The sequence below is a fragment of the Serratia sp. CY81684 genome, assembly GCF_052166595.1.
Classification (GTDB): Bacteria; Pseudomonadota; Gammaproteobacteria; order Enterobacterales; family Enterobacteriaceae; genus Serratia; species Serratia nematodiphila.
In genome coordinates this window covers 55,643-111,739 of record NZ_JBJNOO010000009.1, presented here as the reverse complement: position 1 = coordinate 111,739, position 56,097 = coordinate 55,643, and the positions used below count along the sequence as shown (strand labels likewise).

Below are 56,097 nucleotides of genomic sequence, written 5' to 3'. Positions count from 1 at the left end.
CCATCTGCCGCGTTACAACGAGCTGTCCAGCGTATTCAAACAACACGGCGTCGACAGCATTCTGTGCGTCTCGGTGAACGACACCTTCGTGATGAACGCCTGGAAAGCCGATCAGCATGCGGAAAACATCACTTTCGTGCCGGACGGCAACGGTGAATTCACCAAAGGCATGAACATGCTGGTCGAGAAAGCGGATCTGGGCTTTGGTCCACGCTCTTGGCGCTACTCGATGCTGGTGCGCGACGGCGTGGTCGAGAAAATGTTTGTCGAACCAAACAAGCCGGGCGACCCGTTTGAAGTGTCCGACGCCGACACCATGCTGAAATACCTGGCGCCGGAATTCAAAGTGCAGGAATCGGTCTCCCTGTTCACCAAACCGGGCTGCCCATTCTGCGCCAAAGCCAAGCAGATGCTGCAAGAGCGCGGCATTCAGTATGAAGAGATCGTGCTGGGCAAAGACGCCACCACCGTCAGCCTGCGCGCCGTCAGCGGCCGCGCCACGGTGCCGCAGGTATTCATCGGCGGCCGTCACATCGGCGGCAGCGACGATCTGGAAACCTTCCTGTCAGCTTAATAAGTAATAACAAAGCCAACGTGAACTTTGGCGGGCTACGGCCCGCCTTTTTTTTACCTTTCAGGAGCGGATATGAAACTGTTGAACGTTGATGTCGCGGTCATCGGCGGCGGCACCGCAGGGCTCGGCGCCTATCGCGCGGCCAAACTGTCTACCCCCAGCGTGGTGATGATCGAAGGTGGGCCTTATGGCACCACCTGTGCGCGCGTTGGCTGCATGCCATCCAAATTATTGATCGCCGCCGCCGAAGCGGTGCATCAAATCGAACGTGCACCGGGCTTTGGCGTGCACCCAACCGGCAAAACGCGCATTGACGGGCGCGAGGTGATGGCTCGCGTCAAACGCGAACGCGATCGTTTCGTCGGCTTCGTGCTGGAAGGCGTGGACGAGATCCCGGCCGGCGACAAAATTCAGGGCTATGCCCGCTTTATCGACGACAACACGCTGCAGGTCGATGAGCATACGCGCATTGTGGCGCAGCGCATCGTGATCGCCACCGGCTCCCGCCCCAGCTGGCCGGCGCCGTGGAACGAACTGGGCGATCGCCTGATCGTCAACGACGATCTGTTCAACTGGGATGATTTGCCGCAGTCCGTAGCGGTGTTCGGCCCCGGCGTCATCGGGCTGGAACTGGGGCAAGCGCTGCACCGCCTCGGGGTCGACACCCGGGTCTTCGGCATCGGCGGCGCCGTCGGGCCGCTCACCGACAGCGCCGTGCGCGATTACGCCGCGAAAACGCTGGGGGAAGAGTTCTATCTCGACGCCGACGTGAAAGTGGAGATGATGCAGCGCGAAGGCAACAAGGTGTTTATCCGCTATCGGGATCTGCAGGGCCAACCGCAGGAGATCCTGGTGGACTACGTGTTGGCCGCCACTGGCCGCCGCCCCAACGTCGATCGGTTGGGCCTCGAAAACACCGGTTTGCAGCTCGACGCCCGAGGCGTGCCGCTGGCCGACCGCCTGACAATGCAAACCAGCGTGCCGCATATCTTCATCGCCGGCGACGCCAGCAACCAGCTGCCGCTGCTGCATGAGGCCAGCGATCAGGCGCGCATCGCCGGCGCCAACGCCGGCAGCTTCCCGGAGATCAATCCGGGTCTGCGCCGCAGCGCGATTTCGGTGGTGTTCTCCGATCCGCAGATCGCCATGGTCGGCTCGACCTTCCGCGAGCTGAGCGAGAAGTTCAGCGCCTGCGGCTGTTTTGAAGTGGGCAAGGTCTCGTTTGAGAATCAGGGCCGCTCTCGGGTGATGCTGCGCAACAAGGGTGTTCTGCACGTTTACGGCGAACAGGGCACCGGCCGTTTCCTCGGTGCGGAAATGATCGGCCCGGACGCCGAACACATTGCGCATCTGTTGGCCTGGGCGCACCAGCAGCAGATGACCGTCGATCAGATGCTGGACATGCCGTTCTATCATCCAGTGATCGAAGAAGGCTTGCGCACCGCGCTGCGCGACCTGCAGGCGAAGCTCAAACTCGGCGCGGCCGAAATCGAGCGCTGCCAGCGCTGCCCGGGCGAATAACGCCTCCTTCTCCGTTCATACCCACCGGGCCTTCAGGCCCGGTTTTTTTGCGCAGCACTTTCCACATTTGCCTCCCTCCTCTTGCCTCACGGCCCTCCTGCACGCATTTTTTATGCTTTGGCATTGAAGTGATATCAATAATGATACCAAAATGGAGGGCAGAACCAGAATGGAGGAAGAGCATGGAAAAGCATGAACACTATACCTATCGCATCACCTGGTCAGCGCAAGATCGTGAATATGTCGGGCTGTGCGCCGAATTCCCCTCGCTGTCCTGGCTGGCCGCCACGCGTACTGGCGCACTGGAGGGCATCGAAAGAGTGGTGAGCGAAACGATCGCCGATATGCTGGCGCAAGGCGAAACGCCGCCGCAGGCGCTGGCGGAAAAGAACTTCAGCGGAAAACTGGTGTTGCGCATGACGCCGGAACAGCATCGCCGGCTGGCGATTGGCGCGATGGAGGAAGGCGTGAGCCTGAACCGTTATCTGTGCGCCCGCCTGGCGGGGTAGAGCTTCAAGGGCGGCGCCAGGCCGCCCTTGTCGTCGTTAAGCCAAACGCTGTTTCGCTGCGGCGATTGCCGCGGCGACCTGCTGCGGCGCGACGCCGCCTTTGGCCGCACGTTTGTCCAGGCAGGATTGCAACGCCAGGATCGGGTAGACATCGTCAGCGATCGTCGCGCTGAACTGCTGCAAATCCGCCAGCGGCAGCGCTTCCAGCGGTTTGCCCTGGCGAATCGCTTCTACCACTGCCTCACCGACGATATGGTGCGCTTCGCGGAACGGCACGCCCTTGGCGACCAGGTAATCCGCCAGCTCGGTGGCGTTGGCATAGCCCTGCTCCGCCGCTTCCTGGCAGCGCGGGCGCTTCACCTGAATGCCGTCCAGCACCAGCGCCGCCATCTGCAGGCAGTCCATCCAGGTGTCGAGCGCGTCGAACAACCCTTCTTTGTCTTCCTGCATGTCTTTGTTGTACGCCAGCGGCAGGCCTTTCAGCGTCATCATCATGCCGGTCAGCGCGCCCTGTACGCGGCCGCACTTGCCGCGGATCAGCTCCAGCGCGTCCGGGTTTTTCTTCTGCGGCATCAACGAAGAGCCGGAGGTCACGCGGTCGGACAGCTCGACAAACGCCGCCTCGCCGCTGTTGAAGAAGATCAGATCTTCGGCGAAGCGCGACAGGTGCACCATGCTGATGGCGGCGTTGGACAGCAGTTCCAACACGTGATCGCGATCGGATACGCTGTCCAGGCTGTTGCGGGTCGCCGAGGCGAAGCCCAGCCAGCCGGCCAGTTGCTCGCGATCGATAGGATAAGCAGTGCCGGCCAGCGCGCCGCTGCCCAGCGGGCTGACGTCCAGCCGTTTCAGGGTATCCTGCAGGCGGCTTTCATCGCGCGCCAGCATCTCGACATAGGCCAGGCACCAGTGCGCGAAAGTCACCGGCTGCGCGCGTTGCAGGTGGGTATACCCCGGCATCACCGCATCCTGGTTGGCTTCGGCGGTCTCCACCAGCGCCTGCTGCAGCTGGACGATCGCCTGATGCAGATCGCCGATCTGCTGTTTGCACCACAGCTTCAGATCGGTCGCGACCTGATCGTTGCGGCTGCGGCCGGTGTGCAGCTTCTTGCCCAAATCGCCGACCTTCTCGATCAACTTCTGCTCCACCCAGCTGTGGATGTCTTCGGCATCGCTTTGGACGATCGCCAAAGGATCGGCCTGGACTTCCGTCAGCAAGGCATTCAGCGCCTGCTCCAGCTGCTGTTGCTCCGTTGCCGTCAACACGTTAACGGTCACCAGCGCCTTCGACCAGGCCACCGAGCCCACGATATCTTGCTCCGCCAGGCGATAATCGAACCGCAGCGAATCGTTGAGTTGCTTGAACCGCTGATCCGCTGCCTGAGTGAACCGTCCGCCCCAAAGTGCCATACCTTTACTCCTGAATTTTTATGCGAAAGGGCGCAGCATGCTGCGCCCTTGCAGAGTCACGCCAATCGGTTATTTATTCTTTTTCTCGTTCAACGCGCGGATGCGTGAAGACAGAGAGAACAGGCGGATAAAGCCGCCCGCGTGGCTGTGATCGTAAACTTCGTCTTCGCCGAAGGTGGCGAACTCTTCGGAGTACAGGCTGTTGGCGGATTTTTTCTGGGTCGCCGTCACCCGGCCTTTGTACAGCTGCAGTACCACTTCACCGTTCACCTCTTCAGCCAATGCTTCGGCAGAGGCCTGCAGCGAGCGGCGCAGCGGCGCGAACCAACGGCCGTCGTACACCACATAGGACATCTCCAGGCCCAGCTGCTCGCGCCATTTGAAGCTGTCGCGATCCAGCACCAGCTGCTCGATGGCGCGCAGCGCCGCCACCATGATGGTGCCCCCTGGGGTCTCATAGCAGCCGCGGGATTTGATGCCCACCAGACGGTTTTCCACGATGTCGATACGGCCGACGCCGTGCTTGGCGCCCAGCGCGTTCAGGGTTTCCAGGCACTGGTACGGCGACAGCGCTTTACCGTTAACCGCCACGACGCGGCCTTTCTCAACGGTGACGGTCACCTGCTCAGGCTGATCCGGCGCTTCCTGCGGATCGACAGTCCATACCCAGCAATCCTTGTTCGGCGCATTCCACGGGCTTTCCAGCACGCCGCCTTCGGTGGAGATGTGCCAGGCGTTCTCATCGCGGCTGTAGATCTTCTCCAGCGACGCGGTAGTCGGGATGTTGCGCTCTTTCAGGTAATCCAGCAGCGCTTCACGGGAACGCAGGTTCCACTCACGCCACGGCGCCACCACTTTCAGCTGCGGCGCCAGCGCGGTGTAGGTGGTTTCGAAACGCACCTGATCGTTGCCTTTGCCGGTTGCGCCGTGGCACAGCGCGTCCGCGCCCACTTTCAACGCCAACTCGACCTGCGCCTTGGCAATGATCGGCCGCGCCATCGAGGTGCCCAGCAGGTAGCTGCCTTCGTACAGGGCGCCGGTCTGCAGCACCGGATAAACGTAATCGCGGATAAATTCTTCACGCAGATCGACCACGTGACATTCAGAGGCACCGGACTGCAGGGCTTTTTGCTCCACGCCTTCCAGATCGCTGCGCTCCTGGCCGATGTCCGCCACGAACGCCACCACTTCACAGCCGCCGTAGTTCTCTTTCAGCCATGGAATGATGGCCGAGGTATCCAGGCCGCCGGAGTACGCCAGAACGATTTTTTTGATGCCTTGGTTTTGCATGATCTATTCCTTTCTAATTCTAAAATTAAGCGAGGATCCGGGTGCCAATCGACACGCCGTTAAACAAAGCAGGAAGCTGATCGGCATGGCGCCAGCTGGCGATATCCACCGGGCGGCCGAGGGTGCGGGCGGCGTCGAGCGCCGCATTCACCTTCACCACCATACCATCGGTGATGATGCCTTGCGCGATCAGTTGTTCCGCTTTTTGCGCCGTCATTTCCGCAATGCGTTGGCCCTTGCCGTCGAGGATGCCGCTGACGTCCGACAGCAGGATCAGATCCGCCCCCAGCGTCGCCGCCAGCGCCGTCGCCGCCTGATCGGCGTTCACGTTCATTAACTGCCCTTCGGCGGTGATGCCGATGGAGCTGATAACCGGCAGGTAGCCGGCGCCCAGCAGGGTATTGAGCAGCGCGGGCGAGCCGGGCTGCGCGTTGCCGACGTGGCCCAATGCCGGATCGAGCTGGGTCACGACTGCGCTGCCGCCGTCCGCCAGGCTCAGGCCAACGGCGTTGATTTGATGCTTAATCGCCCACGCCAGCAGCGTTTTGTTGGCGGTGCCGGCCAGCGCGCCGGTGATGATGTCGATCTGATCGGCCGGCGTGACGCGCAGGCCGTTCTTTTTCACCACCGGCAAAGCGAGCTGCTTCATCAGTTCGTCCACCACGCAGCCGCCGCCGTGCACGATCACCAGCGGGCGCTGGTGCTGCTGCCGATAGCTGTCCAACGCGGTAAACAGACGCTCCAGCGCTTCTTCACTGTCTAATAACACGCCACCTAACTTGATAATTAACGGGTTCATTGCTGTTTACTCACGCTGGTTTAAAGGAGTGATTGGGTTTCCGGGAAGCCGAAACGAATATTCAGGCATTGCACCGCCTGCGCCGCCGCGCCTTTCAGCAGATTGTCTTCCACTGCCACGGCGATCAGATGCTCGCCCTGCACCGCAAAACCGATGTCGCAGAACGGCAGCCCCACCACCGCTTTCAGCGCCGGCACGCCCTGGTCGTACAGCCGCACCAGCGGCTTGTCGTCATAGGCGGCATGATAGGCGGCGGCCACGTCCTGCGCGGTCACGCCGGCTTTCAGGCGGCAGGTGATGGTTTCAAGAATGCCGCGAGGGAAATTACCCAGGTGCGGCGTAAAGATAACCGGCACGCCCAGGTGCGCGGCGATCTCCGGCTGGTGCCGGTGAGTGAAAATACCGTACGGCTGCAGGCTCACTTCGCAGAAACTGGTGGTCATGCTGGCCTTGCGCCCGGCGCCGCTGACGCCGCTGGTGGCGTTGATCACCGGCCACTGGTCGAGGTTCAGCAGTTGCTTTTCGATCAACGGTTTCAGCGCCAGCTGCGCCGCCGTCGGGTAACAGCCCGGCACCGCGATCAGCTGCGCCTGTTTGATCTTGTCGCTCTGCCACTCCGCCAGGCCGTACACCGCCTGCTCCAGCAGGGCGCCATGCTGATGTTCGAAACCGTAGTACTGGCTATAAAAACCGGCGTCCTGCACGCGAAAGGCGCCGGACAGATCGAACACCACGCAGCCCGCCGCCAGGAAAGCCGGTGCGATATCGTGGCTGACTTCATGGGCGGTGGCGAGGAACACCACGTCGATGCCCTGCGCCGCCTTGGCGACGTCGGTCAACGGCTGCAGCGGCAGATCGACGATGCCTTTCAACTGGGGATGGAGATCGGAAAGCAACTTTCCTGCATCTGCACTTTGCGCTGAAACCGCTAAAGCGGTTATGTTCATGTGTGGGTGGCGATTCAGGTAAGCCGTGAGCTCCGCTCCGGCGTAACCGCTGGCACCAACGATCAGCGTATTCAACATGTGGCCTTTCACCTTCTAAACTGACGTGCGGTCGCTTGCGACCCAGGTAACAGGGCTAGCCAGCGTTGTTGCGCCGTTCACCCACGGAGCCAGGCGTTGATGCTTTTATAAACATCCGGGCATCGGGTTCCCTTACGCTTCGGCTAACTGTATTTTTATTCAAAATAAATGCATGAATATTGATACTATCCTAACCAAAGGCTGTCAACAGTGAAGATGAAATTACCTCCATTTATTGAGCTGTACCGGGCGTTGATCGCCACTCCGTCAATCAGCGCCACCGATGCCGGCCTCGATCAGAGCAATGAGGCGTTAATCAACTTGTTGGCCGGATGGTTTGCCGACCTGGGCTTTCGCGTCGACGTACAGCCGGTGCCGGAGTCGCGCCACAAATTCAACCTGCTGGCCAGCATTGGTGAAGGCAGCGGCGGCCTGCTGCTGGCCGGCCATACCGATACGGTGCCTTACGACGAAGGCCGCTGGACGCGCGATCCCTTCACCCTGACCGAGCACGACAACAAGCTCTACGGGCTGGGCACCGCCGACATGAAAGGCTTCTTCGCCTTTATTCTGGATGCGGTGCGCGATATCGACGCGAGCAAGCTGACCAAGCCGCTGTACATTTTAGCCACCGCAGATGAAGAAACGACGATGGCCGGCGCGCGTTATTTCGCCGCCTCCACCGCCATTCGTCCGGATTTCGCCATCATCGGCGAGCCGACCTCGCTGCAGCCGGTGCGCGCGCACAAGGGCCATATGGCCAACGCCATTCGCATCGTCGGCCAGTCCGGCCACTCCAGCGATCCGGCGCGCGGCGTCAACGCCATCGATCTGATGCACGAGTCCATCGGCCGCCTGATGGAACTGCGCAAGACCCTGCAGGAGCGCTACAACAATCCGGCGTTCGCCGTGCCTTATCCCACCATGAACTTCGGCCATATCAGTGGCGGCGACGCGGCCAACCGCATCTGTGCCTGCTGCGAGCTGCACCTGGATATCCGCCCGCTGCCCGGCATGACGCTCGACAACATCAACGAACTGATGCATCAGGCGCTGGAGCCGGTGAGCCAACGCTGGCCGGGCCGCCTGACCATCGAAGAGCTGCACGCGTCGGTGCCGGGCTACGAGTGCCCGACCGACCACCGCATGGTGGCGGTGATCGAGGAGCTGCTGGGCACCCGCACGCAGGTGGTCAACTACTGTACCGAGGCGCCGTTCGTGCAACAGGTATGCCCGACCCTGGTGCTCGGCCCCGGTTCCATCGATCAGGCCCACCAGCCGGACGAATACATCGACACCGCGTTTATCGAACCGACGCGTAAACTGCTGGGCCAGCTGGTCACACATTTTTGCCGGCAATAAACCCGATATTTAACAGGGGAAATGCTTTATGCTTCCCCTAACTCAAAATAAGTAGAAAACGGCGAAATAAGCCGTGCTGATAACCGACGCGCCGTAATTAAATTTCAGAAAATGCGCCGATTTTGATGTTTTTTTGCTAAAAATAGTGTCAATTGACGATTGGACAGGAACGCGATGTGATCAGGCAGGCGGTCTGCGCCTGACGCGTGAAATTTATTTACAAGATAAAAATCATACAGAACTGGGTCAGGGGTTATATGAACGAACAATATTCGGCAATGCGCAGTAATGTCAGTATGCTCGGCAAATTGCTCGGCGATACCATCAAAGAAGCGCTGGGCGAGCATATTCTCGATCGCGTTGAGACCATCCGTAAGCTTTCCAAATCCTCACGCGCCGGCAACGAAGCGCATCGCCAGGAGCTGCTCTCCACCCTGCAGAACCTGTCCAACGACGAGCTGCTGCCGGTGGCGCGCGCCTTCAGCCAGTTCCTCAACCTGACCAACGTCGCCGAGCAGTACCACAGCATTTCGCCCAACGGCGAGGCCGCCAGCAACCCGGAAGCGCTGGCTCAACTGTTCAGCCGTCTCAAAGACAAAAAGCTCAGCGACAAAGAGCTGCAGCACGCGGTATCGCAACTCTCCATCGAGCTGGTGCTGACGGCGCACCCGACGGAGATCACCCGCCGCACCCTGATCCACAAGCTGGTGGAGGTCAACACCTGCCTCAGCCAGCTCGATCACAACGATCTGGCCGACTACGAGCGCAACAAGATCATGCGCCGCCTGCGTCAGCTGGTGGCCCAGTCGTGGCACACCGATGAAATTCGCAAACACCGCCCTTCCCCGATCGACGAAGCCAAATGGGGCTTTGCGGTGGTGGAAAACAGCCTGTGGGAAGGCGTGCCGGCGTTCCTGCGCGAATTCAACGAACAGCTGGAAAACTCCATCGATTACAGCCTGCCGGTGGAAGCGGTGCCGGTGCGCTTCACCTCCTGGATGGGCGGCGATCGCGACGGCAACCCGAACGTCACCGCCGAAATTACCCGCCATGTGCTGCTGCTCAGCCGCTGGAAAGCCTGCGACCTGTTCACCCGCGACATCCAGGTGCTGGTCTCTGAGCTGTCGATGACCGAATGCACCCCGGAGCTGCGCGCCCGCGCCGGCGGCGATGAGGTGCAGGAGCCGTACCGCGAAATCATGAAGCAACTGCGCAGCCAGCTGATGAGTTCCCAGGCTTATCTGGAAGGCCGCCTGAAGGGCGAGCGCGTGCTGAAACCGCACGACCTGCTGGTGAACAACGAGCAGCTGTGGGAGCCGCTGTATGCCTGCTACCAGTCGCTGCAGGCCTGCGGCATGGGCATCATCGCCAACGGTCAACTGCTGGATACCCTGCGCCGCGTGCGCTGCTTCGGCGTGCCGCTGGTGCGCATCGACGTGCGCCAGGAAAGCACCCGCCATACCGAAGCCATCGCCGAGCTGACCCGCTATCTGGGGCTGGGCGACTATGAAAGCTGGTCGGAAGCCGATAAACAGGCGTTCCTGATCCGCGAACTGAACTCCAAACGCCCGCTGGTGCCGCTGAAGTGGCAACCGAGCGCCGACACGCAGGAAGTGCTGGAAACCTGCCGGGTGATCGCCGAAGCGCCGCAGGGCTCGATCGCCGCCTACGTGATTTCGATGGCGCGCACGCCTTCCGACGTGCTGGCGGTGCACCTGCTGCTGAAAGAGGCCGGCTGCCCGTTCGCGCTGCCGGTCGCCCCGCTGTTCGAAACCCTCGACGACCTGAACAACGCCGACGACGTAATGACCCAGTTGCTGAATATCGACTGGTATCGCGGCTTCATCCAGGGCAAACAGATGGTGATGATCGGCTATTCCGACTCGGCGAAAGACGCCGGCGTGATGGCGGCTTCCTGGGCGCAGTACCGCGCACAGGACGCGCTGATCAAAACCTGTGAAAAGGCCGGCGTGGCGCTGACGCTGTTCCACGGCCGCGGCGGCTCCATCGGCCGCGGCGGCGCTCCGGCGCATGCGGCGCTGCTGTCGCAGCCGCCGGGCAGCCTGAAGGGCGGCCTGCGCGTCACCGAACAGGGCGAGATGATCCGCTTCAAGTTCGGCCTGCCGGAAGTCACCATCAGCAGCCTGGCGCTGTATGCCGGCGCGATCCTCGAGGCCAACCTGCTGCCGCCGCCGGAACCGAAGAAAGAATGGCGGGCGCTGATGGACGACCTGTCCGACACCTCCTGCCGGATGTACCGCGGCTATGTGCGTGAAAACCCGGACTTCGTGCCTTACTTCCGCGCGGCCACGCCGGAGCTGGAGCTGGGCAAACTGCCGCTGGGCTCGCGCCCAGCCAAGCGCAAGCCGAACGGCGGCGTAGAGAGCCTGCGCGCCATTCCGTGGATCTTCGCCTGGACGCAGAACCGCCTGATGCTGCCGGCCTGGCTCGGCGCCGGCGCCGGATTGCAGGAAGCGGTGAAAGCCGGCAAGCAGGCGGAGCTGGAGGCGATGTGTCGCGATTGGCCGTTCTTCTCCACCCGCATCGCCATGCTGGAAATGGTGTTCGCCAAAGCCGACCTGTGGCTGGCGGAATACTACGATCAGCGCCTGGTGGATAAATCGCTGTGGCCGCTGGGCCAACAGCTGCGCGATCAGCTGGAAAGCGACATCAAGGTAGTGCTGACCATCGCCAACGATGCGCACCTGATGGAAGACCTGCCGTGGATCGCCGAATCCATCGCGCTGCGTAACGTCTATACCGACCCGCTGAACGTCCTGCAGGCCGAACTGCTGCACCGTTCGCGCCAGCAGGAGCAGCCCGACGCCCGCGTGGAGCAGGCTCTGATGGTGACCATCGCCGGCGTCGCCGCCGGGATGCGCAACACCGGCTAGTGAGCCTCATCGCGGCCCCGTTTACCGGGGCCGTTTTTTTTATGTCTCCCCCACAAAAAAAGGGCGCCGCGGTAAAGCGGCGCCCTTTTTCAATGGAGCAAGCCCGTCAGGCGGCGGCCACCGGTCGCACGCCCAGCGTGTGGCAGATGGCATAGCTCATCTCGGCGCGGTTCAGCGTATAGAAGTGGAAATCTTTCACCCCTTCGCGGCTGAGGATCTTCACCATGTCCATGGCGATGTTGGCGCCGACCATTTTGCGGGTTTCCGCATCGTCGTCCAGCCCTTCGAACATGCTGGTCATCCAGCTTGGCACCCGCACGTTGGTCATGGTGGCGAAGCGCTGCAGCTGCTTGAAGTTGGATACCGGCAGAATGCCCGGCACGATTTCCACGTCGATACCGGCGGCGACGCAGCGGTCGCGAAAGCGCAGGTAGCTCTCAACGTCGAAGAAGAACTGGGTAATCGCGCGACTGGCACCGGCGTCAATCTTGCGTTTCAGGTTAATCAAATCGGCCTGCGCGCTCTTCGCCTCCGGGTGCACTTCCGGGTAGGCGGCGACGGAAATATCGAAGTCGCCCACGTCTTTCAGCAACGCCACCAGATCGGTCGCGTACATGTCCGGCTTGCCGCCGCCCGGCGGCAGATCGCCGCGCAGCGCCACGATATGGCGGATGCCGCTGTTCCAGTAATCGGTCGCGATGTCGCGCAGCTGCGCCGGGCTGGCGTCGATGCAGGTCAGGTGCGGCGCCGCCTCCAGGCCGGTGCGCTCCTTGATCCCTTTGATGATGCTGTGGGTGCGATCGCGCTCGCCGGAGTTGGCGCCGTAGGTGACGGAAACGAATTTAGGCTTGAGGATGCTCAGACGATCGATCGACTGCCACAGGGTCTCTTCCATCTCGCTGGTGCGTGGCGGGAAGAACTCGAATGATACGTTAATCTGGCCGTTCAACTCCGCCAGACTCTGATTCAGCGCTTCCCGCTGGTTTGCGTGGAAAAAACTCATACCCTGCTCACCTCTTATCGATCACTGTTTTTATTTCATCTTGATGAGCGTCTATACGTTTAGACGTCTAGATAGAAAATGCCGCATGTTGGCTAAAGAGTCAACAGGAAAATGAGGGGAATAAGATGATTAATCCTCACCCGCTCAAAGAGGAAATTTCATGATAGCGACAAGGATAAGTATGGCAGGAAAAGCAAAAGGGCGCGGTGAACCCGCGCCCGCAGAGGATTAAAGCAGCTGCGCCAATCGGTTAAGGTCTGACTGGATCGCGCCGGCGGTGACGTCGCGGCCGGCGCCCGGCCCGCGGATCACCAGCGGATTATCGCGATACCAGCGGCTTTCGATGGCGAACACGTTGTCGCACGGCAGCAGCGAGGCCAGAGGATGCTCAGGGCGCACCGCCTCCACGCCGACCCGCGCCTTGCCGTTGGCGTCGAAACGCGCCACGTGGCGCAGCACCAGGCCCATTTCGCTGGCGGCCTCAAAGCGCTGCTGCATCTGCTGGTTCAGCGCCTCACCGTTCTCGAAGAACTGATCGACAGAGCCCAGCTCGCAGCCCGCCGGCACCAGCGACTCGACCCGCACCTGGTTCGGTTCGATGTCGTAGCCCGCTTCGCGCGCCAGGATCACCAGCTTGCGCATCACGTCCTGGCCGGAGAGATCGACTCGCGGATCCGGTTCGGTCAGCCCCTGCTGCCAGGCCTGATCCACCAGCTCGGTGAACGGCACCGTGCCGTCATACTGCAGGAACAGCCAGGAGAGCGTGCCGGAGAAGATGCCGCTGATCGCCAGAATGCTGTCGCCGCTGTCGCGCAGATCGCGCACCGTGTGGTTGACCGGCAGGCCGGCGCCGACGGTGGCGTTGTAAAGCCAGTGGCGGCCGGTTTTGGCGAAGGCGTCGCGAATTTGGCGATAGCTGTCGCTGCACGAGGCCCCCGCCAGCTTGTTGGCGCTGATCACGTGGAAACCGTAGCTGGCGAAATCCAGATACTGCCCGGCCAGCTCTTCGCTGGCGGTCACGTCGAGCACCACCAGATCGTCGAACGGGTGCGCGCGCATCCACAGGAACAGCGATTCTTCATCCAGCTCCTGCGCTTCGTCCTCAAAGAATGCCAGCGCGCGGCTGGCGTCCAGCCCGTCATAGTTCAGCAGGCTGCGGCGGCTGTCCACCACCCCCGCCAGGATAAATTCGAAGCCGCTGCGCGCGGAGATATGGGTCTGCTCACGGGCGAACAGCTCCAGCCAGCGTGACCCGATATTGCCCTTGCCGAACAGCACCAGACCGATGCGCTTCTCGGCGCGGAACAGGCTTTGGTGCAACCCCTGGATCAGCAGCGCGGTCGGCCCCTGGCGCAATACCGCCACCAGGCTGATGCCATCTTCCGCCTGCCAGATGAACTCGACCGGCTGATCTTTCAACTGCTGATAGAAACGGTGGCTGTGCAGCGGGTTCTTGCACACCCCGGCGCCGACCATCGCCACCAGCGCCAACCCTTCACGCAGGCGCAGCTCGCCTGGCAGCGCCGCGGCCTGCAGCGTCACCAGCGCGCTGTTGACCACCTCGGAGGTGTAACACAGCTGCACCAGGTTGCGGTCAGGGTGGATGCCCACCGCCAGCGGTTTGATCTGCGCGCGCTTGAGCACCAGATCCAACTCTTTCTGCGCCAGTTTGAAGTCATGCTGAGCGGCGACGTGCAGTTCAATCAGGCACACATCGTCGTGGCTGGTGACAATCTTGGCGCCGGTGCCGGACGCCAATACGCGCTCGATGCGCGTCGAGCCCTGCTCCGGCTGATAGCTGCAGCGCAGCTGAAGATCGATATCGCTGCCGGAGACCGGCTGCAGGGTACGGGTGTGCAATACCGGCGCCGCCAGGCGCGCCAGCTCGCTGGCTTCGTCCAGACGCAGCAGCGGCAGCAGGCAGGCGTCTTTCACCTTACGCGGATCGGCGCTGTATACCCCGGCCACATCGCTCCAGATGGTGACGCGCGCAGCGCCGGCCAACGCGCCGACCTGAGTGGCGGAGTAGTCGCTGCCGTTACGCCCCAACAACACGGTTTCCCCGGCGTCGTTGCGCGAAATGAAGCCGGTCACCACCAGGCGTTTGCCCGGATGTTGAGCCATCAATTGCTGCAGCAGCGGGTAAGAACGACCTTCATCCACCTGCGGCTGCGCGGCGCGCTCGGCGCGCAGGAAATCACGCGCGTCCAGCCAGGCCGCCTGCATATCCAGCTGATTAAGCACCGCCGCCATCAGGCGCGCCGACCAGATCTCGCCGTGCCCGACCACTTCGGCATAGCATACCTCGTCGACGTTGCCGTCCAGCAGCGCCGCCAGACGTTCCAGATCCTGAATGAACTCGGCGATCAGCGGCTCGGCGCTTTCCGGCGGCAACAGGCCGCTGATAAGCTCGCTGTGATAGCGACGCAACGTCTGCTGCACCTGGTGTGCAGACAGGCGATCGCTCTGGCTGAGCTTCAGCCAGTTGATCAACTGGTTGGTGGTACTGCCGGCGGCCGATACCACCATCATGTCGCCCGGCTGGCTGTATTCCGCCATAATCCCGGCCACACGCAGATAACACTTCACATCCGCCAGACTGCTGCCGCCAAACTTGTGCAGTTGACGCCCGCTCACCGGCCCTGCTACAGCAATTGCATTCATGCTTACCTCGTTGCCGCCGCCTGGAAAGCGCGTTCCAGATCGGCAATCAAATCTTCACTGTCTTCAATACCCACGGAAATGCGCAGCAGGCTCTCGGAGATGCCGGCCGCTGCCCGCGCCTCCGCCGCCATGCCGGCGTGAGTCATGGTCGCTGCATGCGAGATCAGGCTTTCTACGCCGCCCAACGATTCTGCCAGAGTAAACAGCTCAAGGGCAGAGAGAAAACGGCGCAGCACCGCTTCATCACCGTCCAGTTCAAAACTCAGCATCGCGCCGAAACCGCGCTGCTGACGGCGGGCGATCTCATGCCCCGGATTCTCCGGCAGGGAGGGATGATACAGCTTTTTCACCAGCGGTTGCTGCTGTAAATAGTCAACAATCGCTTCAGCGTTTTGTTGCGCCGCCTTGATGCGCGGCGACAGCGTGCGCATGCCGCGCAGCAACAGATAACTGTCGAACGCGCCGCCGGTCACGCCAATGTTGTTCGCCCACCAGGCCAGCTCGACCGCCAGCTCGGGATCTTTGGCAATCACCGCCCCGGCCACCACGTCCGAATGCCCGTTCAGGTATTTGGTGCAAGAATGGACCACCAGATCGGCACCGAGTTCGATCGGCTGTTGCAGGGCCGGGCTGAGGAAGGTGTTGTCCACCACCGTCAACGCGCCCGCCGCATGCGCGGCAGCGCAGATCGCCGCGATGTCCACCACCCGCAGCAGCGGATTGCTGGGGCTTTCTATCAGCACCAGCTTCGGCTTTTGCGCCAGCGCCTGCTGCAGGGCTTCTTCATTACCCTGATCGACGAACAGCACGCGATAGGCGCCGCGCTTGCTCAGGCTGTCGAACAGCCGATAGCTGCCGCCGTAGCAGTCGTGCGGCGCCACCAGCAGATCGCCGGGCTTCAACAACACGGTGGTCACCAGATGGATCGCCGACATCCCGCTGCCGGTCATCACCGCGCCGGCGCCGCCTTCCAGCTCCGCCAACGCGCGCTGCACTACGTCGCGCGTCGGGTTGCCGCGGCGCGAGTAGTCATGGGCTCGGGGTTGGTTGAAGTCGGTAAAGTTATAGGTGCTGGACAAATGAATCGGCGGGACAACGCAGCCGTACTGTTCGTCGTCGTTCAGGCCGCTGCGTACGGCAATCGTGGCTGGTTTACGCGTCATGGGCTCGCTCGGCTCTCGGTTCGGTGGATGAGGCCTAAAGAGTAATCGCAGGATTGATAGACGTCAATACATCTGGACATCTAAACTTCTTTGCGTATAGATTGAGCAATGACGCAATACCCGCTAAAATTATGCCGATATGACATGACGATAAGATGTTAAGCGGCAATGCCTGGCCGAAGCGGGGCATTCAGTGACCCTGGTCGCGTAAAATTGACATTTATTTAGTGAGAACAGTGAAGATCGGGCATAATTGGCCGGTTTTTAGAATTTTGTAATTTTTCTGACAAAGTTAAGGTGTCCCATGGCTGAGTGGAACGGCGAGTATGTCAGCCCTTACGCTGAACACGGTAAAAAAAGCGAGCAAGTCAAAAAGATCACGGTATCCATTCCGCTGAAGGTCCTAAAAATCCTTACCGACGAACGGACCCGTCGCCAGGTGAACAACCTGCGCCACGCCACCAACAGCGAACTGCTGTGCGAAGCGTTTCTGCATGCCTTTACCGGCCAGCCGCTGCCGAACGATGAAGACCTGCGCAAAGAGCGCAGCGATGAAATCCCGGAAGCCGCAAAAGCGTTGATGCGCGAACTGGGTGTCGATCCCGATACCTGGGAATATTGAGAACCGCCCGGCGAACGCCGGCGGCAGAAAAGAAAAAAGGCGCCCAGGGCGCCTTTTTCATCGGTCGATAAGAAATCTTATTTCTTAGCGCCTGGTACGCTGAAACGCTTGTTGAAGCGGTCAACGCGGCCACCGGTAGCAACGTCACGCTGCTTGCCAGTGTAGAACGGGTGGCATGCGCCACAAACGTCCAGGTTCAGATCGTGGCCCACGGTGGAGCGGATCTTCATCACGTTACCGCAAGAGCAGTTAGCAGTAACTTCTTCGTATTTTGGGTGGATACCTTGTTTCATGGGAAACCTCAGTTAAGGCCGTGTCGCTATCCAGCCCTGTTTCGCCAGACACCACACGTGGTTGATAATAGAATTTTGGTATCGAATTATACCAAAGGCGGCAAATTATACAGCATTAGCCGGGGCGCGCAATCGGAACCGTACATTTGCCGATGCGCCGTGTAAACTGATGCCCACTTTTTTTCAATTTGGATGAGATCATGCCCGTCGTACACGTTGCTTTGCCGGTCCCCCTCGCCCGCACCTTCGACTATCTGCTGCCGCCCGGCATGCAGCCGGTGGCCGGCGCGCGCGTGGGTGTGCCCTGGGGCAAGCAGCATGCAATCGGCATCGTCACCGGCTGCAGCGACACCAGCGAACTGCCGCTGGACAAGCTCAAACCGATCGACAGCGTGATCGACACCGAGTCGCTGTTCTCTCCCAGCCTGTGGCGCATCCTGCGCTGGGCCAGCGATTACTACCACTATCCCATCGGCGAAGTGCTGTTCCATGCGCTGCCGATCCTGCTGCGCCAAGGCAAACCGGCCGAGGCCGCGCCGCTGTGGCAGTGGTTCGCCACCGAAGAGGGGCGCGCCACGCCGCCCGAAAGCCTGAAACGCGCGCCGAAACAGCAGCAGGCGCTGGCGGCGCTGTTGCAACGCCCGGTCTATCGCCATCAGGTCAGCCAGCTTGAGCTGACGGAAAGCGCTCTACAGGCGCTACGCGCCAAAGGGCTGATCGACCTGCGTGCTCAGGTCGCGGCCACGCAGGACTGGCGCCCCAATTTCGCGGTGCTTGGCGAGCGGCTGCGGCTGAATACCGAACAGGCCACCGCCGTCGGGGCGATCAGAAGCGAGGATGAGCAGTTCGCCGCCTGGCTGCTGGCCGGGGTCACCGGCTCCGGCAAGACCGAGGTGTATCTCAGCGTGCTGGAGAACGTGTTGGCCAAAGGCCGGCAGGCGCTGGTGCTGGTGCCGGAAATCGGCCTGACGCCGCAAACCATCGCCCGCTTTCGCGAGCGCTTCAACGCGCCGGTGGACGTGCTGCACTCCGGGCTGAACGACAGCGAACGGCTGGCGGTTTGGCTGCGCGCGCGCAGCGGCGAAGCCGCGATCGTCATCGGCACCCGCTCGGCGCTGTTCACGCCGTTCCGGCAACTGGGCGTAATCATCATCGACGAAGAGCACGACAGCTCTTATAAACAGCAGGAAGGCTGGCGCTACCATGCCCGCGATCTGGCGGTGTTTCGCGCCCGGGAAGAGGACATCCCGATGGTGATGGGCTCCGCCACGCCGGCACTGGAAACGCTGCACAACGTGCAGCTGGGCAAATATCGCCAGTTGAAGCTCACCCAACGCGCGGGCAACGCCAAACCGGCGGCGCAGCACCTGATCGATCTGAAAGGGTTGCCGCTGAAGGTCGGCCTGTCGCAGCCGCTGTTGAAAAGCATGCAACACCATTTAAAAGCCGGCAATCAGGTGATGCTGTTCCTCAACCGCCGCGGTTACGCCCCGGCGCTGCTGTGCCACGAGTGCGGCTGGATCGCCGAGTGCCAGCGCTGCGATCACTACTACACCTTCCACCAGCATCAGCGCCAGCTGCGCTGTCACCACTGCGACAGCCAGCGACCGGTGCCGCACCAATGCCCGCAGTGCGGCTCCACCCACCTGGTATCGGTCGGCGTCGGCACCGAACAGCTGGAGCAGGAGCTGGCGCCGCTGTTCCCCGACACGCCGATCACCCGCATCGATCGCGACACCACCAGCCGCAAAGGGGCGCTGGAGCAACACCTGGCGGATATTCATCGCGGCGAAGCGCGCATTCTGATCGGCACGCAAATGCTGGCCAAGGGCCACCATTTTCCCGACGTCACGCTGGTGGCGTTGCTGGACGTGGACGGCGCGCTGTTCTCCGCCGACTTCCGCTCCGCCGAGCGTTTCGCTCAGCTCTATACCCAGGTCTCCGGGCGCGCGGGGCGAGCGGGCAAACAGGGTGAAGTGCTGCTGCAAACCCACCACCCGGAGCACCCGTTATTGCAAGTGCTGCTGCAACAAGGTTACGACGCCTTCGCCAAACAGACGCTGGCGGAGCGCAACAGCGTGTTTCTGCCGCCCTACACCAGCCACATCATCGTGCGCGCCGAAGATCACGATAACCAACAGGCCCCGCTGTTCCTGCAGCAGCTACGCAATCTGTTGGAAGCCAGCCCGCTGAAGGACGATTCGCTGTGGGTGATGGGCCCGGTGCCGGCGCTGCAGTCCAAACGCGGCGGCCGTTTCCGCTGGCAGCTGCTGCTGCAGCACCCGACGCGGCGCGTCCTGCAACAGCTGATGAAAAGCTCGCTGCCGCTGATCGGCACCCTGCCGCAAACGCGCAAGGTGAAATGGACGCTGGATGTCGATCCGATCGACAGCTGATCCCGGAAAAGTCCGATTTAGCTGCCGCAGTGCAAACGTTTACCCTTGAAATTGCGAGCGAACGCTAAAAAACCTTCTCAGGTCACATTTTTTATGCAAATTAGGTAACAAAGGCGGGGCGTATTCTGTTTAGAATGTCTGCGAGGGCAAATTTTGTCGCCACATCGCAGCGCGACGGAGTGCCCGAACGCGAGTGGCGCTCAATGACAACAATCTCGCCACCGCATGCCGGACATTGTGAGCAAACAGCAGTAGTGGCGTCGGCATGGGGCTGACGCAAGGAGAAAGGCGTTGGAACACAAGAAAGAGTTATCCATGGCGACCATGAAAGACGTCGCCGAAATGGCGGGCGTTTCAACGGCTACCGTATCGCGTGCGCTGATGAACCCGGAAAAGGTGTCAACGCCAACGCGCCAGAAAGTGGAACAGGCCGTGCTGGCCGTGGGTTATTCTCCTCATGCTCTGTCACGCAATATCAAACGCAACGAATCTCGCACCATCCTGGTGATCGTGCCCGACATCTGCGATCCGTTTTTCGCCGATGTGATCCAGGGGATCGAACAGACCGCGGCCCAACAAGGTTATCTGGTGCTGATCGGCGACTGCGCGCAGCAAAATCAGCAAGAGCGCACCTTCGTCAATCTGATCATCACCAAACAGATCGACGGTATGCTGCTGCTGGGCTCCAACCTGCCGTTTGACGCCAGCAAGGAAGAGCAGCGTAACCTCCCGCCGATGGTGATGGCCAACGAGTTTGCCCCTGAGCTGGAACTGCCGACGGTGCACATCGATAACCTGACCGCCGCCTTTGAAGCCGTGCATTATTTGCATCAATTGGGCCACCGGCAGATCGCCTGCGTCGCCGGGCCGGAACAGATGCCGCTGAGCCATTATCGGCTGCAGGGTTATGTTCAAGCGCTACGTCGTAATGGCATTACCGTCGAAAGCAGCTATATTACCCGGGGTGATTTTACCTACGAAGCCGGCGCGCAAGCGCTGACGGCGCTGATGGCTCAGCCGAAACCGCCGACGGCGGTGTTCTGCCACAGCGACGTCATGGCGATCGGCGTGCTGTCCCAGGCGAAGAAAATGGGGCTGCGGGTACCGCAGGATCTGTCGATCGTCGGCTTTGACGACCTCAAGCTGGCGCAGTATTGCGATCCGCCGCTGACCACGGTGGCGCAGCCGCGCTTCCAGATCGGCCAGCAGGCGATGTTGCTGCTGCTGGAGCAGTTGAACGGCCAGACGGTGGCCAGCGGCTCCCGGCTATTGGACAGTGAATTGATTATGAGAGGCAGCACCGCTGCCCCGAAACGCTAGTCAAATATTTTAGGGTTCAGTAACATGACGGACTTATCCTCTCATCAGGACACAGCGGAATAATAGTGGCACAAAAAGACTATGTAAGCCGTGGGCGCGCAGCAGGAGCTAAGCGCAAAACCCCCAGCCGTAAAAAACGCAGTTCTCCGAAGGTTTCCAAAACCGTGCTGGCGTTAGCCGTCGCGTTGCTGGTTGTCTTTGTCGGTGGCCTCTATTTCATTACGCACAACAAGCCGGAAGACGCGCCGTTGTTGCCTGCGCACACCACACGCCCGGGCAACGGCCTGCCGCCGAAGCCGGAAGAGCGCTGGCGCTATATCAAAGAGCTGGAAAACCGACAGATCGGCGTGCAAACCCCGACCGAACCGACGGCCGGCGGCGAGCTCAATTCCAAAACTCAGCTGACCGCCGAACAGCGGCAGTTGCTGGAACAAATGCAGGCCGACATGCAGCAGCGTCCGACGCAGCTGAATGAAGTGCCGTATAACGATCCGGGCCAGGCCAATGCGCGCAGCAACCGCCAGCAGCAGATGCAACAACCGCAAATGCAGCAGCAGCCGGTACAGCAACAGCAGCAGGTCACTCAGCCGCCGCGCAACCCGTTCAACAACGGGGCCACCACCGCGCCGGTGCAGCAGCACCAGCAGCCGAAGCCGGCCACCCAGCAACCGGTGCAGGTGAAACAGCCTGAGCCGAAGCCGCAACCGAAGCCGGAGCCCAAACCGGAAGTGAAACAGGAAACGGCCAAGCAGGAAACCAAGCCGGAATCGAAACAGAAGTGGATGGTGCAATGCGGTTCGTTCCGCGCCACCGATCAGGCTGAATCCGTGCGGGCGCGCCTGGCGTTCGAGGGCATCGAGAGCCGCATCACCGCCGGCGGCGGCTGGAATCGCGTAGTGCTCGGCCCCTACAGCAGCCGCGCCGCAGCGGACAAAACCCTTTCGCGCCTGAAGGGCGTCGGCATGTCGAGTTGCATTCCCCTCTCCGTTGGGGGTTGAAAAGCGTCAATCCCCCCCCATCTATACTCTCAATATGCCTCGTAGCGTCTGTGAAAGCAGGCGCTGCGGGGACTTCTTTCCGTCTTTAACGAGGGTCTGCTCGTGACAACAATTGTAAGCGTACGCCGCAACGGCCAGGTCGTCATCGGTGGTGATGGCCAGGCAACCCTGGGTAATACGGTGATGAAGGGTAACGTCAAGAAAGTGCGTCGCCTGTATAACGACAAAGTGATCGCCGGTTTCGCCGGTGGCACCGCTGACGCCTTCACGCTGTTTGAACTGTTTGAACGCAAACTGGAAATGCATCAGGGCCACCTGGTGAAAGCCGCCGTCGAGCTGGCGAAAGACTGGCGCACCGACCGCATGCTGCGCAAGCTCGAAGCGCTGCTGGCGGTCGCCGATGAAACCGCCTCGCTGATCATCACCGGCAACGGCGATGTGGTGCAGCCGGAAAACGATCTGATCGCCATCGGCTCCGGCGGCCCGTACGCCCAGGCTGCCGCCCGCGCCATGTTGGAAAATACCGAACTGAGCGCCCGCGACATCGTTGAGAAATCTCTCAACATCGCCGGCGACATCTGTATTTACACCAACCATTTCCACACCATTGAAGAATTGCCTTCCAAAGCGTAAGGATCGAATACCATGTCTGAAATGACCCCGCGCGAGATCGTCAGCGAACTGGACAGCTATATCATTGGCCAAAACAAGGCCAAACGCGCTGTCGCCATTGCCCTGCGCAACCGCTGGCGCCGGATGCAGCTCAACGAGATGCTGCGTCACGAAGTGACCCCGAAAAACATTCTGATGATCGGCCCGACCGGCGTCGGTAAAACCGAAATCGCCCGCCGTCTGGCGAAGCTGGCCAACGCGCCGTTCATCAAGGTTGAAGCCACCAAGTTCACCGAAGTGGGCTATGTGGGCAAAGAAGTGGACTCTATCATCCGCGATCTGACCGATGCCGCCATCAAAATGGTGCGCATGCAGTCGATCGAGAAAAACCGCACCCGCGCCGAAGAGTTGGCCGAAGAGCGCATTCTCGACGTGCTGATCCCGCCGGCCAAAAATAACTGGGGCCAGCCGGAAGAAAATCAGGAACCGTCCGCCGCCCGCCAGGCATTCCGCAAGAAACTGCGCGAAGGCCAGTTGGATGACAAAGAGATCGAAATCGATCTGGCCGCCGCGCCGATGGGCGTGGAAATCATGGCGCCTCCTGGCATGGAAGAGATGACCAACCAGCTGCAGTCGATGTTCCAGAACCTCGGCGGCCAGAAGCAAAAACCGCGCAAGCTGAAGATCAAAGAAGCCTTCAAGCTGCTGGTGGAAGAAGAAGCCGCCAAGCTGGTGAATCCGGAAGAGCTGAAAGAGCAGGCGATCGAAGCGGTTGAGCAGCACGGCATCGTGTTTATCGATGAGATCGACAAAATCTGTAAGCGCGGCGGCCAAAGCTCCGGTCCGGATGTCTCGCGCGAAGGCGTGCAGCGCGATCTGCTGCCGCTGGTGGAAGGCTGCACCGTGTCCACCAAGCACGGCATGGTGAAGACCGACCACATCCTGTTCATCGCTTCCGGCGCGTTCCAGACCGCCAATCCGTCGGATCTGATCCCGGAACTGCAGGGCCGTCTGCCGATCCGCGTTGAGCTGCAGGCGCTGACCACCGAAGACTTCGAGCGCATCCTGACCGAGCCGAGCGCGTCGCTGACCGAGCAGTACAAAGCGCTGATGGGCACCGAAGGCGTCAACATCGAGTTCACCGCCGACGGCATCCGCCGCATCGCCGAAGCCGCGTGGCAGGTCAACGAAAGCACCGAGAACATCGGCGCGCGTCGTCTGCACACCGTGCTGGAGCGTCTGATGGAAGATATTTCCTACGATGCGAGTGAAATTAATGGCCAATCCATTACAATTGATGCGGATTACGTGCGCAGTCATCTGGATGAACTGGTGGCGGATGAAGATTTGAGTCGTTTTATCCTATAATCGCTCAATCATTGTCTTGTCAGTCATCTGTGTGGGAGGCATTGCCTCCCACAATTATTTCTAACGGACACAGAAGCGAAACATGAGCTCATCAACCTCCACCACCCCGATTTCCGCCTGGCTGGAAAGTCTACGCCCCCGCACCCTGCCGCTGGCCTTTGCCTCCATCGTGGTCGGCTCGGCAATCGCCGCCTGGCACGGTAGCCTGAAACCGGAAGTAGCGCTGCTGGCGCTGTTGACCGCCGGCCTGCTGCAGATCCTCTCCAACCTGGCGAACGACTACGGCGATGCGGTCAAAGGCAGCGACAAAGAAGATCGCATCGGGCCATTGCGCGGCATGCAGAAAGGCATGATCACCCAGGCGCAGATGAAACGGGCGCTGGTAGTGACGGTGGTGCTGATCGCCCTCGCCGGCTGTTCGCTGATCGCCGTCGCCTGTGAGCAACCCAGCGACGTGGTGGGTTTCCTGGTGCTGGGCGGGCTGTCCATCGTGGCGGCCATCACCTACACCGTCGGCAACAAACCCTACGGGTATTTGGGGCTGGGCGACATCTCGGTGCTGGTGTTCTTCGGCTGGCTGAGCGTGGCAGGCACCTACTATCTGCAGACGCACACCTTCGACAGCGTCGTGATGCTGCCCGCCACCGCCTGCGGCCTGCTGGCGACGGCGGTACTCAACATCAACAATCTGCGCGATATCGAAAGCGATCGCGAAAACGGCAAGAATACGCTGGCGGTGCGTCTCGGCCCGCACAAGGCGCGCATTTACCACGCCCTGCTGCTCAGCGGCGCGGTGCTGTGTTTCGCGCTGTTCACGCTGTTCAACCTCCACAGCCCGTGGGGTTGGCTGTTCGTGCTGGCGATCCCGCTGCTGGCGCGCCACGGCCTGCGCGTGCTGCGCGATCCGACGCCGGTCGGCATGCGGCCGATGCTGGAGCATATGGTCAAGGCGGCGTTGCTGGCCAACCTGCTGTTCGCCATCGGCGTGGCGCTCAGTTAAAAACTGATGATTTTGCCAACAGGGCGAATAAAGGGATATACTGAACATTCCAGCGGCAAACAGACGTAAAATCCTATGAAATACGATACTTCCGAACTTTGCGACATCTATCATGAAGAGGTGAACGTTGTTGAACCTCTGTTCTCCAATTTTGGCGGGCGTACTTCATTTGGCGGGCAGATCACCACGGTGAAATGCTTTGAGGATAACGGCCTGTTGTTCGATCTGCTTGAAGAAAACGGCCGCGGCCGCGTGCTGTTGGTCGACGGCGGCGGTTCGGTACGCCGGGCGCTGATCAACGCCGAACTGGCGCGCCTGGCCGCCCAGAACGAATGGGAAGGCATCGTGGTGTACGGCGCGGTGCGCCAGGTGGACGATCTGGAAGAGCTCGACATCGGCATTCAGGCGATGGCGGCGATCCCGGCGGGTGCCGTAAGCGAAGGCGTGGGCGAAAGCGATATCCGCGTCAACTTCGGTGGCGTCACCTTCTTCTCAGGCGACCACCTGTATGCCGACAACACCGGCATCATCCTCTCCGAAGACCCGCTCGACATCGAGTGATTTTCGGACATGAAAAAGGGCGCCTCAGGCGCCCTTTTCGTTGCTGCATGGCGTAAGGAATCAAACCTCTTCCATTTTGCCCAGCAGCGCGCGCAGGCGATCTTGCCATACGTGCTGTTCTTCTTTCAGCTGTTGGTTTTCGCGCACCAGCGCTTCGTGGTTGCCGGAGGCAGCCTGAACTTCCTGCGACAGAGAGTTGTTTTTGTCTTTCAGCTCTTCAATTTCCATCTGCAACAAGGTGATGGTATCAATCGCCTGCTGTACTTTTGCTTCCAGTTTCTCAAATACTTCAAATGACATGCTTCAGTCCCCTCATGATAGCAAGGCGTACATCTATAAGTAGCGGCCGCAACGTCGGCTGCAGCTACTGCGAATATTGCATCGCGCTCAGTGACGCGCGCCGTTACGAAAGGCGCGCCGGTCTCGATTCGTTAAAAACGATTGTAAGTAGCCAGTCTCCGCCTGTCTAGCAACATACCGGATCATCGCGCAGTCTGTTGCAATTTTCCTGCCCTCGCCATCAGCAAAAACTGAAAATCCCCATCGCCGCCGCCGCGAGTTGTTAACAACCCTCAGCAAACCACTGGTCAGATCACACTTTTATGGCTCAGAAAGAACACTAAACGACGCGAAATCGCTCAATTTTATGACGCGCCACACACATTTTGATTTCGCTATTTCTCGTTTATGTTCGTTAACGATAAATTTACATCACGTCCTTATTCAAAAATTGGACGAGATGAAAAAAACTGTGCCCATAGGCCAGATCTCTACCCAACTGAGCCTATAAACCAACAACCGCCGTTTTTGCAGGACAACAACATTATGAGCCAAACCACCAGTCCGACATTAAAAGGCCAGTGCATCGCCGAGTTCCTCGGCACGGCGCTGCTGATCTTCTTTGGCGTAGGCTGCGTTGCCGCGCTGAAACTGGCGGGCGCCAGCTTCGGCCAGTGGGAAATCAGCATCATTTGGGGCCTGGGCGTCGCCATGGCCATCTATCTGACCGCCGCGATTTCCGGTGCGCATCTCAACCCGGCGGTCACCCTCGCCCTGTGGCTGTTCGCCTGCTTCGACGGGCGCAAAGTGGTGCCTTATATCATTGCGCAGGTCGCCGGCGCCTTCTGCGCCGCGGCCTTGGTCTACGGGCTGTACTACAATCTGTTCTTCGACTTCGAAGCAGCCCACCACATGGTGCGCGGCAGCAACGAAAGCCTCGAACTGGCCGGCATCTTCTCGACTTACCCTAACGCGCACATCTCCGTCGGCCAGGCCTTCCTGGTAGAAATGGTGATCGCTGCAATCCTGATGTGCCTGATCCTGGCGCTGACCGACGACGGCAACGGCATTCCGCGCGGCCCGCTGGCGCCGCTGCTGATCGGTATTCTGATTGCCGTGATCGGCGCCTCCATGGGACCATTGACCGGCTTTGCGTTGAACCCGGCGCGTGACTTCGGGCCGAAACTGTTCGCCTACCTGGCCGGCTGGGGCAAAGTCGCCTTCACCGGCGCACGCGACATCCCGTACTTCCTGGTGCCGATCTTCGCCCCTATCGTCGGCTGTGGCCTGGGCGCTTTCGGTTACCGCGCGCTGATTGGCCGCCACCTGCCGTGCGACGTCTGCGTGACGGAAGAAGAGCCCGACGCCAAGACCCAGCAGCGTAAAGCGTGATGGGTGCAGTTTTACACGGTTAACAACAGCAGGATAATTACCATGACTGTAGAAAAAAAATACATTGTCGCACTCGACCAAGGGACCACCAGCTCACGTGCCGTCGTGCTCGATCACGACGCCAACATCGTTGCAGTATCGCAGCGCGAATTCCCGCAGATCTATCCAAAGGCCGGCTGGGTTGAGCACGACCCGATGGAGATCTGGGCGTCGCAAAGTTCGACGCTGGTAGAAGTGCTGGCGAAAGCCGACATCAATTCCGATCAGATCGCCGGCATCGGTATCACCAACCAGCGCGAAACCACCATCGTCTGGGAAAAAGAGACCGGCAAGCCGATTTACAACGCCATCGTTTGGCAGTGCCGCCGCACCGCCGACATCTGCGAGAAGCTCAAGCGCGACGGCCTGGAAGAGTACATCCGTCACAACACCGGCCTGGTGGTTGACCCGTACTTCTCCGGCACCAAGGTGAAGTGGATCCTGGACAACGTCGAAGGCGCCCGCGAGCGCGCCAAGCGCGGCGAACTGCTGTTCGGCACCGTGGATACCTGGCTGGTGTGGAAAATGACCCAGGGGCGCGTACACGTCACCGATTACACCAACGCCTCACGCACCATGATGTTCAACATCCACGAACTGGACTGGGACGAACGCATGCTGGAAGTGCTGGATATCCCGCGCGCCATGCTGCCGAAAGTCCGCCCGTCCTCCGAAGTGTACGGCCAGACCAACATCGGCGGTAAGGGCGGCACGCGTATTCCTATCGCCGGTATCGCCGGCGACCAGCAGGCGGCACTGTACGGCCAGCTGTGCGTTCAACCGGGCATGGCGAAGAACACCTACGGCACCGGCTGCTTCCTGCTGATGAACACCGGCAAAGAAGCGGTGCGCTCGAAAAACGGTCTGCTGACCACCATCGCCTGCGGCCCGCGCGGCGAAGTGAACTATGCGCTGGAAGGCGCGGTGTTCATCGGCGGTGCGTCTATCCAGTGGCTGCGCGACGAGCTGAAACTGATCAGCGACGCCGCCGACTCCGAATATTTCGCCACCAAGGTGAAAGACAGCAACGGCGTCTATGTGGTGCCGGCCTTCACCGGCCTGGGCGCGCCCTACTGGGATCCGTATGCCCGCGGCGCCATCTTCGGCCTGACCCGTGGTGCCAACAGCAACCACATCATCCGCGCCACGCTGGAATCCATCGCCTTCCAGACCCGTGACGTACTGGACGCCATGCAGGCCGACGCCAACACCCGCCTGCAATCGCTGCGCGTGGACGGCGGCGCGGTCGCCAACAACTTCCTGATGCAGTTCCAGTCCGATATTCTCGGCACCCGCGTAGAACGCCCTGAAGTGCGTGAATCGACGGCGCTGGGCGCGGCGTTCCTGGCGGGCCTGGCCATCGGCTACTGGAACGATCTGGATGAAGTGAAGAGCAAAGCGGTGGTTGAGCGTGAATTCCGCCCAAGCATCGAAACCACCGAACGCAACTACCGCTACAGCGGCTGGAAAAAAGCGGTGGCTCGCGCTCAGGCATGGGAAGATCACGAGTAATCCCGAAGCTGCCGTTTCGCCAACAAGCGCTGCCTGCGGGCGGCGCTTTTTTTTTGCCCCGCCCTGCCGCCACCGCGCTGTGATAGACTTTGTCGATATTTTCCTCCCTTTCTCACAGACAGGTTTGCCATGAAACGTGAATTAGCCATCGAATTCTCCCGCGTTACCGAAGCCGCCGCGCTGGCGGGCTACAAATGGCTGGGGCGCGGCGACAAGAATGCCGCCGACGGCGCGGCGGTCCACGCCATGCGCATCATGCTCAACAAAGTGGATATCGATGGGCGCATCGTGATCGGCGAAGGCGAGATCGACGAAGCGCCGATGTTGTATATCGGCGAGCAGGTCGGTACCGGTCAGGGCGACGCAGTCGACATCGCGGTCGATCCGATCGAAGGCACCCGCATGACCGCCATGGGCCAGTCCAATGCGCTGGCGGTATTGGCGGTGGGCGATCGCGGCACCTTCCTGCACGCGCCGGACATGTACATGGAGAAGCTGGTGGTCGGCCCGGCGGCGCGCGGCGCCATCGATCTCAACCGGCCATTGGCAGAGAACCTGCAGAACGTCGCCGAACGACTCGGCAAACCGCTGTCGCAGCTGACTGTTATCGTATTGGCCAAACCGCGCCACGACGGCGTCATCGCGCAGATGCAGCAGCTGGGCGTGCGAGTATTCGCCATTCCTGACGGCGACGTAGCGGCCTCCATTCTCACCTGCATGCCGGAAAGCGAGGTCGATGTGATGTACGGCATCGGCGGCGCGCCGGAAGGGGTGATCTCAGCCGCGGTGATCCGCGCGCTGGACGGTGACATGCAGGCGCGTTTGCTGCCGCGTCATGAGGTGAAAGGCGACAGCGCCGAGAACCGCCGCATCGGCGAGCAGGAGCTGACCCGCTGCCGGGAGATGGGTATCGAAGCCGGCCAGGCGCTGCGTCTGGATCAGATGGCGCGCAACGACAACGTGATCTTCTCCGCCACCGGCATCACCAAGGGCGATTTGCTGGAAGGCATCAGCCGCCAGGGCAACATGGCCACCACCGAAACGTTGCTGATCCGCGGCAAGTCGCGCACCATCCGCCGTATTCGTTCGACCCACTATCTGGATCGCAAAGACCCGGCGCTGCACGAGTTTCTGCTGTAACGAAACAGGGCGCCGAATGGCGCCCTGATGATTGATGACAAACCTCATGCCCTTGCCGTGTTGGCAGAGAACAGCGAATAAAAAACAAGGAAAATCAATTTATTAATTTTCGGCTGATAACCACAAAGGGGAGAAAAACCCCGCTTTTTCTCCCCTTTGTCAACGGTATGAGGGCGCCGAATGACGCCCTGTCGTTATGCGGTATGCCCCTGATGCTGCATACGATTGGACAGCGGCCACCAGCACAGCAGGATCAGCAGCGCCATCGCGAACATCAGCAAGCCGAGGCTGAACTGCCCGGTTTGCGGCAACATGGCGGAAAGCCAGGTCGCCAGACCGGACCCCATGTTCTGCATCCCGCCCACCAGTGCGCCCGCCGCGCCTGCCAGGTAAGGGAACGGCTCCATCGCCCCGGTGGTCGCCAGCGGGAACAGCATGCCGGCGCCGAAGAAGAACAGCGCGGCCGGCACGATCAGCGTCCAGATGTTCATCACGCCGAACCAGCCCGGGATCCACATCATCGCCCCCGCCAGCAGGCAGCTAATCACCGAATGCCACATCAGCGTGTGGAAGGTCTTGCCGTCGCGCCCGGCGTACCAGGCGCCGAAAAACGCCGCCGGGATCGGCAGAATGAACAGGATGCTGACGGTCAGCCCACTCAGCCCCAACACGCCACCCATCAACACGCCACAGCTGGCCTCGAATACCGCAATCCCCGCCAGCGCGCCGATCAGCATCACCAGATAGCAGCTGAAGGTGCTGTCACCCAGCAGCTGGCGGAAACTGGCCAGCATGCGACGTTTTTCCGTTTGCACCGGGCGGGTTTCCGGCAGCCAGCGGAACATGGCGAAGGCGACGCAGGCGCACAGCGCCAGCAGGAAGGCGTAGCAGGCGCGCCAGCCGAACACCATCGCCAATGCGCCGCCGATCACCGGCGCCAGCAGCGGGCTGACCAAAATCCCCATGTTCAACAGGCTGTTGGCGTAGCGCAGGGCGGTGCCGGCATACAGATCGCGCGGCATGGTGCGCGCCATCACGCCCGCCACGCCGGTGCCCATGCCCTGAATCGCGCTGGCGGCAACCAGCATCGTCAGGTTGGTGGACAGCAGCGCGCCCAGCGCACCGACCAGGAAGATCATCATGCCGGTCAGGATCACCGGGCGGCGCCCGATACGATCCGATATCGGCCCGTAAATAAGCTGGGAGAAACCGTAGGTCAGCAGATACGCCGCCATCACCCGTTGCACGGCGCCGGTGCGAACCGACAGATCGTGGGCGATATCAGCAATAACGGGAACATAAATGGTTTGCGCCATCTGGCCGACGGCGACCAACAGGATAAGCATCACCAGCAGGTGAAAATTCTCTAGTTTTCTCATTATCTTCGTTAACGTTTCAACTCGTCACAGCGTCCCGGTATGGCCGTTGCAGCAGCCAGAACGGCGAGCAGCCCTCTATGGCGGCATAAACTAATCAAATCTGATTTTTTTAGCGAGTTTCAGGCAGATATTGATCCAGGTCACACTGGCAGCAAACCCGACCAGGCTCGTAAATTAAACTGTACGTCTAACGCTTTGGAGTTAAAAATAGCGCCCTTGCAGTAGCCGCGCTTTAGCATTTAATCGATAATTATTTTCATCAACTTGAAATAAAATAACACCATAGGGATTTGGTTCATGAAAACACCTGAGCTGATTTTATTGCAGTTAAAGGCTCTCGGCCCGCACTCGGCCAAAATGCTGGCGGAGCGTCTGGACATCACGCCGATGGGCATCCGACAACATCTGCAATCCCTGGAAAAACGTGAGTTGGTTTGTTACGAAGAAGCGCGCAGCAAGGTCGGCCGCCCGACGCGCTACTGGTCGCTGACAGAGCGAGGGCACGCTTTTGCGGCCGCCGATCAGGAACGGCTGCGGGCATCCGCGCTGCGGCTGTTTGGCGGCGCCGGCGTGGAACCGTTGCTGAACGCGCGCGAAGAGCAGCTTTATCTGCGTTATGCCGAAGAGCTGTCTGCCGAGCGCAGCCACCAAGAGCGGTTAGCCCGATTGGTGCGTCTGCGGCAACATGACGGTTACATGGCCGAATTGCTCGATCATCCGCACGGTGCGCTGTTGGTGGAAAACCACTGTCCGATCGGCGTGGCCGGTTCCAACTGCAGTAGCCTGTGCAATTCCGAGCTGCAGCTGTTTCACCGCCTGTTCGGCAACGACTACCGGATAGAGCGCACCACGCACGCCATTTCCGGCTCACGACATTGTGCTTATTTGATTCGACCACGGGAGCTTTAGAGTATGGCTGAATGGGTAAACGGCAAGGTTACGCAGGTAAAACAATGGACCGACGGGCTGTTCAGCCTGGTGGTCAATGCCCCCATCGATCCTTTCACCGCCGGGCAATTCGCCAAACTGGCGCTGGAGATCGACGGCGAACGAGTGCAACGCGCCTACTCCTACGTCAATGCCCCCGATGACGCCAACTTGGAGTTCTATCTGGTGACGGTGCCGGAAGGCAAACTGAGCCCGCGCCTCAATCAGCTGCGGCCAGGGTCGGACGTGATGGTGACCAAAGAAGCCGCCGGCTTCTTCGTGCTGGACGAGGTGCCCGACTGCGACACGCTGTGGATGCTGGCGACCGGCACCGCCATCGGCCCCTATTTATCGATTCTGCAGCAAGGCGTCGGCCTGGAGCGCTTTAACAACCTGGTGCTGGTGCACGCCGCGCGTTTCGCGCGCGATCTGAGCTACCTGCCGCTGATGCAGCAACTGCAGCAACGCTACAACGGCAAGCTGCGCATCCAGACCGTCGTCAGCCGTGAAGAAACACCCGGCTCACTGACCGGCCGCGTGCCGGCGCTGATCGAGGACGGCCGGCTGGAAGCGGCGATCGGCTTGACCATCGACGCCGAAACCAGCCACGTGATGCTGTGCGGCAATCCGCAGATGGTGCGGGACACCCAGCAAACGCTGAAGGACCACCGCCAAATGCGCAAGCACCTGCGCCGCAAACCGGGCCACATCACCAGCGAGCACTACTGGTAACCCGAGGATCAGCGGAACTTCACCGGTTCGGCTTCCGGGCCGAACCGATTGTCTCCCGGCGTGCCGACGAAGGCGCCCAGATCGATAGTCATCATCACGATAATCAGCGTCGGGATGAAACGCCCGACGCCCCATTGCCAGATCGGCGCCAGCATTTGCCAGTTGCCCGCCGCCAGCATCCACGCCAGGATCAGCAGCAACGCCCACCAGCCGGCCTTGTTGCGATCGTGCAGACGTTTGACCAGCACCGCCGCCGTCGGCCACAGCAGCGCCACGATAAAGAAGGCGATGGATTGGATGGCGATCAATTGATAATTGGCCAGCGTAAACGCCGCCGCCATCAGCACCAACCACAGCCCCATCCAGATCCAGAAGTCGCGCCGCCCGATGCGGCCCTTAAAAGAAAAACACCACTGTTGTAACGTCATCGATTCCTGCGCTCTAAGCCTGCCCATATTCTGCGCCGCAGTGTAACATAGGCGCTGCCGGGCCGAGTTTTCCGCCTTGCATAACGCGGCGCGCCGCACAGCTTTCTCGTCAGCGAACCGATAATGGCGTGGGATCTTTGACAAGGCCCGCGAGTTATCGCTTTAATCGGAGCCATCTTTGTCCTTGATGCCATACGCCATGCTGAGAAAAACCCTCGCCATCGCCTGCCTGCTGCAGGCCGCCGCCAGCGCCTGGGCCGAACCGCCCGCCGCCGAAGCGAAACCGACCGCACCTTACCTGCTGGCCGGGGCGCCGACCTTCGATCTGACGGTGGTCAAATTCCGCGAAAAATACAATCGCGACAACCCTAAGCTGCCAATTGGCGAATTCCGCGCCATTCCGGCCACCGAAGACGATTCGCCGCTGCTGACGCGCGCCGCCAGCAAACTCAACGAAAACCTGTATGCCTCCACCGCGCTGGAGAAAGGCACCGGCAAAATCAAAACGTTGCAGATCACGCATCTGCCGCTGCAGCAGGCCAATGAAGAAAAAGCCGCGCGCGCCATCGCCATCAACTACATGGCGGCGCTGATGCGCCAGTTCGAACCGGCATTGACGGTGGAACAAAGCCAGAACAAGGTGAACAGCCTGCTGGAAAAAGGCAAAGGATCGCGCTTTTACCAACAGCAGGTCGGCGCCATTCGCTATGTCGTCTCGGACAACGGCGATAAAGGCGTAACCTTCGCGGTTGAACCGATTAAGCTGGCGCTTTCCGAGCCGTAACGGCGCGGCATTTAATGACGAAAAGCAAAGCCTTCGCGCTTAATGATCTCTATACTGTTGGGCAGGTAAACTGCCGGTCCGGCAGTTGTCATTTCGACTCTCGCGTTCCCTAGTTGGAGGAAAAAACATGCGTCATCCATTAGTTATGGGTAACTGGAAGCTTAACGGCAGCACTCACATGGTCAACGAACTGATCGCCGGTCTGCGCAATGAGCTGAGCAGCGTTGACGGCTGTGGCGTCGCCATCGCCCCGCCGGTGATGTATCTGGATCAGGCCAAGCACGCGCTGGCCGGCAGCCGCATCGCGCTGGGCGCGCAGAACGTGGACGTTAACCTGTCCGGCGCCTTCACCGGTGAAGTTTCCGCCAACATGCTGAAAGACGTCGGCGCTCAGTACATCATCATCGGCCACTCCGAGCGTCGCACCTACCACAAAGAAAGCGACGAAGTGATCGCCGAGAAATTCGCCGTGCTGAAAGAAGCCGGCCTGATCCCGGTGCTGTGCATCGGTGAAACCGAAGCGGAAAACGCCGCGGGCAAAACCGAAGAAGTATGCGCGCGCCAGATCGACGCCGTGCTGAAAACGCTGGGCGCACCGGCGATGAAAGGCACCGTGATCGCCTATGAGCCGGTCTGGGCCATCGGTACCGGCAAATCCGCCACCCCTGCGCAGGCGCAGGCCGTGCACAAATTTATCCGCGATCACATCGCCAAGCACGATGCCGCGGTTGCCGCTGAAATCATCATCCAGTACGGCGGTTCGGTGAACGACAAGAACGCCGCAGAGCTGTTCTCCCAGCCGGACATCGATGGCGCGCTGGTTGGCGGCGCCTCGCTGAAAGCCGACGCTTTCGCCGTGATCGTCAAAGCCGCTGCCGCAGCGAAAAAAGCCTGATTGCCTTAGGCTTGCCATAAAAAAACCCCGGCTTGCCGGGGTTTTTTATTGCCGTTTAAACGGCATCAGCGTTTGCTGATTTCGTCGAATACGCCGCCGGTGGCGAAGTGCACCTTCTGCGCTTCGGTCCAGCCGCCGAAGGTGTCATCCACGGTGAACAGCTTCAGCTGCGGGAACTGCCCGGCGAACTTGGCCGCCACCGCCGCATCGCGCGGGCGGTAATAGTGCTGTGCCGCGATAGTCTGCCCTTCCGGCGAATACAGATATTTCAGGTAGGCGGTCGCCACCTCGCGGGTACCGCGTTTGTCGACCACCTTATCCACCACCGACACCGTCGGTTCGGCCAGGATCGATTCGCTCGGGGTGATAATCTCGAACTTGTCTTTGCCCAGCTCTTTCTCCGCCAGCAGCGCTTCGTTTTCCCAGGCGATCAGCACGTCGCCGATGCCGCGCTCAACGAAGGTGTTGGTCGAGCCGCGCGCGCCGGAATCCAGCACCTCGACGTTCTTGTACAGGTTTTTGACGAAGTCCTGCGCCTTGGCCTTATCGTTGTTGTTGTGATGCAACGCGTAGCCCCAGGCGGCCAGGTAGTTCCAGCGGGCGCCGCCGGAAGTTTTCGGGTTTGGGGTGATCACCGACACGCCCGGCTTGATCAAATCAGGCCAGTCATGAATCTGTTTCGGGTTGCCTTTGCGCACCAGGAAGACGATGGTCGAGGTGTAAGGCGCCGAATTGTCCGGCAGGCGTTTGATCCAGTCTTTCTCGATGCGCCCGCGTTCGGCGATAGCGTCGACGTCATAGGCTAACGCCAGCGTCACCACGTCGGCCTCGATGCCGTTGATCACCGACGTCGCCTGCTTGCCGGAGCCGCCGTGCGACTGGCGCACCGTCACCTTGTCGCCGGTTTCCGCCTGGTAGTGCTTGCTGAATGCCGTGTTGTAAGCCTGATAGAACTCACGCGTCGGATCGTATGACACGTTCAGCAACTGAATATCCTTCGCCATGGCGCCGGACGCCAACAGCACCAATGTCAGACCTACACCCCATTTACGCATCGACAGGCTCTCCCAGAAAATTAAGCGCAACCTCAATCGGTTGATTTAGCATCAGAGCCTGCCAGAAACTTTCCCGGCAATTAAAGAATAAAAAATTTTGGGATAGATGATTCTGGAATATGTCACCGGCGAGCATAAAAAAGCCCCCGGGACCGGAGGCTTTTTTGTCGTGCGGTAAGTGGCGTATCAGTACAGCTTTTTCGCCGTTTCCAGCCAGTCGCCCTTGAACGGACGCTTCATGTTTTCGATCGCGTCGATGATGTCGTGGTGCACCATTTTTTCGTTCTGGATACCGACGCAGCGGCCGCCGTACCCCTGCAGCAGCAGTTCGATGGCGTAGGCGCCCATGCGCGAGGCCAGGATGCGGTCATAGGCGACCGGCGAACCGCCGCGCTGAATGTGGCCCAGCACGGTGGCGCGGGTTTCACGCTTGGTTTCCTGCTCAATGTGGCGCGCCAGCTCATCGATATCGCAGATGTGCTCGGTGATCGCCACGATGGCGTGTTTTTTGCCTTTGGCGATACCGGCCTTGATTTCGCACACCAGATCTTCGCGGTTGAATTCGATTTCAGGCAGCACGATGAATTCGCAGCCGCCGGCAATCGCCGCCGCCAGCGTCAGATCGCCGCAGTAACGGCCCATCACTTCCACGATGGAGATACGCTGGTGCGACGAGGAGGTATCGCGCAGGCGGTCGATCGCTTCCACCACGGTTTCCAGCGCGGTGAAGTAACCGATGGTGTAGTCGGTGCCGGCGACATCGTTATCGATGGTGCCCGGCAGACCGATGCACGGGAAGCCTTCTTCCGTCAGGCGTTTGGCGCCCATGTAGGAACCGTCGCCGCCGATCACCACCAGCGCGTCGATGCCGCGATTCTTCAGGTTTTCAATCGCCTTGGCACGCACGTTTTCATCCCTGAACTCCGGGAAGCGGGCCGAACCAAGGAAGGTGCCGCCACGGTTGATCATGTCGGACACGCTATAGCGATCCAGCTGCTCCATGCGATCTTCGTACAAGCCAAGGTAGCCATCGTAAATACCAAAAACTTCCAGACCTTCTGAAAGCGCAGAACGCACAACGCCGCGGATTGCAGCGTTCATACCCGGCGAATCACCGCCGCTCGTCAGTACACCGATTTTCTTGATCATGACTACCTCTGAACTGTGTAGATGCAATTTCTTAAGAATTCTGTCTCCGCCGATCGTCTTGAAACCTCTCCGGCTGCAGAAAACCAGCTTTATGGCTTATTGCTGGATATTATATCAAAAACACCCAGCTGAATTGATTCAAGTCACGCAATATAACGGTTAAAACACCGCATGGCACGCTGAGCTAACTCAGATATTCATGATAATACTTTGCGCTATGCCTCTATATGATTATAGCTCCCAATGCCCCTGCCTACCCGGCGGCACCACGGAGCACGGATCCAGGTGAATGATGACATCCGCCCCCGCAAAACGGTGCCGCAACGCCTGTTCCACCTGATCGGCTAACCGGTGCGCCTCGCGCAGCGGCAGCGTGTCGTCCATCTCCAGATGCAGCTGGATGAAACGCGTCGGCCCCGACTGCCGCGTGCGCAGATCGTGTGCGCCTTTCACCCCGGGCCAGGAGGAAACCACGGCGATAATCGCCTGGCGCTCGTCATCCGGCAACGCCCGATCCAACAGCGACTGCACCGCTTCATAACCCATGCGCAGCGCGCTATACAGAATGTAAACGCCGATGCCCAGCGCAAACAGCGCATCCGCCCGCTGGAAGCCGTACCAGCTTAGCCCAAGAGCGATAAGAATAGCACCATTCATCATGACATCTGACTGATAATGCAGCATATCTGCGCGCACGGCCTGGCTGCGCGTTTTTCTGACCACCCAGCGTTGATAGGTGACCAGCATCAGGGTGCTGACTAACGCGATCACCGTCACGACGATCCCAACGCCGGGATCGCGCAGCGTTTGCGGTGCATACAGATGCTGGAAGCCGGTGAGAAACAGAAACAGGGCGGAACCGGAAATAAACATGCTTTGCGCCAGCGCCGCCAGCGACTCCGCTTTGCCGTGGCCGAAGGTGTGCTCGGCATCGGCAGGCTGCAGCGAATAGCGCACCACCAGCAGGTTGGTCAGCGAGGCGGCGATATCGACCAGCGAATCCACCAGCGCCGCCAGCAGGCTGACAGAACCGGTCTGGTACCAGGCGACGATTTTGATCAACAACAGCGACGACGCCAGCGCGGTAGCGGCCAACGCAGCGGACTTTACCAGGCGTGCATAGCGCTGTTCCATTGAGGGATCCCGGTCAAAAGGTATGGCGCTCAATATAGCGAAATGTCGGATAAAAAAAACCCCGCCATCATGGCGGGGAAGACAGGGATGGTGTCTATGGCAAGGAAAAACAGGGGACTACTCAGTCGTACTTCACTTCTGGGCAGAAGCTTGCTGCAAACCAGAAATTTGTTGCTCCATCTGCTGCATGCGCTGCTGATGTTTCTGGTCTAAAACACTTTTTTGCTCTGGCGTCAGCAGGTTATACATTTGGTTGCGCACCCGGGCCATTTCGACCTGGCGCTTGACCTGCTGTTGGGCCATCTTTTCCGCCTGGGCATACACGGCGGCTTCGTCAAATTTCTCTGCGGTCACCAGTTTATGCATGGCTTCCATTTCAGCTACATTGACACCAGGCAGATCGTGCCGGGCCTGGCGCATCAAATCGCGCATTTGCTGGCGCTGCTGTTCGCTGAGGCTGACACCGTCGAACATATGGTGCTGGCCGGGTATTCGGGTCATCGCGTCGTTGCCGGGAGGTTGGGCTGTGTCCGGTATAGTGTCGGCAGCGAAGGCAGCGGTCGAACCAATTGCCAGCAGTGATGCCATAACTAATGCGGTCACCTTACGCATTTCAACTCCTCAAGCTTTCTCACTTTGCGAATCAACGAGGAGCAGTGTACCGCCACACCTGAAAACCTGCGTCAGTGCATGTAAAACTACGTAAAGTCATGGAATGGCAACAGTTGATGACGTATTTTGCGTCTGGAGGTAAATCATAATGAACAAGATTCTGTTAGTTGACGACGACCGCGAGTTGACCTCGCTGTTAAAAGAACTGCTTGAAATGGAAGGTTTTAATATCGTCGTCGCGCACGATGGCGAGCAGGCGTTGTCGCTGCTGGACAGCTCCGTCGATCTGCTGCTGCTCGACATCATGATGCCGAAGAAAAACGGCATCGATACGCTGAAAGAACTGCGCCAACATCACCAGACGCCGGTCATCATGCTGACCGCGCGCGGCAGCGAACTGGACCGCGTGTTGGGCCTGGAGCTGGGCGCCGATGATTACCTGCCGAAACCCTTCAACGATCGCGAGCTGGTCGCGCGCATTCGCGCCATTCTGCGCCGTTCCAACTGGAGCGAACAGCAGCAGCAGGTCGACAGCGGCGCCCCGACGCTGGATGTCGATGGCCTGCAGCTGAACCCCGGCCGCCAGGAGGCCAGCTTCGACGGCCAGGTGCTGGATCTGACCGGCACCGAGTTCACCCTGCTGTATCTGCTGGCGCAACATCTCGGCCAGGTGGTGTCGCGCGAACTGCTGAGCCAGGAAGTGCTGGGCAAACGCCTGACCCCATTCGATCGCGCCATCGACATGCATATCTCCAACCTGCGGCGTAAGCTGCCGGATCGCAAAGACGGGCATCCGTGGTTCAAAACCCTGCGCGGGCGTGGTTATTTGATGGTATCTGCAACATGATCAACAGTTTGACGGCACGCATCTTCGCCATTTTCTGGTTCACGTTAGCCCTGGTGCTAATGCTGGTGCTGATGGTGCCCAAGCTCGACTCCCGCCAAATGACCTCGCTGCTCGACAGCGAGCAGCGGCAGGGGTTGATGCTGGAACAGCACGTCGAGGCCGAGTTGCAAAACGATCCGGCCAACGATCTGATGTGGTGGCGCCGCCTGTTCCGCGCCATCGACAAATGGGCGCCGCCGGGCCAACGCCTGCTGCTGGTCACCAGCGAAGGTCGGGTGATCGGCGCGCAGCGCAATGAAATGCAGATCGTCCGCAACTTCATCGGCCAATCCGACAATTCGGATCATCCGAAGAAGAAAAAGTACGGCCGCGTCGAACTGGTCGGGCCGTTCGCGGTGCGCGACGGCGAAGACAACTACCAGCTGTACCTGATCCGCCCCGCCAACAGCCCGCAATCCGATTTCATCAACCTGATGTTCGACCGGCCGCTGCTGCTGCTGATCGTCACCATGCTGATCAGCGCCCCGCTGCTGCTGTGGCTGGCCTGGAGCCTGGCGAAACCGGCTCGCAAGCTGAAGAACGCCGCCGATGACGTGGCGCGCGGCAACCTGAAGCAGCATCCGGAGCTGGAGGCCGGCCCGCAGGAGTTTCTGGCCACCGGCGCCAGCTTCAACCAGATGGTCAGCGCGCTGGAACGCATGATGAACGCCCAGCAACGCTTGATCTCGGACATCTCGCACGAGCTGCGCACGCCGCTGACTCGCCTGCAGCTGGCCACCGCGCTGATGCGCCGCCGCCACGGCGAAGGCCACGAGCTGGCGCGCATCGAAACCGAAGCGCAACGGCTGGATTCGATGATCAACGATCTGCTGGCGCTGTCGCGCGGGCAGCAGAAGGGCGAGCTGGCGCGCGAGCAGTTGAAGGCCAACGAACTGTGGGCCGACGTGCTGGATAACGCCCGTTTCGAAGCCGAACAGATGGGCAAGCAGCTGGAGATCGCTGCGCCACCCGGTCCGTGGACGCTGTTCGGCAACGCGAGCGCGCTGGACAGCGCGTTGGAAAACATCGTGCGCAACGCCCTGCGTTATTCGCACACCCGCATCGCCGTGGCGTTCAGCGCCGACAATCAGGGCGTGACTATCCAGGTTGACGACGACGGCCCCGGCGTCAGCGCCGAAGACCGCGAGCAGATCTTCCGTCCGTTCTACCGCACCGATGAGGCGCGCGACCGTGAGTCCGGCGGCACCGGCCTTGGCCTGGCTATCGTCGAGGCGGCGGTCAATCAGCATCGCGGCTGGGTGAAGGCCGAAGACAGCCCACTTGGCGGTCTGCGGCTGGTGCTGTGGCTGCCGCTGCATCATCAACGCCTATCGTCTAAGACAGAACAGTAAGAGTTTGCTATCCTGCGCCCCTCGTTCACGAGGGGCCTGCAACATGCTGAACATCGTTTTATTTGAACCCGAAATTCCACCCAATACCGGCAATATCATCCGCCTGTGCGCCAATACCGGCTTTAATCTGCACCTGATCGAACCGCTGGGTTTCCCGTGGGACGACAAACGCCTGCGCCGCGCCGGGCTGGACTATCATGAGTTCACCCGCGTCAGCCGCCATGCCGATTACGCCGCCTTTCTCGCCGCTGAAAACCCGCAGCGGCTGTTTGCCCTCACCACCAAGGGCACGCCGGCGCACAGCGCCGTCAGCTACCAGGCCGGCGACTACCTGCTGTTCGGCCCGGAAACGCGCGGGTTGCCTGCCGACATCCTCGATGCGCTGCCCGCGCAGCAAAAAATCCGCATCCCGATGCAGGCGCAAAGCCGCAGCATGAACCTGTCGAATGCCGTATCGGTGGTGGTGTATGAAGCCTGGCGGCAGCTGGACTATGCCGGTGCGCTGATCAAGGCGTAATCCGCGACGTCGCGCCATACTGGAAGAGTCATCCTTTCCAGGCACGGCACATGGCTTTCGTCGCAGAGATTGTCACCCAGCTTCGCCGGCTCGAACCGGCGCTGAACGAGGCGCTGTTGCGGCTGCAACAGGCGCAACCCGGCTCGATCGGGCCGCCGCCGAATTGGGCAGGCTCACGACACCGCTGCGCGATCTCGAGGTGCTGATCGCCGAACTGGCGCGACATCGCCTCGATTGGCAGGCCAACGTGCGCCAGAGCGAATTTCAGACCCGCTACCGTCAACTGCTCGCCCATCCGCAGCTCATCGGCTTTCCCTCGCTTTTGCACGCCTGGCCGCGCCGCTTTCGCCGCAGCGCGCAACGCGTCGCCGAACACCGCCTGAATAGACGCCTGCAGCGCCAACAACGGCAATTGTGCCGGGCATTGGCCGATACCGGCTACGATCGCCACCGCCTGCGGCTGCTGATAAAACGCCTGCGTTACGCGGCTGAAGCCTATCCGCAGAGTCTTCCCCTCTCCCCCGCCGCGATGGCGAGCCTGAAAGCGGCGCAGAACGCCCTCGGTGATTGGCACGACCGGGAGGTTTGGTGCCTGCAAGCCGAACATCAGGCGGATCTCTGGCCCTTGTTGCCCCGGTGGCAAGCTGAGCAACGCCAGGCGCTGGTCAGCGCGGACGCCTTGCTCGCCGCCTTATCACCGGCACTGGCGGCGAAAACCGGCGGCGCATCACGATCCTGAAAAAAGGCCGCAGCAGGGCACGCCCGGCCCCGAAAAAGCCCGATGAGGCGCAGATAATGCGCTATGTTTTGTAAGGGTAATCACCACTCATCATAGGAAACCATATGAAGAAACAACGTTTGAGCGTTGCCATGGCGGTTCTGGCGGCGGGCCTGTTGCTGGCGGGCTGCTCGTCCAAAGTCACCCAAACGAATCAATATTCGGGGTTCCTGCCGGACTACAGCAAGCTACAGGAAACCAGCTCGCCAAGCGGCCATAAAACGCTGCGTTGGATCGATCCCACCTTTAAAGAGTCGAATTATCGCGGCGTGTATGTCGCTCCCGTGGTTTATTACCCGGCGGCTAAACCCACCGCCCGCGTCAGCCAACAAACGCTGGACAAAATTAGAAACTATACCGACCAAAGCGTGAGAAAAGCGGTGGCCGAGCGCACTACCGTTTTGAATAACCCGACAGGTTCCCGCGTGCTGTTAGCCAAAGTCGCGATTACCGCCGTGTCTGCCGAAGATGAGGATATGAAATTCTATGAAGTGGTGCCGGTAGCGGCCGTGGTGGCCAGCACCATGGCCGCCACTGGCCACCGGACGCAAAACACCACGCTGTTCCTGGAAGCGCAGTTGATCGATCAGGATAGCGGTAAAACGGTGCTGGAAGTGGTGCGCAAGAGTTACGGCAAAACCGTCAACAACGACAGTGCGCCAGTCACGGAACAAGAAGTCAAAGCGGCGATCGATGACATGGTCAACGACATCGTCACGTTCCCGAAACAGGGCTGACCGCCGCCTGAAAAACACAGGGGGAGCCGAAGCTCCCCCTGAATGGACCCGCAGGCGCGGCTTAGATGCCGTCGCCGTACTCGAAGCCGTGGTTGGTGCCGTTGAAGTATTGGTCCATATCCATCGACGGCGTATCGCTCTCCGGCCGCCCGACGATGCGCGCCGGCACGCCGGCGGCGGTGGTGTGCGGCGGTATCGCCTGCAAGACCACCGAGCCCGCGCCGATCTTCGCGCCCTTGCCCACTTCGATATTGCCGAGAATTTTGGCGCCTGCGCCAATCATCACCCCTTCACGGATTTTCGGGTGACGGTCGCCGCTGGTTTTACCGGTACCGCCCAGGGTGACCGATTGCAAGATAGAGACGTTGTTCTCCACCACCGCCGTTTCACCGATCACGATGCCGGTGGCGTGGTCGAGCATGATGCCGCAACCGATGGTCGCCGCCGGATGGATGTCCACGCCGAAGGCGACGGAAATTTGATTTTGCAGGTAGATAGCCAGCGCCTGCCGCCCTTGCTGCCACAGCCAGTGGCCGATGCGGTAAGCCTGCAGCGCGTGGAACCCTTTCAGGTAAAGCAGCGGCGTGGAGTATTTATCGACCGCCGGGTCGCGCAGGCGCACCGCGAGGATATCGCGCGCCGCCGAAACGATCATCTGGTTGTCAGACTTGTAGGCCTCTTCCACCACCTCACGCACCGCGATGGCGGGCATGATCGGCGTGGCCAGCTTGTTGGCCAGCATATAGCTGAGCGCGCTGCCCAGGTTCTCGTGCTTGAGCAACGTCGCATGGAAAAAGCTGGCCAGCATCGGTTCACAGTCAGCCAGTGCTCGCGCTTCTGATTTAATGCTGTTCCAGACCTGTTCCAACTCTTCTGACGACATCACATACCCCTTTACCTTGCCAAACGGGCCGCTTCACACGGTAGCGCGAAGCGGCCCAGGTCATTTGCGGGGTCAACATTCCGCTGCCCCGACATATCGTTTTATGTCACGCGCTGGGTTTTTCGTCCTTTCGGGCTCGCCCCAGCAGGCTCAGCGCCGCTTCGCGGGCGTCCTTGTGGCAGTAAAGCACCTGATAAATCTGTTCGGTGATCGGCATTTCCACACCGTGCCGCTGCGCCAACGCCAACACCTCTTTGGTATTGCGATAGCCCTCGACCACCTGACCGATACTGTCCTGCGCTTCCTGCACGCCTTTACCCTGCCCCAGCATAATGCCGAAGCGACGGTTGCGCGACTGGTTGTCCGTGCAGGTTAGCACCAGATCCCCCAGCCCCGCCATGCCCATGAACGTCGAAGGATCGGCGCCCAGCGCAGAACCCAGACGGCTCATTTCCGCCAGCCCGCGCGTAATCAACGCGGTACGGGCATTGGCGCCGAAACCGATGCCGTCGGACATGCCGGCGCCGATGGCGATCACGTTCTTCACAGCGCCGCCAAGCTGCACACCGATGAAGTCGGGATTGCTGTAGACGCGGAAACTCTTGCCGCAGTGCAGCAGCTGTTGCAGATCGTCGGCGAACTGCGCATCGGTCGCCGCCAGCGCGATCGCCGTCGGCAGGCCGGCGGCCAGCTCTTTGGCGAACGTCGGCCCGGAGAGCACCGCCAGTGGGATCGCCTCGCCCAACGCCTCACGCGCCACGTCCTGCAGCAAGCGGCCGGTTTCCGCTTCCAACCCCTTGGTGGCCCACACGATGCGGGCATCCGGGCGCAGATGCGGCTTCAGCTGGCGCAGCACGTCGCCGAACACGTGGCTCGGCACCACCACCAGCACGTCGCGGCTGGCGGCCAGCGCACGCGCCAAATCGGCTTCGAGCAGCAGGGTATCGGGGAAGGGAACGTCAGGCAGAAACGCCTGATTGCAGCGATCTTGCTGCAACGTTTGAATTTGCGCGGGGTTATGTCCCCACAACACCACGGGATGGCCGTTACGCGCCAGCGTAATGGCCAATGCGGTGCCGTACGAGCCGGCACCGATAACAGTCATTGAAGCATTGACGGTGTTCATCAGGCATCCTGATGTGGTGCGGCACCTTCGCCTTCCGCCTGCTGCTGCAGATAGTTCATGAACAGCGCGTCAAAGTTGACCGGTGCCAGGTTCAGCTGCGGGAAGGTGCCGCGGGAAACCAGGCTGGTGATGCACTCGCGCGCATACGGGAACAGGATGTTCGGGCAGTATGCACCCAGGCAATGCGCCAGCTGCGTGCCTTCGATGCCTGCTACCGAGAAGATGCCCGCCTGCTGCACTTCGCACAGGAACGCAGTCTCTTCGCCCAGAGTCGCCGTCACGGTTACGCGCAGTACCACTTCATACACTTCGTCAGCCAGCTGGCTGGACGCGGTATCCAGATCAAGTTTAACTTCCGGCTGCCATTCCTGCTGGAAAACCTGCGGCGCGTTCGGCGCTTCGAAGGAGATATCCTTGGTATAGATACGTTGGATCTGGAAAGCCATTTCGGTGCTGTTTTGTTCTGACATGTGAGTAATACCCTTGGTTAAACGTCCTTATTGACACTCGGTGAACCGGCAAGCTGCTTAAAGCAGCGGATCCAGGCCGCCGCGAGCATCGAGTTCATATAAATCATCGCAGCCGCCGATATGCCGGCCGTCGATGAAAATCTGCGGCACGGTGGTGCGCCCGCTGCGCTCGATCATCACTTCGCGCTTGGCGTTATCGCCGTCGATGGCGATCTCGTTAAACGCCGCGCCCTTGCTGTTCAACAGCGCCTTGGCGCGATGGCAGAACGGACAGGTCGCTTTGGTGTAGATATCAATGTTAGCCATGGATTGCCACCTCAAATAGGTTAAACGGTTACTTACCGCGCACCAGCGGCAGATTTTCTCCGCTCCAGCCGGCGATGCCGTCTTTCAGCATCGTCACCTTTTCAAAACCGGCCTTGCTCAGGTTCTCCGCCGGCTCGCGGGAGGCGGTGCCGTTGGCGCACACGACGATGATCGGCTGCGCTTTGTGTTTTTCCAGCTCGCCCAGGCTGCCGTTTTTGATTTCGCTGGCGGTCAGGTTGATGGCGTTGGCCAGGTGACCACGGCGGAAATCGTCGCGGCTGCGGGTGTCGACCACCACGGCTTCTTCTTTGTTGATCAGGCGAATGGCTTCACCACGGGCGATCTCTTTGACCTTGGAGAAACGGCTTTTGAAGGTCATGACGATCACGGCGACCAGCAGAGCGATCCAAGCCAGGCTCAGAATAGGGTGTCTGCTTACGAATGGCATAATTTCTTGCAGCATGGGGTGTAACAACTCCCGTCAGTTAAGGGATAAATAAGTCAAGGTTCCAGAGTATACCTGCCGAGTGCGGCAAATACAGCCAATAAGCAAGCGCGATTGTAGAAACTGCGGGCTGCGCTGAGAAATTCCCGACGTCAGAGCATAAAAGCCCGCGCGATTCGCCGCAACCTTGATCTCTTTGGGCTATTTATCGCCGGCGGCGGTGTAAAATCAGCCGGTTTTTCGAGGGCGAATAGCCATGCTTGCGGCGGGCGCATGGCTATTCGCAGCTTAAAAAGTTCATAAGAGGTCAATGCAATGTCGAACAACAAAAAACCGATGGTCCTGGTGATCCTGGACGGTTATGGCCACCGTGAAGAGCGGCAGGACAACGCGATCCTGAACGCCGGCACCCCGGTGATGGATCGTCTGTGGCAGGAGCAGCCGCATACGCTGATCGCCGCCTCCGGGCTGGATGTCGGCCTGCCCGATGGGCAAATGGGCAACTCCGAAGTCGGCCACGTCAATCTGGGCGCCGGGCGCATCGTGTACCAGGATCTGACCCGGCTGGACAAAGCGATCGCCGACGGCGACTTCTTTACCAACCCGGTGCTGACCGCCGCCGTCGATAAGGCCGTAGCGGCCGGCAAGGCGGTGCATATCATGGGCCTGCTGTCGCCGGGCGGCGTGCACAGCCATGACGAGCACATCCTGGCCATGATCAAGCTGGCCGCTCAACGCGGCGCCAAAGCCATTTATCTGCATGCCTTCCTTGACGGGCGCGACACGCCGCCGCGCAGCGCCGAAGCCCCGCTGCAACGCTGCCGCGACGCCTTCGCCGCGTTGGGCGTCGGGCGCATCGCCTCGCTGATCGGCCGCTACTACGCGATGGACCGCGACAACCGCTGGGATCGCGTGCAACTGGCCTATGACCTGCTGACCGCCGCCAAAGGCGATTCCGTGGCCGAGGATGCGATCGCCGGCCTGCAGGCCGCTTATCAGCGCGGTGAAAACGACGAGTTCGTCAGACCGACCGTGATCCGCGCCGCCGGTGAGGCCGATGCCGCAATGCAGGACGGCGACGCGTTGATCTTCATGAACTTCCGCGCCGACCGCGCGCGCCAGATCACCCGCGCTTTCGTGAACGCGGATTTCGACGGTTTCCCGCGCGCCAAGCAGGTGCAGTTCGGCGATTTCGTGATGCTGACCGAATACGCCGCCGACATCGCGACCGCCTGCGCCTATCCGCCGGCGCCGCTGGCCAACACCTTCGGCGAATGGCTGATGAAGCACGACAAAACCCAGTTGCGCATCTCGGAAACCGAAAAATACGCCCACGTCACCTTCTTCTATAACGGCGGCGTGGAAGCGCCGTTCAAGGGCGAAGACCGCGTGCTGGTCAACTCGCCGCAGGTCGCCACCTACGATCTGCAGCCGGAGATGAGCGCCGCCGAACTGACCGACAAGCTGCTGAGCGCCATCCGCAGCGGCAAATACGACGCCATCATCTGCAACTACCCGAACGGTGACATGGTGGGGCATACCGGCGTGTATGAAGCGGCGGTCAAAGCGGTGGAAACGCTGGACGCCTGCATCGCCCAGGTGGTTGATGCGGTGCGCGACGTCGACGGCCAACTGCTGATCACCGCCGATCACGGCAACGCCGAGCAGATGCGCGATCCGGCCACCGGCCAGGCGCACACCGCCCACACCAGCCTGCCGGTGCCGCTGATTTACGTCGGCAAACCGGCGCGCGCGGTCGAAGGCGGCAAGCTTTCGGACATCGCGCCAACCCTGTTAACGCTGATGGGAATGGAAATCCCGCAAGAGATGACTGGTAAGCCGCTGTTCATCGTGGAATAATCCTTCTCCATGAGGGAGAAGGCGTTTTTTGCACTATCAAGGGTAACCCGAAGCGCAAACGCAGGCAGCCGGCCGCTGCCTGAACGCACCGCGCCAAGGACGTTCACCGCCATGTGCGCCAGCGTATTTTGCGCTGGCGTCTTGCTGTTGCCGCTCGCCGGCCAGGCGGCGGAAGACAATAAATCCCAGCTGAAAGACATCCAGCAGAGCATCGCCGAGAAAGAAAAAGCGGTGAAGCAGCAGCAACAGCAGCGCAGCTCGCTGCAGGATCAGCTGCGTCAACAGGAAAAAACCATCGCCCAGGCCAGCCGCCAGTTGCGCGACACCCAGGGCACGCTCACCCAGTTGGGCAAGGACATTTCCGGCCTGAACGCCTCGATCGCCAAACTGCAAAAGCAGCAATCGACCCAGCAAAACCTCCTCGCCAAACAGCTCGACGCCGCCTTCCGGCAAGGGCAGCACAGCGCCGTGCAGCTGATCCTCAGCGGTGAAGAAAGCCAACGCAGCGAACGTATTCTGGCCTATTTCGGTTATCTGAACGAAGCGCGCCAGAAAACCATCGAAGAGCTGAAACAGACCCGCGCCGAGCTGGCGAAGCAAAAAACCACGCTGGTGGCCAAACAGGGCCAGCAAAAATCCTTACTGAGCGAGCAACAGACGCAGCAGCAGAAGCTGGAGCAGGCGCGCGGCGCCCGCAAGAAAACGCTGACCGCGCTGGAAGCCTCGCTGGAAAAAGACCAACAACGCCTGGTGGAACTGCGCCAGAACGAAGCCCGCATGCGCGACAAGATCGCCCGGGCGGAGCGCGAAGCCCGTGCGCGCGCCGAACGCGAAGCGCGTGAAGCGGCCAAGGTGCGCGAACAGGTACGCATCAAGGAACAGCAGGCGAAGAAAACCGGCACCACCTACAAACCTAGCGAAGCCGATCGCTCGCTGATGGCGCGAACCGGCGGCCTCGGCCGTCCGGCCGGCCAGCTGATGTGGCCGGTGCGCGGCCGCACGCTGCACGGCTTTGGCGAGCAGCAGCAGGGCGAGCTACGCTGGAAAGGCATGGTGATCGAAGCCCGCGAAGGCAGCGAAGTGAAAGCCGTCGCCGATGGCCGCGTGCTGCTGGCCGACTGGCTGCAAGGCTATGGCCTGATGGTGGTGGTCGAACACGGTAAAGGCGACATGAGCGTGTACGGCTACAACCAAAGCGCGTTGGTCAACGTCGGGGCGCAGGTGCGCGCTGGCCAGCCGATCGCTCTGGTCGGCACCAGCGGCGGCCAGGGAACGCCGTCGCTCTATTTCGAAATCCGTCGTCAGGGACAGGCGGTTAACCCACTGCCGTGGTTGGGAAGATAGATTTGCGTTATGTCAAAACCCGTACAGCTTTGTTAATCGGCTGTCTGCTGCAGGTTTACGCTGCGCAGGCAGGAAAACTCTCCATCGTCATCGATGACGTGGGCTACCGCCCTCACGAAGAAAACGCGGTGCTGCAAATGCCGACGGCGATCTCGGTCGCAGTCTTGCCCAACGCGCCGCATGCCCGCCTGATGGCCACCCGCGCCCACAGCCAGGGCCGCGAAGTCTTGATCCACATGCCGATGGCGCCGCTCAGCAAGCAGCCGCTGGAACGCGATACCCTGCAGCCTTCCATGAGCAGCGACGAGATCCAGCGCATCATCCGCAACGCGGTGAACAACGTGCCCTACGCGGTCGGCATGAACAACCACATGGGCAGCGCCATGACCTCCAGCCTGCCGGGCATGCAGAAAGTGATGCAGGCGCTCGAAAGCTACCGCCTGTACTTCCTCGACAGCATGACCATCGGCAGCAGCCAGGCGACTCGCGCCGCGGCCGGCACCGGCGTGAAAGTGATCAAACGCAGGGTGTTCCTCGACGATACCGCGAACGAAGCCGACATCCGCCGCCAGTTCAACCGCGCGGTTGAGTTGGCGCGGCGCAACGGTTCCGCCATCGCCATCGGCCACCCGCGCCCCGCGACGGTGAAAGTGCTGCAGCAGATGCTGCCGTCGCTGCCCGCCGATATCGTGCTGGTCAAACCGAGCGCGCTGCTGAACGAACCGCAGGGCAACGGCGGTGGCAGCTACGTCCCGCCGCCGGTCAAACCGCAAAAACCGCAGCCGAAGAACCCGTTCAGCGGCGGCATCAAGCAGTGCAAGGTCAAACCGCCGAAGGAAAAAGCCAACGCCGGCACCGCGCTGGGCGTTATCGCCGACAGCATTGCCACCTCGCCGCCGGTGACCTTCATCAAGCGTCATTGGCAGCACTGGACGCAAACCAAACCGCAAGCATAAAAAAAGGGCCGGAATTCCGGCCCTTTTCACGCCTGCCGAGATCAATCCCAGCTCAGCACCACTTTGCCCGATTTGCCGGAGCGCATGGCGTCAAAGCCCTGCTGGAACTCGTCGATCGAGAAACGGTGGGTGATGATCGGGGTCAAATCCAGACCGGACTGGATCAGCGCCGCCATCTTGTACCAGGTTTCGAACATTTCGCGGCCGTAAATCCCTTTGATAAACAGCCCTTTGAAGATGACCTGATTCCAGTCGATCGACATATCCGAAGGCGGAATGCCCAGCATGGCGATGCGCCCGCCGTGGTTCATCGCATTGAGCAGCGTGCGGAACGCCGGCGGCGCGCCGGACATTTCCAGGCCGACGTCGAACCCTTCGGTCATGCCCAGTTCGGCCATCACGTCGCTGAGGTTTTCCTTGCTGACGTTCACCGCTCGTGTCACGCCCATCTTGCGCGCCAGTTCCAGACGGTATTCGTTAACGTCGGTGATCACCACATGGCGGGCGCCGACGTGTTTGCACACCGCCGCCGCCATGATGCCGATCGGGCCGGCGCCGGACACCAGCACGTCTTCCCCAACCAGATCGAACGACAGCGCGGTATGCACCGCGTTACCGAACGGATCAAAGATCGAAGCCAGTTCATCGGAGATGTTATCCGGGATCTTGAAGGCGTTGAACGCCGGGATCACCAGGTATTCCGCGAAGCTGCCCGGGCGGTTCACGCCCACGCCGACGGTGTTGCGGCACAGGTGCGTGCGGCCGCCGCGGCAGTTGCGGCAGTGGCCGCAGGTGATGTGCCCTTCGCCGGACACGCGATCGCCGATGTTGAAGCCTTTGACTTCCTGACCGATCGCCACCACTTCGCCCACGTATTCATGGCCGACCACCATCGGAACCGGAATGGTTTTTTGCGACCACTCGTCCCAGTTGTAGATATGCACATCAGTGCCGCAGATCGCGGTTTTGCGGATTTTGATCATGATGTCGTTGTGGCCCAGCTCCGGCTGAGGCACGTCGGTCATCCAAATCCCTTCTTCCGCTTTCAGTTTTGACAGTGCTTTCATGGTTTTACCTTATGCAATAACGCCAAGATCCTTACCGATACGTGTAAACGCCGCCACTGCGCGTTCGATTTGCTCCGGGGTGTGGTCGGCGGACATCTGGGTACGGATGCGCGCCTGGCCTTTCGGCACCACCGGATAGAAGAAACCGGTCACATAGATGCCTTCCTTGAGCAACGCATTGGCGAATTCCTGCGCCAGCTTCGCCTCACCCAGCATCACCGGGATGATGGCGTGATCGGCGCCGGCCAACGTGAAGCCGGCGGCGGTCATTTTTTCGCGGAACAGACGCGCATTGGCCCACAGGCGATCGCGCAGGGCATCGCCCTCTTCCAGCAGTTCCAGCACTTTGATCGACGCGGCGACGATCGCCGGCGCCAGCGAGTTGGAGAACAGGTACGGGCGCGAACGCTGGCGCAGCCACTCCACCACTTCTTTCTTGGCGGCGGTGTAGCCGCCAGATGCGCCGCCCAGCGCTTTGCCTAACGTACCGGTGATGATATCGACGCGGCCCATCACTTCGCAGTATTCATGGGTGCCGCGCCCGTTGGCGCCGACAAAGCCCACCGCGTGAGAGTCATCCACCATCACCAGCGCCTGGTATTCGTCCGCCAGATCGCAAACCCCTTTCAGGTTGGCGATCACGCCGTCCATCGAGAAGACGCCGTCGGTGGCGATCAGGATGTGACGCGCGCCGTCGGCTTTGGCCTGCTTCAGCTGCGCGGCCAGCTCGGTCATGTCGTTATTGGCATAGCGATAGCGCTTGGCCTTGCACAGGCGCACGCCGTCGATGATCGACGCGTGGTTCAGCGCATCGGAGATAATGGCGTCTTCCGGGCCGAGCAGGGTTTCGAACAGCCCGCCGTTGGCGTCGAAGCAAGAGGAGTACAGGATCGCGTCTTCCATGCCCAAAAAGGCCGCCAGTTTCTGTTCGAGCTGCTTGTGGCTGTCCTGGGTGCCGCAGATGAAGCGTACCGACGCCATGCCGAAACCGTGGCTGTCCATGCCCGACTTGGCGGCGGCGATCAGCGCCGGGTGGTTGGCCAGGCCCAGGTAGTTATTGGCGCAGAAGTTGATCACATGGCTGCCGTCGGCGACGGCGATATCCGCCTGTTGCGCGGAGGTGATGATGCGTTCTTCCTTGAACAGCCCTTCACTGCGCGTGGCGGCAAGCTGTTGTTCCAACTGCTGATAAAAAGACGCTGACATTCGGTTATCTCCAGGATTGGGCTATTTGCGGCATATTTTACTGATTTGTAACCAAACTGACGAGAATGCGCGGGAGAGAATATTAAAATTGCAGCAGATATCACGGCAAACGGCGGACTTCAATGGCAATGCGGGATATTCGGAGCCCTTCCGCTGTTTGCCGCGGCATGAAATGCTATTATAACCGCCATTGAGCGTGGGGCATCGTGCCCCGCCAGGCAGCTTAGCAGGGGTAACCCAATGATTATCGTCACAGGCGGCGCCGGCATGATCGGCAGCAACATCATTAAGGCACTGAACGACAAGGGATATCGCGATATCCTGGTGGTGGATAACCTGAAAGACGGCACCAAGTTCGTCAACCTGGTCGATCTGGACATCGCCGACTATATCGATAAAGAAGACTTTATCGCCAGCATCGTGGCCGGCGACGATCTGGGCGAGATCGAAGCGGTGTTCCACGAAGGCGCCTGCTCCGCGACCACCGAGTGGGACGGCAAGTACATGATGGACAATAACTATCAGTACTCCAAAGACCTGCTGCACTACTGCCTGGATCGCGAAATCCCGTTCTTGTATGCCTCCTCCGCCGCCACTTACGGCGGCCGCGAAGAGTTCATCGAAGAGCGTGAGTATGAAGCGCCGCTCAACGTTTACGGCTACTCCAAATTCCTGTTCGATCAGTACGTGCGCGAGATCCTGCCGGAAGCGGACTCGCAGATCTGCGGCTTCCGCTACTTCAACGTTTATGGCCCGCGCGAAGGCCACAAAGGCAGCATGGCCAGCGTCGCCTTCCACCTGAATACCCAGATCAACCGCGGCGAAAACCCGAAACTGTTCGCCGGCAGCGAAAACTTCAAGCGTGACTTCATCTACGTCGGCGACGTGGCGGCGGTTAACCTGTGGTTCTGGGAAACCGGCAAATCCGGCATCTTCAACTGCGGCACCGGCCGAGCGGAAACCTTCCAGGCGGTAGCCGACGCGGTGGTGGACTTCCACCAGCAAGGCGCTGTGGAATACATCGAGTTCCCGGAGAAGCTGAAAGGCCGCTATCAGGCGTACACCCAGGCCGATCTGACCAAGCTGCGCGCCGCCGGCTACGACGCACCGTTCAAAACGGTCGCCGAAGGCGTGAAAGAGTACATGGCCTGGTTGAACCGCACCGCATAAGCTGAAGGAATTAACGCTGGGTATGAAAATACTGGTTATCGGCCCTTCTTGGGTTGGCGACATGATGATGTCGCAAAGTCTCTATCGCACCCTGAAGGCCGAATACCCGTCGGCGGAGATCGATGTGATGGCGCCGGCCTGGTGCCGCCCGTTGCTGGCGCGCATGCCGGAAGTCAATCAGGCGCTGGCGATGCCGCTGGGCCACGGCGCGCTGGGGCTCGGCGAGCGCCGCCGCCTGGGGCGCGCTCTGCGCGCCAACCGTTACGATCGCGCTTACGTTCTGCCCAACTCGTTCAAATCCGCGCTGGTGCCCTTCTTCGCCGATATCCCGCAGCGCACCGGCTGGCGGGGCGAAATGCGCTACGGCCTGCTGAACGACGTCCGCGTGCTCGACAAGACCGCCTTCCCGCTGATGGTACAGCGCTATGTGGCGCTGGCCTATGACAAAGGCCGCGTTCAGCGCGCCGACGATCTGCCGCAGCCGCTGCTGTGGCCGCGGCTGCAGGTGAGCGACGAAGAGATCGCCGACACCTCCGCGGCCTTTAACCTGACCGACAGCCGCCCGATCGTCGGCTTCTGTCCAGGCGCGGAGTTCGGCCCCGCCAAGCGCTGGCCGCACTATCACTACGCAGCTCTGGCTCAGCGGCTGATCGAGAGCGGCTATCAAATCGCGCTGTTCGGTTCGGCAAAAGACCATGAGGCCGGCGAACAGATCCGCGCCGCATTGCAGGAAGACGCGCGCGATTTCTGCCTTAATCTGGCCGGGAAAACCCAGCTGGAGCAAGCAGTTATCCTGATCGCAGCCTGCCGGGCGGTGGTCAGCAACGACTCCGGTTTAATGCACGTTGCCGCAGCGTTGAACAAACCGCTGATAGCCTTGTACGGCCCAAGCAGCCCCGACTTCACACCGCCGCTTTCCGACAAGGCGCGGGTCATTCGCCTGATCAGCGGCTACCACAAGGTGCGTAAGGGCGATGCCGAGCAGGGATACCACCAAAGTTTGATCGATATTCAGCCGCAGCAAGTGTTGGATGCGCTGACGCCGTTACTTGTCGCCAGCGAGGAATAGTCATGCAGGTGTTAATTGTAAAAACCTCCTCGATGGGGGACGTGCTGCATACGCTGCCCGCCCTGACCGACGCGCTGCAGGCCATTCCCGATATCCGCTTCGACTGGGTGGTGGAAGAAGGCTTCAGCCAAATCCCCACCTGGCACCCGGCGGTAGATCGCGTGATCCCGGTGGCCATTCGCCGCTGGCGAAAAAACTGGTTCGGCAACGATACTCGGCAACAGCGCTGCGACTTCAAGCGCGCGCTGCAAGAACGCCGTTACGACGTGGTGATCGACGCGCAGGGCCTGATCAAAAGCGCTGCGCTGATCACGCGCATCGCCAAAGGCAACAAACATGGCCCGGACTGCAAGAGCGCGCGCGAGCCGTTCGCCAGCTGGTTCTACAACGTGCGCCATGAGGTAGACAAACAGCAGCACGCGGTGGAACGCACGCGCGAACTGTTCGCCAAAAGCCTCGGCTACGATAAACCGGGCAGCTACGGCGATTACGCCATCGCCGCACGCTTTCTCAGCCGCCCGCCGGCCGATGCCGGGCAGTATTTGGTGTTTCTGCACGCGACGACCCGTGACGATAAGCATTGGCCGGAGCAAAACTGGCGTGAGCTGATCGCGCTGGCGGCGGACAGCGGGCTGAAGATAAAACTGCCGTGGGGCGCAGAGCATGAACATCAGCGCGCGCTGCGCTTGGCGGAAGGTTTTCCACATGTCGAGGTGCTGCCGAAACTCAGCCTGCAGCAGGTGGCCGAGGTGCTGGCCGGCGCCAGGGGTGTGATCTCGGTCGACACCGGGCTCAGCCATTTGACCGCCGCGCTCGACAAACCGAACATCACGCTGTTCGGGCCGACCGATCCCGGCCTGATCGGCGGTTACGGGCAAAATCAGCACTCGCTGATTTCGCCGGAAAAAAGCATGGCGACAATCGACGCCGATACGGCATGGCAGGCGTTGCAAAAGGTTATAGCATGAAAAAACTGCACATTATCAACCTGGGTAAAATGGGCGGCGTCGAGCGCCTGTTCCTGCAGTACATCAACGATACCACCGACGGCAGCAACCAGGTCCTGTGCATCAGCGGCGACATT

Annotated in this window: 54 protein-coding genes (2 of these 54 only partly in view); 32 read left to right on the top strand and 22 right to left on the bottom strand. The window is 60.6% G+C overall.

The genetic code is table 11. The features are described 5' to 3' along the window. The 3 genes from ACJ8QF_RS23660 to ACJ8QF_RS23650 form a co-directional block, all read left to right on the top strand. A protein-coding gene (locus tag ACJ8QF_RS23660; protein WP_004931051.1) for a glutathione peroxidase crosses the window boundary here: on the top strand, nt 1-574 show its 3' portion. 158 nt of this gene lie to the left of the window's left edge; the window shows 574 of its 732 coding nt (coding positions 159-732); its start codon lies off the left edge, out of view; the stop codon is at nt 572-574. Between the two features lie 72 nt (nt 575-646). Then, nucleotides 647-2,095, top strand: a complete 1,449-nt coding sequence (locus ACJ8QF_RS23655) for a dihydrolipoyl dehydrogenase (RefSeq protein WP_004931053.1) — start codon at nt 647-649, stop codon at nt 2,093-2,095. Nucleotides 2,096-2,277: 182 nt separating this feature from the next. Continuing rightward, a complete protein-coding gene (locus tag ACJ8QF_RS23650; RefSeq protein WP_004931057.1) occupies nt 2,278-2,604 on the top strand; it encodes a type II toxin-antitoxin system HicB family antitoxin in 327 nt (108 codons plus the stop codon). Between the two features lie 36 nt (nt 2,605-2,640). Here ACJ8QF_RS23650 and argH read toward each other — a convergent pair whose 3' ends face one another. The 4 genes from argH to argC all read right to left on the bottom strand — a co-directional run bounded on the left by argH (nt 2,641) and on the right by argC (nt 7,128). After that, nucleotides 2,641-4,014 (bottom strand): argininosuccinate lyase, encoded by a 1,374-nt coding sequence (gene argH / locus ACJ8QF_RS23645; RefSeq protein WP_015379406.1) that lies wholly within the window; start codon nt 4,012-4,014, stop codon nt 2,641-2,643. A 69-nt stretch (nt 4,015-4,083) separates the two neighbouring features. Further along, a complete protein-coding gene (locus ACJ8QF_RS23640) occupies nt 4,084-5,304 on the bottom strand; it encodes an argininosuccinate synthase (protein WP_442537901.1) in 1,221 nt (406 codons plus the stop codon). A 25-nt stretch (nt 5,305-5,329) separates the two neighbouring features. Further along, nucleotides 5,330-6,103: an acetylglutamate kinase gene (gene argB, locus ACJ8QF_RS23635; protein ID WP_015379408.1), complete on the bottom strand. Its 774-nt coding sequence runs from the start codon at nt 6,101-6,103 to the stop codon at nt 5,330-5,332. 20 nt (nt 6,104-6,123) lie between these two features. Then, entirely contained in the window at nt 6,124-7,128 is a 1,005-nt protein-coding gene (argC, locus tag ACJ8QF_RS23630) for an N-acetyl-gamma-glutamyl-phosphate reductase (RefSeq protein ID WP_025304655.1), read from the bottom strand. Between the two features lie 216 nt (nt 7,129-7,344). Here argC and argE point away from each other — a divergent pair, with 216 nt between their 5' ends. Both argE and ppc read left to right on the top strand, forming a co-directional pair. Beyond that, nucleotides 7,345-8,490: an acetylornithine deacetylase gene (gene argE / locus ACJ8QF_RS23625; protein ID WP_004931068.1), complete on the top strand. Its 1,146-nt coding sequence runs from the start codon at nt 7,345-7,347 to the stop codon at nt 8,488-8,490. A gap of 257 nt (nt 8,491-8,747) precedes the next feature. Beyond that, complete coding sequence (ppc, locus tag ACJ8QF_RS23620; RefSeq protein ID WP_015379411.1) at nt 8,748-11,384, top strand: phosphoenolpyruvate carboxylase; 2,637 nt, start codon at nt 8,748-8,750, stop codon at nt 11,382-11,384. A 106-nt stretch (nt 11,385-11,490) separates the two neighbouring features. On the opposite strand, the gene metF is transcribed toward ppc, so the two are convergent. From metF to metB, 3 genes are all read right to left on the bottom strand, one after another. Further along, a complete protein-coding gene (gene metF / locus ACJ8QF_RS23615) occupies nt 11,491-12,387 on the bottom strand; it encodes a methylenetetrahydrofolate reductase (RefSeq protein WP_004931071.1) in 897 nt (298 codons plus the stop codon). 228 nt (nt 12,388-12,615) lie between these two features. Next, nucleotides 12,616-15,051 carry a bifunctional aspartate kinase/homoserine dehydrogenase II gene (locus ACJ8QF_RS23610; RefSeq protein ID WP_442537900.1) on the bottom strand — a complete coding sequence of 812 codons (2,436 nt, stop codon included), beginning with the start codon at nt 15,049-15,051 and terminating at the stop codon, nt 12,616-12,618. A gap of 2 nt (nt 15,052-15,053) precedes the next feature. Next, nucleotides 15,054-16,214 carry a cystathionine gamma-synthase gene (gene metB, locus ACJ8QF_RS23605; RefSeq protein WP_015379413.1) on the bottom strand — a complete coding sequence of 387 codons (1,161 nt, stop codon included), beginning with the start codon at nt 16,212-16,214 and terminating at the stop codon, nt 15,054-15,056. A 304-nt stretch (nt 16,215-16,518) separates the two neighbouring features. Here metB and metJ point away from each other — a divergent pair, with 304 nt between their 5' ends. Further along, nucleotides 16,519-16,836, top strand: a complete 318-nt coding sequence (gene metJ / locus ACJ8QF_RS23600; protein ID WP_004931076.1) for a met regulon transcriptional regulator MetJ — start codon at nt 16,519-16,521, stop codon at nt 16,834-16,836. Nucleotides 16,837-16,913: 77 nt separating this feature from the next. On the opposite strand, the gene rpmE is transcribed toward metJ, so the two are convergent. After that, complete coding sequence (gene rpmE / locus ACJ8QF_RS23595; protein WP_004931078.1) at nt 16,914-17,129, bottom strand: 50S ribosomal protein L31; 216 nt, start codon at nt 17,127-17,129, stop codon at nt 16,914-16,916. A gap of 200 nt (nt 17,130-17,329) precedes the next feature. Here rpmE and priA point away from each other — a divergent pair, with 200 nt between their 5' ends. The 7 genes from priA to rraA all read left to right on the top strand — a co-directional run bounded on the left by priA (nt 17,330) and on the right by rraA (nt 25,384). After that, the gene (gene priA / locus ACJ8QF_RS23590) at nt 17,330-19,525 is read left to right on the top strand and encodes a primosomal protein N' (RefSeq protein ID WP_442537899.1); all 2,196 of its coding nucleotides are present in this window, start codon (nt 17,330-17,332) and stop codon (nt 19,523-19,525) included. A gap of 291 nt (nt 19,526-19,816) precedes the next feature. Next, a complete protein-coding gene (gene cytR, locus ACJ8QF_RS23585; RefSeq protein ID WP_442537898.1) occupies nt 19,817-20,845 on the top strand; it encodes a DNA-binding transcriptional regulator CytR in 1,029 nt (342 codons plus the stop codon). A gap of 65 nt (nt 20,846-20,910) precedes the next feature. After that, nucleotides 20,911-21,843, top strand: a complete 933-nt coding sequence (gene ftsN, locus ACJ8QF_RS23580; protein WP_442537897.1) for a cell division protein FtsN — start codon at nt 20,911-20,913, stop codon at nt 21,841-21,843. A 102-nt stretch (nt 21,844-21,945) separates the two neighbouring features. Further along, entirely contained in the window at nt 21,946-22,476 is a 531-nt protein-coding gene (gene hslV / locus ACJ8QF_RS23575) for an ATP-dependent protease subunit HslV (protein WP_004931085.1), read from the top strand. 12 nt (nt 22,477-22,488) lie between these two features. After that, a complete protein-coding gene (gene hslU, locus ACJ8QF_RS23570; RefSeq protein ID WP_004931086.1) occupies nt 22,489-23,823 on the top strand; it encodes an HslU--HslV peptidase ATPase subunit in 1,335 nt (444 codons plus the stop codon). Nucleotides 23,824-23,905: 82 nt separating this feature from the next. Beyond that, entirely contained in the window at nt 23,906-24,823 is a 918-nt protein-coding gene (locus ACJ8QF_RS23565) for a 1,4-dihydroxy-2-naphthoate polyprenyltransferase (RefSeq protein WP_171454941.1), read from the top strand. A gap of 75 nt (nt 24,824-24,898) precedes the next feature. Further along, a complete protein-coding gene (gene rraA, locus ACJ8QF_RS23560) occupies nt 24,899-25,384 on the top strand; it encodes a ribonuclease E activity regulator RraA (protein WP_004931090.1) in 486 nt (161 codons plus the stop codon). A gap of 60 nt (nt 25,385-25,444) precedes the next feature. Here the strand turns inward: rraA and zapB are convergent, their stop codons facing one another. Next, nucleotides 25,445-25,684: a septal ring assembly protein ZapB gene (gene zapB / locus ACJ8QF_RS23555; protein ID WP_004931092.1), complete on the bottom strand. Its 240-nt coding sequence runs from the start codon at nt 25,682-25,684 to the stop codon at nt 25,445-25,447. A 525-nt stretch (nt 25,685-26,209) separates the two neighbouring features. On the opposite strand from zapB, the gene ACJ8QF_RS23550 reads away from it, so the two are divergent. From ACJ8QF_RS23550 to glpX, 3 genes are all read left to right on the top strand, one after another. Beyond that, nucleotides 26,210-27,055, top strand: coding sequence for an MIP/aquaporin family protein (locus ACJ8QF_RS23550; RefSeq protein WP_015379417.1), 846 nt, complete (start codon nt 26,210-26,212; stop codon nt 27,053-27,055). 42 nt (nt 27,056-27,097) lie between these two features. Continuing rightward, the gene (glpK, locus tag ACJ8QF_RS23545; RefSeq protein ID WP_004931097.1) at nt 27,098-28,606 is read left to right on the top strand and encodes a glycerol kinase GlpK; all 1,509 of its coding nucleotides are present in this window, start codon (nt 27,098-27,100) and stop codon (nt 28,604-28,606) included. A gap of 129 nt (nt 28,607-28,735) precedes the next feature. Beyond that, a complete protein-coding gene (gene glpX, locus ACJ8QF_RS23540; protein ID WP_442537896.1) occupies nt 28,736-29,746 on the top strand; it encodes a class II fructose-bisphosphatase in 1,011 nt (336 codons plus the stop codon). 194 nt (nt 29,747-29,940) lie between these two features. Here glpX and emrD read toward each other — a convergent pair whose 3' ends face one another. After that, on the bottom strand, nt 29,941-31,125 hold the full coding sequence (gene emrD, locus ACJ8QF_RS23535) for a multidrug efflux MFS transporter EmrD (RefSeq protein WP_004931102.1): 1,185 nt from the start codon (nt 31,123-31,125) through the stop codon (nt 29,941-29,943). A 297-nt stretch (nt 31,126-31,422) separates the two neighbouring features. Here emrD and ACJ8QF_RS23530 point away from each other — a divergent pair, with 297 nt between their 5' ends. Then, nucleotides 31,423-32,034, top strand: coding sequence for a helix-turn-helix transcriptional regulator (locus ACJ8QF_RS23530; protein ID WP_131165392.1), 612 nt, complete (start codon nt 31,423-31,425; stop codon nt 32,032-32,034). 3 nt (nt 32,035-32,037) lie between these two features. Next, a complete protein-coding gene (fpr, locus tag ACJ8QF_RS23525; protein ID WP_004931107.1) occupies nt 32,038-32,784 on the top strand; it encodes a ferredoxin--NADP(+) reductase in 747 nt (248 codons plus the stop codon). 8 nt (nt 32,785-32,792) lie between these two features. On the opposite strand, the gene ACJ8QF_RS23520 is transcribed toward fpr, so the two are convergent. Further along, nucleotides 32,793-33,212: a DUF805 domain-containing protein gene (locus tag ACJ8QF_RS23520; protein WP_004931108.1), complete on the bottom strand. Its 420-nt coding sequence runs from the start codon at nt 33,210-33,212 to the stop codon at nt 32,793-32,795. A gap of 199 nt (nt 33,213-33,411) precedes the next feature. On the opposite strand from ACJ8QF_RS23520, the gene ACJ8QF_RS23515 reads away from it, so the two are divergent. Together ACJ8QF_RS23515 and tpiA are read left to right on the top strand one after the other, a co-directional pair. Further along, a complete protein-coding gene (locus tag ACJ8QF_RS23515) occupies nt 33,412-33,996 on the top strand; it encodes a DUF1454 family protein (protein ID WP_048326688.1) in 585 nt (194 codons plus the stop codon). A 127-nt stretch (nt 33,997-34,123) separates the two neighbouring features. Then, nucleotides 34,124-34,891 (top strand): triose-phosphate isomerase, encoded by a 768-nt coding sequence (tpiA, locus tag ACJ8QF_RS23510; protein ID WP_004931113.1) that lies wholly within the window; start codon nt 34,124-34,126, stop codon nt 34,889-34,891. A gap of 65 nt (nt 34,892-34,956) precedes the next feature. On the opposite strand, the gene ACJ8QF_RS23505 is transcribed toward tpiA, so the two are convergent. From ACJ8QF_RS23505 to cpxP, 4 genes are all read right to left on the bottom strand, one after another. Continuing rightward, nucleotides 34,957-35,946 (bottom strand): sulfate ABC transporter substrate-binding protein, encoded by a 990-nt coding sequence (locus ACJ8QF_RS23505; RefSeq protein ID WP_015379419.1) that lies wholly within the window; start codon nt 35,944-35,946, stop codon nt 34,957-34,959. A 186-nt stretch (nt 35,947-36,132) separates the two neighbouring features. Then, a complete protein-coding gene (gene pfkA / locus ACJ8QF_RS23500; protein ID WP_004931116.1) occupies nt 36,133-37,095 on the bottom strand; it encodes a 6-phosphofructokinase in 963 nt (320 codons plus the stop codon). A gap of 231 nt (nt 37,096-37,326) precedes the next feature. Next, a complete protein-coding gene (fieF, locus tag ACJ8QF_RS23495) occupies nt 37,327-38,229 on the bottom strand; it encodes a CDF family cation-efflux transporter FieF (protein WP_442537895.1) in 903 nt (300 codons plus the stop codon). Between the two features lie 132 nt (nt 38,230-38,361). Continuing rightward, nucleotides 38,362-38,841: a cell-envelope stress modulator CpxP gene (gene cpxP / locus ACJ8QF_RS23490; protein ID WP_004931122.1), complete on the bottom strand. Its 480-nt coding sequence runs from the start codon at nt 38,839-38,841 to the stop codon at nt 38,362-38,364. Nucleotides 38,842-38,989: 148 nt separating this feature from the next. Here cpxP and cpxR point away from each other — a divergent pair, with 148 nt between their 5' ends. From cpxR to ACJ8QF_RS23465, 5 genes are all read left to right on the top strand, one after another. Continuing rightward, the gene (gene cpxR / locus ACJ8QF_RS23485) at nt 38,990-39,688 is read left to right on the top strand and encodes an envelope stress response regulator transcription factor CpxR (protein ID WP_004931124.1); all 699 of its coding nucleotides are present in this window, start codon (nt 38,990-38,992) and stop codon (nt 39,686-39,688) included. Continuing rightward, entirely contained in the window at nt 39,685-41,079 is a 1,395-nt protein-coding gene (gene cpxA / locus ACJ8QF_RS23480; RefSeq protein WP_015379421.1) for an envelope stress sensor histidine kinase CpxA, read from the top strand. The genes cpxR and cpxA overlap by 4 nt, the downstream gene beginning before the upstream one ends. Before the next feature lie 43 nt (nt 41,080-41,122). After that, complete coding sequence (gene trmL, locus ACJ8QF_RS23475; protein ID WP_004931130.1) at nt 41,123-41,596, top strand: tRNA (uridine(34)/cytosine(34)/5-carboxymethylaminomethyluridine(34)-2'-O)-methyltransferase TrmL; 474 nt, start codon at nt 41,123-41,125, stop codon at nt 41,594-41,596. A 163-nt stretch (nt 41,597-41,759) separates the two neighbouring features. Further along, nucleotides 41,760-42,335 carry a CHAD domain-containing protein gene (locus ACJ8QF_RS23470; protein WP_442537894.1) on the top strand — a complete coding sequence of 192 codons (576 nt, stop codon included), beginning with the start codon at nt 41,760-41,762 and terminating at the stop codon, nt 42,333-42,335. A gap of 104 nt (nt 42,336-42,439) precedes the next feature. Beyond that, nucleotides 42,440-43,111, top strand: a complete 672-nt coding sequence (locus ACJ8QF_RS23465; protein WP_004931134.1) for a DUF3313 domain-containing protein — start codon at nt 42,440-42,442, stop codon at nt 43,109-43,111. Nucleotides 43,112-43,172: 61 nt separating this feature from the next. Here ACJ8QF_RS23465 and cysE read toward each other — a convergent pair whose 3' ends face one another. The 5 genes from cysE to ACJ8QF_RS23440 all read right to left on the bottom strand — a co-directional run bounded on the left by cysE (nt 43,173) and on the right by ACJ8QF_RS23440 (nt 46,359). Beyond that, a complete protein-coding gene (cysE, locus tag ACJ8QF_RS23460) occupies nt 43,173-43,994 on the bottom strand; it encodes a serine O-acetyltransferase (protein WP_004931135.1) in 822 nt (273 codons plus the stop codon). 106 nt (nt 43,995-44,100) lie between these two features. Further along, nucleotides 44,101-45,120 carry an NAD(P)H-dependent glycerol-3-phosphate dehydrogenase gene (gene gpsA / locus ACJ8QF_RS23455; protein ID WP_197753932.1) on the bottom strand — a complete coding sequence of 340 codons (1,020 nt, stop codon included), beginning with the start codon at nt 45,118-45,120 and terminating at the stop codon, nt 44,101-44,103. Next, on the bottom strand, nt 45,120-45,590 hold the full coding sequence (secB, locus tag ACJ8QF_RS23450; protein WP_004931139.1) for a protein-export chaperone SecB: 471 nt from the start codon (nt 45,588-45,590) through the stop codon (nt 45,120-45,122). The genes gpsA and secB overlap by 1 nt, the downstream gene beginning before the upstream one ends. Nucleotides 45,591-45,647: 57 nt before the next feature. Continuing rightward, the gene (grxC, locus tag ACJ8QF_RS23445) at nt 45,648-45,896 is read right to left on the bottom strand and encodes a glutaredoxin 3 (protein WP_004931142.1); all 249 of its coding nucleotides are present in this window, start codon (nt 45,894-45,896) and stop codon (nt 45,648-45,650) included. 28 nt (nt 45,897-45,924) lie between these two features. Next, complete coding sequence (locus ACJ8QF_RS23440) at nt 45,925-46,359, bottom strand: rhodanese-like domain-containing protein (RefSeq protein ID WP_015379424.1); 435 nt, start codon at nt 46,357-46,359, stop codon at nt 45,925-45,927. A 297-nt stretch (nt 46,360-46,656) separates the two neighbouring features. Between ACJ8QF_RS23440 and gpmM the strand changes: the two genes are divergently transcribed. Genes gpmM through ACJ8QF_RS23425 form a run of 3 tightly spaced genes read left to right on the top strand, consistent with a single transcriptional unit; the run spans nt 46,657 to nt 50,501 of the window. Beyond that, the gene (gene gpmM / locus ACJ8QF_RS23435) at nt 46,657-48,201 is read left to right on the top strand and encodes a 2,3-bisphosphoglycerate-independent phosphoglycerate mutase (RefSeq protein ID WP_049187724.1); all 1,545 of its coding nucleotides are present in this window, start codon (nt 46,657-46,659) and stop codon (nt 48,199-48,201) included. 9 nt (nt 48,202-48,210) lie between these two features. Then, nucleotides 48,211-49,545, top strand: coding sequence for a murein hydrolase activator EnvC (gene envC, locus ACJ8QF_RS23430; protein WP_028128084.1), 1,335 nt, complete (start codon nt 48,211-48,213; stop codon nt 49,543-49,545). A gap of 2 nt (nt 49,546-49,547) precedes the next feature. After that, nucleotides 49,548-50,501: a divergent polysaccharide deacetylase family protein gene (locus tag ACJ8QF_RS23425; protein ID WP_015379426.1), complete on the top strand. Its 954-nt coding sequence runs from the start codon at nt 49,548-49,550 to the stop codon at nt 50,499-50,501. 41 nt (nt 50,502-50,542) lie between these two features. On the opposite strand, the gene tdh is transcribed toward ACJ8QF_RS23425, so the two are convergent. Together tdh and kbl are read right to left on the bottom strand one after the other, a co-directional pair. Further along, nucleotides 50,543-51,568, bottom strand: a complete 1,026-nt coding sequence (gene tdh / locus ACJ8QF_RS23420; protein WP_004931152.1) for an L-threonine 3-dehydrogenase — start codon at nt 51,566-51,568, stop codon at nt 50,543-50,545. A 9-nt stretch (nt 51,569-51,577) separates the two neighbouring features. Next, on the bottom strand, nt 51,578-52,774 hold the full coding sequence (gene kbl, locus ACJ8QF_RS23415) for a glycine C-acetyltransferase (RefSeq protein ID WP_004931154.1): 1,197 nt from the start codon (nt 52,772-52,774) through the stop codon (nt 51,578-51,580). A 240-nt stretch (nt 52,775-53,014) separates the two neighbouring features. Here kbl and rfaD point away from each other — a divergent pair, with 240 nt between their 5' ends. The 4 genes in view from rfaD to ACJ8QF_RS23395 are tightly spaced (at most 22 nt apart) and all read left to right on the top strand, a layout consistent with a single transcriptional unit that may run on beyond the window. After that, nucleotides 53,015-53,944 (top strand): ADP-glyceromanno-heptose 6-epimerase, encoded by a 930-nt coding sequence (gene rfaD, locus ACJ8QF_RS23410; RefSeq protein ID WP_004931156.1) that lies wholly within the window; start codon nt 53,015-53,017, stop codon nt 53,942-53,944. A 22-nt stretch (nt 53,945-53,966) separates the two neighbouring features. Beyond that, entirely contained in the window at nt 53,967-55,013 is a 1,047-nt protein-coding gene (gene rfaF, locus ACJ8QF_RS23405) for an ADP-heptose--LPS heptosyltransferase RfaF (protein ID WP_004931158.1), read from the top strand. 2 nt (nt 55,014-55,015) lie between these two features. Then, entirely contained in the window at nt 55,016-55,981 is a 966-nt protein-coding gene (rfaC, locus tag ACJ8QF_RS23400; protein WP_004931160.1) for a lipopolysaccharide heptosyltransferase RfaC, read from the top strand. After that, a protein-coding gene (locus ACJ8QF_RS23395; protein ID WP_004931162.1) for a glycosyltransferase crosses the window boundary here: on the top strand, nt 55,978-56,097 show its 5' portion. Its footprint extends 1,047 nt past the window's final position; only the first 120 of its 1,167 coding nucleotides appear in the window; the start codon lies at nt 55,978-55,980; its stop codon lies beyond the right edge, outside the window. The genes rfaC and ACJ8QF_RS23395 overlap by 4 nt, the downstream gene beginning before the upstream one ends.

Bases quoted from the DNA above. Each gene is read 5' to 3' on its own strand.
- ACJ8QF_RS23655 (WP_004931053.1), top strand. From the start codon at position 647: ATGAAACTGTTGAACGTTGATGTCGCGGTCATCGGCGGCGGCACCGCA.
- ACJ8QF_RS23650 (WP_004931057.1), top strand. From the start codon at position 2,278: ATGGAAAAGCATGAACACTATACCTATCGCATCACCTGGTCAGCGCAA.
- argH (WP_015379406.1), bottom strand. From the start codon at position 4,014: ATGGCACTTTGGGGCGGACGGTTCACTCAGGCAGCGGATCAGCGGTTC.
- ACJ8QF_RS23640 (WP_442537901.1), bottom strand. From the start codon at position 5,304: ATGCAAAACCAAGGCATCAAAAAAATCGTTCTGGCGTACTCCGGCGGC.
- argB (WP_015379408.1), bottom strand. From the start codon at position 6,103: ATGAACCCGTTAATTATCAAGTTAGGTGGCGTGTTATTAGACAGTGAA.
- argC (WP_025304655.1), bottom strand. From the start codon at position 7,128: ATGTTGAATACGCTGATCGTTGGTGCCAGCGGTTACGCCGGAGCGGAG.
- argE (WP_004931068.1), top strand. From the start codon at position 7,345: ATGAAATTACCTCCATTTATTGAGCTGTACCGGGCGTTGATCGCCACT.
- ppc (WP_015379411.1), top strand. From the start codon at position 8,748: ATGAACGAACAATATTCGGCAATGCGCAGTAATGTCAGTATGCTCGGC.
- metF (WP_004931071.1), bottom strand. From the start codon at position 12,387: ATGAGTTTTTTCCACGCAAACCAGCGGGAAGCGCTGAATCAGAGTCTG.
- ACJ8QF_RS23610 (WP_442537900.1), bottom strand. From the start codon at position 15,051: ATGAATGCAATTGCTGTAGCAGGGCCGGTGAGCGGGCGTCAACTGCAC.
- metB (WP_015379413.1), bottom strand. From the start codon at position 16,214: ATGACGCGTAAACCAGCCACGATTGCCGTACGCAGCGGCCTGAACGAC.
- metJ (WP_004931076.1), top strand. From the start codon at position 16,519: ATGGCTGAGTGGAACGGCGAGTATGTCAGCCCTTACGCTGAACACGGT.
- rpmE (WP_004931078.1), bottom strand. From the start codon at position 17,129: ATGAAACAAGGTATCCACCCAAAATACGAAGAAGTTACTGCTAACTGC.
- priA (WP_442537899.1), top strand. From the start codon at position 17,330: ATGCCCGTCGTACACGTTGCTTTGCCGGTCCCCCTCGCCCGCACCTTC.
- hslU (WP_004931086.1), top strand. From the start codon at position 22,489: ATGTCTGAAATGACCCCGCGCGAGATCGTCAGCGAACTGGACAGCTAT.
- ACJ8QF_RS23565 (WP_171454941.1), top strand. From the start codon at position 23,906: ATGAGCTCATCAACCTCCACCACCCCGATTTCCGCCTGGCTGGAAAGT.
- rraA (WP_004931090.1), top strand. From the start codon at position 24,899: ATGAAATACGATACTTCCGAACTTTGCGACATCTATCATGAAGAGGTG.
- zapB (WP_004931092.1), bottom strand. From the start codon at position 25,684: ATGTCATTTGAAGTATTTGAGAAACTGGAAGCAAAAGTACAGCAGGCG.
- ACJ8QF_RS23550 (WP_015379417.1), top strand. From the start codon at position 26,210: ATGAGCCAAACCACCAGTCCGACATTAAAAGGCCAGTGCATCGCCGAG.
- glpK (WP_004931097.1), top strand. From the start codon at position 27,098: ATGACTGTAGAAAAAAAATACATTGTCGCACTCGACCAAGGGACCACC.
- glpX (WP_442537896.1), top strand. From the start codon at position 28,736: ATGAAACGTGAATTAGCCATCGAATTCTCCCGCGTTACCGAAGCCGCC.
- emrD (WP_004931102.1), bottom strand. From the start codon at position 31,125: ATGAGAAAACTAGAGAATTTTCACCTGCTGGTGATGCTTATCCTGTTG.
- ACJ8QF_RS23530 (WP_131165392.1), top strand. From the start codon at position 31,423: ATGAAAACACCTGAGCTGATTTTATTGCAGTTAAAGGCTCTCGGCCCG.
- fpr (WP_004931107.1), top strand. From the start codon at position 32,038: ATGGCTGAATGGGTAAACGGCAAGGTTACGCAGGTAAAACAATGGACC.
- ACJ8QF_RS23520 (WP_004931108.1), bottom strand. From the start codon at position 33,212: ATGACGTTACAACAGTGGTGTTTTTCTTTTAAGGGCCGCATCGGGCGG.
- ACJ8QF_RS23515 (WP_048326688.1), top strand. From the start codon at position 33,412: ATGCTGAGAAAAACCCTCGCCATCGCCTGCCTGCTGCAGGCCGCCGCC.
- tpiA (WP_004931113.1), top strand. From the start codon at position 34,124: ATGCGTCATCCATTAGTTATGGGTAACTGGAAGCTTAACGGCAGCACT.
- ACJ8QF_RS23505 (WP_015379419.1), bottom strand. From the start codon at position 35,946: ATGCGTAAATGGGGTGTAGGTCTGACATTGGTGCTGTTGGCGTCCGGC.
- pfkA (WP_004931116.1), bottom strand. From the start codon at position 37,095: ATGATCAAGAAAATCGGTGTACTGACGAGCGGCGGTGATTCGCCGGGT.
- fieF (WP_442537895.1), bottom strand. From the start codon at position 38,229: ATGGAACAGCGCTATGCACGCCTGGTAAAGTCCGCTGCGTTGGCCGCT.
- cpxP (WP_004931122.1), bottom strand. From the start codon at position 38,841: ATGCGTAAGGTGACCGCATTAGTTATGGCATCACTGCTGGCAATTGGT.
- cpxR (WP_004931124.1), top strand. From the start codon at position 38,990: ATGAACAAGATTCTGTTAGTTGACGACGACCGCGAGTTGACCTCGCTG.
- cpxA (WP_015379421.1), top strand. From the start codon at position 39,685: ATGATCAACAGTTTGACGGCACGCATCTTCGCCATTTTCTGGTTCACG.
- trmL (WP_004931130.1), top strand. From the start codon at position 41,123: ATGCTGAACATCGTTTTATTTGAACCCGAAATTCCACCCAATACCGGC.
- ACJ8QF_RS23465 (WP_004931134.1), top strand. From the start codon at position 42,440: ATGAAGAAACAACGTTTGAGCGTTGCCATGGCGGTTCTGGCGGCGGGC.
- cysE (WP_004931135.1), bottom strand. From the start codon at position 43,994: ATGTCGTCAGAAGAGTTGGAACAGGTCTGGAACAGCATTAAATCAGAA.
- gpsA (WP_197753932.1), bottom strand. From the start codon at position 45,120: ATGAACACCGTCAATGCTTCAATGACTGTTATCGGTGCCGGCTCGTAC.
- secB (WP_004931139.1), bottom strand. From the start codon at position 45,590: ATGTCAGAACAAAACAGCACCGAAATGGCTTTCCAGATCCAACGTATC.
- grxC (WP_004931142.1), bottom strand. From the start codon at position 45,896: ATGGCTAACATTGATATCTACACCAAAGCGACCTGTCCGTTCTGCCAT.
- ACJ8QF_RS23440 (WP_015379424.1), bottom strand. From the start codon at position 46,359: ATGCTGCAAGAAATTATGCCATTCGTAAGCAGACACCCTATTCTGAGC.
- gpmM (WP_049187724.1), top strand. From the start codon at position 46,657: ATGTCGAACAACAAAAAACCGATGGTCCTGGTGATCCTGGACGGTTAT.
- envC (WP_028128084.1), top strand. From the start codon at position 48,211: ATGAGGGAGAAGGCGTTTTTTGCACTATCAAGGGTAACCCGAAGCGCA.
- tdh (WP_004931152.1), bottom strand. From the start codon at position 51,568: ATGAAAGCACTGTCAAAACTGAAAGCGGAAGAAGGGATTTGGATGACC.
- kbl (WP_004931154.1), bottom strand. From the start codon at position 52,774: ATGTCAGCGTCTTTTTATCAGCAGTTGGAACAACAGCTTGCCGCCACG.
- rfaD (WP_004931156.1), top strand. From the start codon at position 53,015: ATGATTATCGTCACAGGCGGCGCCGGCATGATCGGCAGCAACATCATT.
- rfaF (WP_004931158.1), top strand. From the start codon at position 53,967: ATGAAAATACTGGTTATCGGCCCTTCTTGGGTTGGCGACATGATGATG.
- rfaC (WP_004931160.1), top strand. From the start codon at position 55,016: ATGCAGGTGTTAATTGTAAAAACCTCCTCGATGGGGGACGTGCTGCAT.